Origin of the sequence: Methanolobus chelungpuianus (assembly GCF_024500045.1) — an archaeon.
Lineage (GTDB): Archaea > Halobacteriota > Methanosarcinia > Methanosarcinales > Methanosarcinaceae > Methanolobus > Methanolobus chelungpuianus.
In genome coordinates, this window is record NZ_JTEO01000002.1 from 171940 (window position 1) to 228694 (window position 56755).

The window sequence follows — 56755 nt, forward strand, 5'->3', positions numbered from 1 at the left end:
GAGAGACACACCGCAGAACTGGAGCAGTTGAATGCATTAAAGGATCTGTTTTCAGACATTATCAGGCATGACCTGCTCACACCCGCAGGTACCATAAGGGGCTATGTCGAGCTCCTGCAGGAGATGGAAACCGATCCGGACAAGCTTGCCATGCTCGGGGTGGTAGAGGACAGCACCGGGAGACTCATAGATCTCATTGAGAGTGCTTCCAGATACGAGAAACTGAACAGCATTGAGGAGATCGACTACTACTGTACTGACCTTGTGGGCATCTTCAGGGGCATTCTGCTGGAGTTTTCCTCTTACGCAGAGGAGAGGAATATAAGGCTGGAATTGTTCTCGGAAGGTCCATGCTATTCACATGTAAACCCCCTGGTAAGCGAGGTGTTTGCGAATCTCCTGTCAAATGCCATAAAGTACAGCCCGGAGAACGAAAGCATAACCATCTCTTTCCGGGATATGGGCGATCGCTTCAGGGTCATGGTCACTGACCGTGGGGATGGCATACCTGACGAGAACAAAGTGCTGGTCTTCAACCGTTTCAAGCGCCTCAGCAAGAAAGGGGTCAAAGGGACAGGTCTTGGACTTGCGATAGTAAAGCGGATTATGGAACTGCACGGCGGGGGGTACGGGGTAGAGGATAATCCAGAGGGTAAAGGTAGTGTTTTCTGGGTCACGTTCAGCAAAGCTGCCTGTAACCCGGACAACCCTAGAGTTCGTTAGCGTCTGCGAATTTGATAAGTGCTTCACCAAGGGTGCGTGTGTATTTAGGATTCAGATTGAAGCGCCCCTTTTTCTGGCCACCTCTCTCTTTTGCGATCTCTACATACTCGTTCTCGTATTTCTCACTGGAGGCAAGGGTGATCGTCAGGAACCAGCCTGCTCCCATCTTGATCTCGGCGTATCCTTCGCCAACTTCAATTAATTCCTCATTCTCTGCCATATTTACACCATGAACTGATGAAACCGTTATAATCACTGTCACTGTACTTTTTCAATGGGGATAGAGCCGTTGTGCAAAGCTGTTGCCACAAGGGCACCTGCAAGGCCTGTTTCCTCGAGTGTTTCTATGTCCTCAAGGTTGCGGACTCCTCCACCAAGAAGCACATTATGCTCTGAGATTGATGCTATTTTACTTAAGAATTGTGAATCCACGCCGCTTGCCGTGCCTACCCTGTCAAGGTCGAGGACTATTATATCCTGCAGCTCGAACTCATTAAGCTTCCTTACTATCTCCAGGGGGTCATCAGGCATGGAAGGGTCACTGGAGAGTATTTTGCCATGCTTCTTGTCAATGCTTACTACCGCACGTCCCGGATAGGCAACTGCAACCTGCCCTATCGTATCAAGGGAGGCAGTCTCCGTGCCGAGCACGACGGTTGGAACGATCTCGAATATATCCTCTGTATCAGAAATAGACTTAATTCCGGCATCTACCATTGTCTTAGCCCTTTCTGCCACTCCCTGGATGACCTCGAAGTTCTTTTCCCTCTTACCTATTCCCTGAAGTAGGTTAAGGTCGGCAATGTATACTTCCCTGGGTTTTACCGTATCAACTATCCTGATGGCGTCCGAACTTTCGCAGATCCGGCTCGAGAAATGGATAGGCTTGTACTCTTTCCTGTCTCCTCCCCGTGCATGGACCACTGTCCGGTTGAAAACGTCAAGAACAAAAAGGATACGAAACATATTTAATTCATACATCTGTCATGCTATAAAAAAGAGGTTATGCTATGAAGTTACTTGTCAGTCCCATTAGCCCTGAGGAGGCAATAGCAGCACACAAAGGTGGTGCTGACATAATCGATGTGAAGAATCCCAAGGAAGGTTCCCTTGGTGCTAATTTTCCCTGGGTCATAAGATCTGTTAAAGAGGCCATAGGCTCACAGAAGCCCATAAGTGCGACCATCGGGGACTTCAATTATAAGCCGGGTACTGCGTCCCTTGCCGCTCTGGGTGCTGCAGTTGCGGGTGCTCACTATATCAAGGTAGGCCTGTACGACGTCCACACGGAAGAGCAGGCGCTGGACATGCTTACCAACATAACACGCTCCGTCAAGGATCTTGACCCTTCCAAGAAGGTCGTTGCTTCGGGCTATTCCGATTACAGGAGAATCAATTCTATTTCCCCTCACCTGCTTCCTGCCATCGGTGCCCGGGCAGGTGTCGATGTGGTGATGGTGGATACCGGCATCAAGGACGGGCGCTCCACTTTCGAGTTCATGGACGAGGAGGAGCTGACGAGTTTCACAGACGCTATCAGGGACCAGGGTCTTGAGTCTGCACTTGCCGGCACTCTCAAGTTCGGTGACCTTCCAATGCTCAGGCGCATCAGGCCCGACATCATCGGCGTGCGTGGCATGGTATGCGGTGGCGACCGCACTTCCGTTATAAGGGAAGAGCTGGTTTCCAGACTGAAGAGCGAGATGTGATTTCTCTTCAGGTATTTTATCTGCTGTCGGGAATCTTTTTAAATTGCATTTGACCAATTACATAGCTAGCAGATGCTGTATGAAATTATGGTGATAAGAGTTGACTGAGGAAATTACCGTTAGTGTGGGACAAGCTTATCCCAGGGATGCGGGCCGGGGAATTGCAAGGCTTGACAAGGTCCTTATGGAATCTATCGGGGTTGTGAGCGGTGATATCGTTGAGATAAAGGGCAAGGAGAAATGCTATGCCATTGCCTGGCCGGGATATCCGGACGATGCGGGCAAGGAGATGATCCGCATAGACGGTAACCTCAGGAACAATGCAAAGGTCAGTATTGATGACAAGGTAACGGTCAGAAAGGTCACTGTCAGCGAGGCGGAGAAGATAAGCCTTGCTCCCACAAGGGAAACCAGGCTTGTGGGGGGCCCGCGCTTCATTCTCAGGATACTTGAAGGCCGCCCGGTGATAAAGGGACAGTCTGTCCGCGTGGAGGCTGTCAGCAATCCTGTTTCCTTCGTTGTGCTCTCAACAAGCCCGGCAGGTCCCGTGGTGGTCACAAGGAACACCCAGATACACATAAGAGAAAGTGCTGTGGTGCAGGAGGGGGTTTCCGGACAGATAACCTACGAAGACATAGGAGGTCTCAAGCGGGAACTGGGACTCGTGAGGGAAATGATAGAGCTGCCCCTGAAGCATCCCGAGCTCTTCCGGAAACTTGCAGTGGACCCTCCCAAGGGTGTTCTTTTGTACGGACCCCCAGGTACGGGGAAAACTCTGATTGCAAGGGCAGTGGCAAGTGAGACGGATGCAAACTTCATCTCTGTGAGCGGGCCGGAGGTTGTCTCCAAATACTACGGTGAGAGCGAGCACAAGCTGCGCCAGATCTTCGAGGAGGCAGAGAAGAACGCCCCCACAATCATATTCATAGACGAGATAGATTCCATTGCTCCCAAGCGTGACGAGGTATGGGGCGAAATGGAGCGCAGGATAGTGGCGCAACTGCTCTCCCTGATGGACGGTCTCGCATCAAGGGGTAAGGTCATAGTCATAGCTGCGACCAACCGCCCCAATTCCATTGACGAGGCCCTGCGCAGGGGAGGCAGGTTCGACCGCGAGATCGAGGTGGGGATACCTGACAGTGCCGGACGCTTACAGATACTGTTCGTCCATACAAGGGGCATGCCGCTGGAAGAAGGGCTTAACCTTGAGGAGATCGCTGCCGTTACCCACGGTTTTGTGGGTGCCGATCTCTCCTCCCTGTGCAAGGAGGCGGCTATGCACGCTCTCAGGCGCATGCTTCCTGACATGAGGATCGACGATGCGGAGGATGAGATACCTCCCGAGTTCATGGAAAGCCTGCAGGTGACCAGGAAGGATTTTGACGACGCCCTCAGGAACATCGAACCTTCGGCCATGCGTGAGGTCTTTGTGGAGGTGCCTTCAGTGAGATGGGCTGATATCGGCGGCCTGGATGCTGCCAAGCAGGAACTGTCCGAAGCTGTGGAATGGCCGCTGAAATATCCGGAACTCTTCGAGGCCGTCAATACAAGGCCTCCCCGCGGTATCATGCTCTTCGGCCCCCCGGGCACTGGAAAGACAATGCTGGCAAAGGCCGTGGCCACCGAGAGCGAGGCCAACTTCATCAGCATCAAGGGGCCTGAACTGCTGAGCCGCTATGTGGGCGAGTCCGAGCGTGCCGTACGAGAGACCTTCCGCAAGGCCAGGCAGGCTGCCCCTGCGGTGATATTCTTTGATGAGATCGATTCCATGGCATCAGAGCGTGGCTCCAGTATAGATGCCCATGCAAGCGAAAGAGTGGTGAGCCAGATACTCACGGAGATAGACGGGGTTGAGGAACTGAGGGACGTGGTGATAATCGCTGCAACCAACAGGCCCGACATAGTGGATCCTGCCCTGCTGCGGCCGGGACGCTTTGACCGGCTCATATACGTGCACCCTCCTGACATGGAAGGACGGCAGAAGATCTTCGGCATCCATCTTCAGGGGAAGCCCCTTGCGGATGATGTGAGTATCCGTGAGCTGGCGCACATGACCGAAGGCTATGTGGGTTCGGATATAGAGGCCATCTGCCGGGAAGCTTCCATGCTGGCCCTGCGTGAGGTCGTCACACCGGGCATAAGCAGGGACGAAGCCAGAGCCAGGGTAATGGGAATTAAGATAACGTCCGTCCATTTTGTGAAAGCCATACGCCGTGTCAAGCCCACTACTTCCCGCACTGCCATGAGTCTGTATGAGCAGGCTTCCGAGGCATTTGCAAGATATGCGGCCAACGAGGAGGAAAAGGTCCAGGACCTTGGCGGGGAGACCGGGTACCAGTAGCACTATAAAAAAGATGGATAAAAAGTGGAAAGGGACTTACTTCAGTCCCTTCCTGTTCTTCATGATATGGGGCGCATCAGCCTGTTCAGCAAGTTCCTCTCTGGCGAGAACGAACCTGTTTACCATTTCCTGCATTGCAACAGCCATGGCGGACAGCTCCTGTGAGCTGTGTGCGATCTCCTGCAGGGAGGCACTCTGTTGCTCTACGGCGGCAGATGTCTGTTCAGTTCCTGCGGCTGCTCCTTCTGAGATAGAGGTCACTTCCTCCACCGATGCAGTGATCTCTTCTATGGATGCGGATTGCTCCTGGGCTGCAGCGGCAATGTCCTGGACCATCTCGGCGGTCTTCATTGCTCCTTCTACTATCTCCTTCATAGCCCTGACAGTCTCGTTCAGAGCCTCAACACCGCTGGCTACAGTTACATTGCCCTTTTCAACAGATTGCACCACCACTCCCGTATCATGCTGTATCTGCTTGATAAGGCCGGATATTTCCTTTGCCGCGTCCCCTGACTCTTCTGCAAGCTTGCGCACTTCGTCTGCTACCACGGCAAACCCGCGCCCGTGCTCGCCAGCCCTTGCCGCCTCAATTGCTGCATTCAGTGCAAGCAGGTTGGTCTGGTCTGCGATATTTGTGATAAGGCTGACTATCTCTCCTATCTGTTTGGACTTATTGTCGAGTTCCTTGATCGCGGCTGCGGATTCCAGTGATGCTCTCTTGATCTCTTCCATCTGGGTCATCAGATTCTCTGACTTGTTCCCGACGGCCATGGTCTTTTTACTGGAGTCCGTGGATATCTCGGCAGACCTCTGGGCGTTGACGGCTATCTCCTGCACGCTTGAACTCATGTCGTCCATGGCACGTGAGATCTCCTGCGCTTTGGATGACTGGTCCAGAGCACCCTTTGCAATGCTGTTTATAGTGTGTGAGACCTGGCTTGATGCCGCTGTTATCTCCTCGATGGATGCAGACATTTCCTCCGAGGTGCTTGCAACGATATTTGCGTTCTTGCTGATATTCACTATTATGTCTGTGAGGGACCTCAGTATATCGTTCAATCCTCTTGGTATTGCCTCAAAATCGATCCCTACCGCAGTGTTTGCTCTTCGGTCAAGCTTTCCTTCAAGTGCGTCAGTGGATATCTGTTCGAAATCACTGACGATCTCTCTGATCGGGCGGGTGATGGAACGAGCTATGAGATATGCAATGCCTGCCATGGCAAGGATGGCCACTACCGATATGACAATGAGCTGGTTTCGCAGCTCCATCGCTCCTGCAAACATCTCTTCTTCGGGAATTGTCAGGACGAATGCGAAATCTGCCGTAGCCAGTGGCTCGTAGATCATGGCAACATTCTTACCGGTTGCCGGGTCGACCACCTGTATGTGCCCTCCAACTCCTCTCTTTATGTCTGAAGCCATCCTGTTTATTTCAGCATCATTGAAGTCTGAAAGGTACTTGGTGCCTATCCAGGATTTTTCAACAGGATGTGACATGAACATGCCTGAATTGCTTACCATGAAAGCGTAACCGGTGTCGAACATGCTTACCTGGGAAACCTCTTCATCGATATAATCCAGAGAAACATCCACGCCTGCTATACCTATGAATTTTCCGTTTTTCATAATGGGTGAGACATAGCTGACGATCATGGTACCATCGTACATATATGGTTCAAGTATGACGTCCTTTTTAAGGGACTTTGGCAGCAGGTAATAATCGGATGTGTCATAGTCTGCAAGCGGGGCGAGGGACGCACCACTGCCTGTTGCACTCCAGGTGGGAATGAACCTGCCTGTTGCATCATGTCCCTGAGTATTTGCAAAAGCTGCATCATTATTATCAAAGGCGTTTGCTTCATATCCTGCATAGGTCGCCAGGAGGCCAGGATTCTCAATAAGGAGGCTCCTCAGGATATCATTGGCTTCATCCCTGTCTGCACTCCCGTAGTTTCCCAGAGTGTGTGCTATTGTCTGACCAATGAGCTGATTGGCGCGCATATCACTGTCATATTTATATGCGTAACCTGTGGAAACACTTTCAGCCTGCTCGTAAGCCTGTTCGATGTTCTGGCTGGTTACTTTATCAACGATCATATAGGTACTGATAGACATCAATATGGTGACACTGACCACAATATACAGGATCAGTCTGCTGTTGATTGTCATTCTTTCAAAATTCATGATGGCCTCTTGCTTAATTTATATATTTTCAATGTATATGAATCAGAGAATTTACAGCTTAGGATATATATCTTTCTATTGTGCTTCTTTTCTCTCCGGTGTATTCATACTGTTTTGTAGCATCTGAAGAGAAACCTATATATATGCGAACTTTCCCCCCGGATGGGAAACTGTAAATCAACATGTATATAAATATATTTATTTTTAGTACTGAATTTCCTATTTTCGATTCCGTACATAAAAAAGAACGTCTCTCTGAAGTCCATTGGGCTTTGGTTCAAACCTGCTTCTCTTTCTTTCATGCTTTACACACTTGTATCCAAAGGCAAAACTCGACAGGTATTTATCAGAGAGTTCCAGACTAGGATAATAGTACCTTTGTAAAAAGGCGATCTGGGAGTGAAATATAAATGCCAGCTATTGTTGATAAAGAACTGTGTACAGGATGCGGGGTCTGTGTGGATTCCTGCCCGGTAGAAGCGATCTCAATGACCGATGAAGACCTCGCATTTGTTGATCCGGATACATGCGTTGACTGTGGGGATTGTGTGGAGATATGTCCTGTTGAAGCTATTTCCCTGAAATGAACGCTTAGCATTTTCTATTTTTGTTTTTGTGCACGCTCTGGTGATATGAATATTGCCGCTGCAACAAGAGTAGTTTCACTCAATGAGCATCACAGGGGTTTTTTCCAGATTAGGGGGAATGATTATGGATGAAAGTAAAGCAAAGGACGGCATGAGAACAAAAGACATTGGTGAAGGGCTTGTCATCACCCGCACCTTCGATGTACCTCGGGCTCGTGTATGGAAAGCGTGGACAGAGCCTGAAGAAGTAAAGCAGTGGTGGGGACCAAAAGGTTTCACATCACCTTTTGACAGGATAGACCTTCGTGTTGGAGGCTCCTATCTCTTCGGCATGCGATCACCTGAAGGAGATGACTACTGGAGCACCGGTGTTTACCGTGAGATAGAGCCACCGGAGAGGATCGTAGCTACCGATTCCTTTGCTGACGAGAACGGGAAAGTGGTCCCGGCTTCTTACTACGGTATGAGTGAGCAGTGGCCTCTTGAAATGCAGGCGACGTTCATGTTCGAAGAGCAGGGTGGCAAGACTAAGCTTACCCTCAGTTACCTGGATATTGATAATATAAGTGACACTGACCGGGAAAATATGAAGCAAGGGTGGAACGAATCCCTTGACAAACTATCTCAGCATCTGGAAAAAACCAAGTGTTAAGATGCGTGGAGCAATTCCTAAAAGCTGGTCTATGGATGAGAGGGATTAAAGATGACTAAAATCGATTTTAGCGTTGACAAAGAGAAGCTTGAAGTCGTGATGACGCACGTCTTTAACGCGCCCCGTGACGTGGTATGGGAAGTCTACACAAATCCGGATATGATACCCCAATGGTGGGGACCAGGAAATATGACCACAACTGTCGATAAAATGGAAGTCAAGGAAGGCGGTGTCTGGAGGTACATACAGAAGGATGAGCAAGGCAATGTGAATGGGTTTCACGGAGTCTATAAGGAAGTAAGGGAACCTGAGTTCCTTTCTGATACATTCAACTATGAACCGGTTGGTCCCGGGCACGAGTTAACGGAAACGCTAAGACTTGAAGAAATAGGAGAAGGAAAGACAAGAGCGGTTTCCACTTCTTATTTCAATTCAATTGAAGATATGGAAGGAGTGATGCAGCCCGGGATGGAAGAGGGAGCAGCCGAAACATACGACCGTTTCGATAAATTGCTGGAAAAGATACTAAAATAAAGCCCTGGATCAACTTTCATTTGCTGTTTGCAGCAACGGGTCACAAAGTCTTGCATGGCAGAATGCAAACCCCATCCATGCAGATGATACTGTATGACAGACGGTTCTCTCACTAAACTACTTCAGGATACGGCTTCTGAAATGAATGCATATCTCTTTGGTATTGCAACACCTGTCCTGTTCTCTGGACCCCGGGTATACCGGAAACAAATCTCAGGATGTGATGTAGGATGTGCGATCAGTCATTATTCCTGGAGTAGCCGTGCCTTGCGGGGCTTTCGAGTCACTTCCGGCAGGAAGGGCCGAATACACCAACACGCTCATGGCAGCCACTGCAACCCTCCGGCTGATTGCATTCCAGCTGGCCGGGCTCATTGAGACGAACAGTTACAGTGTAATGATAGTGCCTGCAGAGGGTGCGAGTTAGATACTGGTATGCAGATCGGGAAACGCTCAAGGCGGATATGCCCATTAAGCGCGCAGCCTGTCATGCAGGACTAGGTGACCTGTGCTGCGGACTGAAGGTATGTCCGCATGAATATGCCTTTCTATGTGCGCTGTTCAGCTGTTGCCTTCACAGTCTTCCCGGTGCGCGTGTCTGAAACATCCTTTCTGATCCTTTCAAGTGTGGCAATGAGGGCCTCTTTTGGCACAGGCTTGATGAAATAATCCACTGTCCCCCACACTTTACCCATTTCCTTCTCGTCAAGCATGGAAGTGATGATCACAGGTATGTCCTTTGTCTGTTCCTCATCTTTCAGATGCTTCAGGACATCCCATCCATCCATGCCAGGCATCATGAGGTCGAGGGTGATGGCAAACGGTTTCAGTTTGCCGGCAAGCAGTAGTGCTTCTTTTCCGCAGCAAGCGGATGCTACCCGGTAGCCTTCCCTTTCCAGGGTGGCTTCGATGAGCTCTCTTGAATTATCATCGTCCTCCACCACGAGGATCAGTGGTTCGGCACCAATTATAGCTGCTGAATTGCCTGTGCCGTGAGCAGGCCGACCCTCCAAGCCATCAACCTCGTGTGTCTCTTCCGGGATCGCTTCCTCATTCATGCTTTTGATCAGGGGCAGTTCGAATGTAAAGGTTGTACCCTCTCCTGGTTTACTCTCAACCCATATGCGCCCGTTCTGGATCTCCACGAACTTCTTTACGAGGGAAAGCCCAAGCCCGGTTCCCTCGTACTGCCTGTTGATAGCAGAATCCAGTTGTGTGAATGGCTGGAAAAGCTTGCTGATGTCTTCATCGGATATCCCTATTCCCGTATCCCTGACCACAAAGACAGCCATGTCTCCCTTCTGGCTTGCATGCACACTCACGCTCCCGTCCTTGGGTGTGAACTTTATAGCATTGCTGATCAGGTTGAAGAGTATCTGCTTGAACCTGGTCTTATCGGCATAGATCGTCTCGAGCCTGTCATCTTTGAAAAACTCAACCCTGAGCTGCTTTTTCACAGCCATGGGCGAGATGAGCTGCCTTACTTCAATGAATACTTCTGCGACAGAGAACAGCTGGTTATCAAGTTCCATCTTGTTTGCTTCTATCTTGGAGATATCCAGCACATTATTTATGATCGACAGCAAATGTTTGCCGCTTGCTGCTATATTCATGATGAACCGCTTCTGGGTGTCGGATATTTCTCCGGTGCCTCCGCTTGTTATCAGCTCAGAGAAGCCGATAATGGAGTTGAGCGGTGTTCTCAGTTCGTGGCTCATGGTTGTAAGGAAATCACTCTTGGCACGGTTTGCAGCTTCTGCTGTGATCCTGGCCTGGATGAGTTTCTCCTCTGCGTCCTTCATTTTTGTAAGGTCGACAAAGCTCTCTATGAAATAGTCCTTACCCTGGAGGGTCACGGGCACTACTGATTTGAGAACCCAGACTTTCTGACCCTGGGCATTGATGATCATGCGTTCGGACCTGTTCACGCTCATTCCAAGGTCGCTTATCGGGCATTTACCTTTCTCGGCGGGGCATATGAAATCATGACACTCCCTGCCCACTATCTTTTCCTTCGGCAGGCCGATGATCTCTTCGGCAGCAGGGTTCACATCGACTATCACATGTGTGTGAGAATCCAGAATTATAGCTCCGCTGATTATGTTTGTAAGTACTGCTTCCATCTTCTGCTGGTTCTCACGCTCTACAGCCTGTATCTTCTCCTTATTCTGCTCCAGCGATTGCAGCATGTAATTGATATTGTCTGCAAGCATGTACAGTTCGTCGTCCCCGTCCATCCTCACACGGGAAGAGAGCGATCCGCTCTCGGTAATAGCGCTAAGGTTACTGCTCAGGAGCGTCAGGCGTGACAGCACGGATTTTTCTATCATTAACATGAGAACTATCCCATAGATAGCTCCTATAACGATTATAGCATACAACACGTAATGTACGGCAGACTGTCCCTGCCGGTACACATCCCTTGGCATTTCCACATCCAGGGCCAGTGAAGGAACACCGTTGATGTCTTTCAATATTGCAGTGCCGATGACAGTGCTTTCATCCATATAATCGATTCTTATGGGGTCACTGCCCTGGGCCCGGGTTGAGCCTTGAAATGCAGCTGGGGCCTCAGGCTCCAGATCGCTGACACTGATGGACAGCTGGGTAATGCCCCCCATTTCTTCAACAAATTCAGGATCAAGGAACCTTGCAATGACGATAGTACCTGCAACCGTCGGGTCCGTCGTACTTGGAGTTATAGCACTTGTCCCGACTATCATGGGACCTTCAGGAGTGCTTATGATGCCTGAGACATATTTTCCGAGGGAGGGTTCTGAATATAGCATTTCTTCTTTGCTTATATAATCCCTGAAAATATCTGTTATTTGCCTTTCTTCATAGGCATGATGATCCACTCCTGCAATGTAGTACAGTTCGCCTGAGGCATCAAAGAACATCATCATGTCTATCTCCAGATTAGACAGGGATCCTACGTCAAGGTTATTTTCAATATAAGCATCGTCCCCATGCATAAAATAGAACGTGTCACTCCACTGGCCCCAGTCCTTTGCTGTGGCTGTAAGGCGCTTTGTCTGGGAGTCAACAGCTTCAGTAGCCCTGAGAACATTCTTTGTGACCTCTCTTTCCTCAAGCTGTGAAAAGCTGTCATGCATTATCGACCCGGTGATCACTGCAAGCAGGACGAACAGACAGATGAAGGTCACGGTAAGGAATATGAGAGTCCTGTTGCGTATCTTCAGGTTATTTTCCTCCAGCTGACACGTATGACAGAACCTTGCCTACAAAGGTAGGAACATCGATCGGCTTTGAGATATACCCTGAGCAGCCTGCACTGATGAACTTCTGTTCGTCTCCCTGCATAGCATGGGCTGTCAGTGCGATTATAGGAGCGCCCATGGATTCAATATTATTTATATTCCTGATCACTTCGATGCCGTCCATCCCCGGTAGCTGGATATCGAGCAGTATAAGGTCAAAACAATTGTTCCTTATTTTGTCAAGTGCCTCCGGTCCATCAAAGGCCTGCATGACCTCGATACCTCCGGCCGTGAGAATAAAGGTGACAAGCTCCATGTTCATGGGGTTGTCCTCTACAACAAGTACTCTGGTCATATTATCCTGATCTGTGATATGATAGTTTAAATTATAGGGTATATATATTTATTTTGATGTACTTCGATTTGTATTTCCCGCAGGTTCCGGGACTAGCAAAAATACTTAACCTTGCGGCTCCCTTTATTAATTGGAAGGCCCCTCTTAGAGGAAGCCTGTGCTTAACTCAGGGAGTAATATGTTAAGGCAGCGTTTTGTTCTGGATACTACTGCGCTTACCGACCTGCAGGCCCGCGAGAAGCTGGATGTCGCAGGCATGTGTGACGGAATGAGAAAAGTGCTGGAACTGATAGCTTCTGCACGCCTGCAGCTTGGCATCAGTTGCTATGTACCTTTCCCTTCAGTGTATAACGAGCTGCGTGAGTTCGCACAGAACAACGGCTGCGATGCCGATGTGATAGCAAAGATAGACACGTGGCTTGTGAAAAAGGCTCCTGACAGGTATAATGTGCAGATCCCGTCCAAGGTGTTCCATGAGTATGTCTCTCACATGAGGGAACGCATAAACAAGGGAATGGTGATTGCTGAGGAGACGATATGGGAATCGTCCACGGACTGCCTGCTCATCCAGACCAAAGCAGATAACAAGAAGGATATTGAGGCCGAGATAGAGCGTGGCGTCATCGGTGTCCATATCGGCAAGTTCAGGAATAAGTACCGCAGCGCCCTGCGTTACGGCATTCTTGACAGTGCTCCTGATATTGACGTGCTTATCCTTGCCAGGGAGCTCGAGGCAGCGGTTGTCGCGAGTGACTTCGGTATACAGAAATGGGCCGAGGAACTTGGGGTAAGGTTCGTTCCTGCAAGTACATTTCCCATGATATTGCAGGAGTACCTGGAACATGCACCCTTAGCCACTCTTCCCCTGGACAGGGAATCAGATATCTGATCAACTTTAAGGCACCCCGGCACGGCTACCAGCCATGTGTCGGGACTATATCTAAATGACAGGAGCACATGTAGGGGCACATGGGGGTTAATGAATGAGGAACATTTCAGTAGAGGAATTCAGGGCGTCCTGCGCTGCTGCGCAGAACCTTGAAATAGTGGAAAGGAAAGGAAAAGGACATCCTGACAGTATATGCGATGCTGTGATGGACCGGATATCCGTGAATCTGTCCGGGGAGTATCTGCAGCGTTTTGGCACCATACTCCATCATAATACGGACAAGTGCCTGCTCGTTGCCGGGGAGACGGCAGGTATCTTTGGCGGTGGTATGGTGGTAAACCCCATGTTACTGGTTATCGGTGACCGCGCTACCTTCGAAGTGGAGGGAGAGGAGATAGACGTATGCGGTATAGCCATCGACACGGCCACCGGCTGGTTCGACGAGAACCTGCGTTTTGTCAAGCCAGAGCATGTTGACTACCAGGTGGAGCTCAAGCCCGGCTCCTCGGAACTGACAGACATCTTCAGGAGGGGAGGTGAACTCCTGGGGGCAAATGATACATCTGCAGCTGTGGGTTATGCGCCTCTGTCCTTTACGGAGAGGATGGTAATGGACACTGAGAAGTATCTAAACTCTGCCGGTTTCAAGGAGAAGTATCCTGAATCGGGTGAAGATATCAAGGTGATGGGTGTCAGGAGGGGCAAGAACTTCGATATGACTGTGGCAATGCCTCTTATAGACACTTTTGTTGAGTCCGAGGAACACTACTTCCGGATGAAGGATGACCTGCTGGACGCCATGCAGGTCTATATGGCCGACTACCTGGAGGAAAAGGAGGTTTCCGTTAACACTTCTCTCAAACTGAACAATCTTGATGTTCCCGGACGCGGCCTGGAAGGTATCTATACCAGTGTCACAGGTACCTCGGCCGAGGACGCGGACTGTGGTCAGGTGGGTCGCGGCAATCGTGTCAATGGCATCATATCTCTCACGCGGCCTGCAAGCAGTGAGGCAGCGGCCGGCAAGAATCCTGTAAGCCATGTGGGCAAGATATACAATATACTCTCTCACCGGATAGCCGACAGGATACACACTAACGTGCCGGATGTGGAAGAGGCCTATGTGTGGCTGTTGAGCGATATAGGCGTCCCCATAGACCAGCCAAAGGTCGCAGCAGCGCAGCTTGTAATGAAAAAGGGTGCTGTGGAATCTGTGAGGGAGGAGGTCACGGAGGTAATTGATACAGAACTGGAGAATATCCGGCAGTTCACCATGGAGCTCGCAAGGGGAATGATATCGCTCTATTAGGCCTGCCTCAGGCCCCGGCAAGGAAGGATACCAGTGCAAAGGCCATTGCCATCTTGAACATGCGGGATGACCCGGCAGGATCTCCTTTTCCCAGTATCCTGTAGACAGCGGCCGCAAACAGCAGATCGGCCACAGCTACCAGGAAGAGGTACCTCACACTCATGAGGGACTGCAGGTAGGGCAGCGGACTGGCCAGTACAGCCACAAGGCCTATGGAAGCTGCAAGATATGCCGAACTCCTGGCCCCGATGACTATGGGCAGGGTGCGTGCGCCGTCTTTCATATCTCCGTCCATGTCCTCGATATCCTTGACTATCTCCCTGGCAACCGTTGCAAGAGTTGCGAGCAGGAAAAGCACGAACACGCTTTCAAGCCCTCCTCTCTCAAAGAAGACTGCGCCTCCGAACAGGAATGTCGATCCGGTGAGATAACCCACTGTAAGGTTCCCGAGGAGTGCCGTGCGTTTGAGCGTGCTTGCGTAGTATATCAATAGCAGGGAGTTGAAGAGTGCTATGAGTCCGCAGGGGACGTTGATAAGAAAAGCGGATGCTGTCCCCAAGCCAAACAGTGCAAGCGAGAAATATAAGGCTGCAGGGATGCTGATCCTTCCGGAGGGAATTGGCCTGTTCGGCTTGTTGATCCGGTCTATCTCAACATCATAATAGTCATTAATAGCATTCCCGGCTCCTGTCACCAGGAAAACGGTGAGGAAGACCAGCGCAGACCCGCAGAAGGGGAAGAGCACGGTATCCGGGGCATTAGCTGCCAGTATATTGTATGCAATGAACACTCCAATGGTGGCTGCTATTGCAGCCATGATGCAATTGCCATAGCGCATCAGTTCCAGGTATGCTTTCATTTTTGCGGCTCCCGTACCTATCTGTTCCTTTTGACAGCAAGCATGCGGTCAAGTGCGCGCCTCGCCTTGACCCTTATATCCTCAGGGACCGATATGACATGCTGCCTCCTCTCAAGACTGAACATAAGAGCTTCGATGTCTATTGCTTTCATCTCGGGGCAAACGGCAAATTCTGATGCAAAATAGAACCTCTTGCCGGGATTATCCTGCTCCAGCTTATGCAGGATGCCTTTTTCAGTTGCAATGATGAACTCTTCGGCAGGCGACCTGCTGACATGATCAAGCATGCCGGTGGTGCTGAATACCCTGTCGGAGAGTTCAAGGACCTCTCTGCGGCACTCCGGGTGGGAAAGCACCTCTGCACCCGGGTGTTCCTCTTTTGCCCCGATGATGTCGCTCACAAGTATCTGGTTGTGTGTGGGGCAGTAGCCGCTCCACGGAATTATTCTCTTGCTGGTGTTGCAGGCTACGTAATCTGCAAGGTTCCTGTCGGGTACGAAGAGTACTTCTTCCTCTTCAAGGGAGTTGACAACCTCGACAGCATTTGCCGAGGTGCAGCATATGTCACTTTCTGCCTTGACCTCCGCAGTCGAGTTCACATAACATACGACCGCAGCATGGGGGTGTTTCTTCTTCTCTTTGCGCAGGGCTGAGGCCGTGACCATGGAGGCCATGGGGCATCCCGCATACAGCTCCGGAAGCAGCACGGTCTTATGAGGGCTCAGGATAGCTGCACTCTCTGCCATGAAATGGACGCCGCAGAAGACTATCACATCTGCTTCCTGCTGCATGGCCTGCTGGCTGAGTCCGAGGGAGTCTCCTGTAAAATCAGCTATGTCCTGAATCTCGCCTCTCTCGTAGTTGTGAGCGAGTATGACCGCATTATGCAGACCTTTCAGTTCATTGATCCTTTCAATTGTCTTTTTCATGTCCTGCATGGGATTCACTGGCAGATGACCGGTTATGTATGAATGGGCCCTTCAGGTTCCTACCTGCAGGGGGCTTGATATCTTTTTCAAGGTCGCGATTGCGGACAGCTGTGCGAGGTAGCTTGTCTTCGGGTTAGCCGGGGAGGGGACATTCTCAACCTTTGAGCTGAATTCCCCGAAAGCACCCTTGACTGTGATCTCGTGTATGTTGCGCGTGACAGAAGGGTCGGCGATCACTCTCACCAGGGTTCTTTCAAACCCTATTCCTGCAACGCTTAAGGTGGCCGCTACATTGACATTTGCAGGGAATGCTTTCACAGCATCCTTTGCCGGTCCCTCGAAAAGCACGGTAGCATCGCTTATGCTATCCAGGTCGATGTTGTTCATAACAACAAAAGGTGAGCCTGCAAGTCCTTGCGGTGGCTTCCGGGTTGTGATGGTGACCGAGTGGATTTCCCCGATTGATGCGGACTTGAGGCCGTCGAGGCCTGCAATGGCACCGGAAGGAAGGTACACCTTGCAGCTGTTCTCTGATGCAAGCTCCTCTATCCTGTTGCGCAGCCCTTCGTCTGCAAGCGCCCCGACACTCAGTATCAGTACGTCACAGTGAGAAGTCAGTGCAAGAGGCACAACATCATGGACCGCTTCCTGTGAGGCACATTCCACAAGAAGATCGATGTGCTTGACCATTTTAGCAATTTCCATGAACTCAGGACTGAATCTGCTGAACTGTCCTCTGAGCTTCTCGGCATCGCAGGCATTCCTGTCGTAGACCGCTATCAGTTCGGCTTTCACGACTCCTTCATCTATAGCCCTGCATATCCCTCTGCCTATGGTCCCGCAGCCTACGACTCCTATCCTGAGCATCCTTCACACCATGGAATTGCGTACAATGAACGCTATTTTTACTCCACTGCTTACATTGATTATTTAAGTAGGTTTTCCTTGCAAACTGAAAGCATATAAATCTCTTGAAGATAATTATCCCAGGGTGAAAGAAAGGATGCTCATAACTGAGATCGAACGTTTTCTGGAAGAAGACCTTGGATATAATGACATATCCTGTACACTTGTTCCTGACAGGGAGATAGAAGCTGTCATTTTCACAAAAGAGGACTGTGTCCTGGCCGGGCTGGATGTTGCAAGGTCCTTCTTTGACTATCTCGGAATACATGCCGTTACTACCCTCTCAGATGGTGACAGGCTTGCAAAGGGAACTACCATATTCACTCTCTCCGGCAGCTCGGTATCCATACTCAGGGCAGAGCGTCTGGTTCTCAATTTCCTTGGCCACCTGTGCGGCATTGCAACACTGACGCGCAGGTGTGTGGACATAGTTGCGCCCGTGCCAGGCGTCAGGATCGCCTGTACGAGAAAAACAACTCCAGGCCTGCGCAAGTATGAGAAACTGGCAGTCATTGCAGGAGGTGGCGACCCGCACAGGTTCAACCTCTCGGATACTGTCATGATCAAGGACAACCATGTCAATATGATGGGTGTTGAAGCTGCCCTGAGATCTGCAAGGCAGAAGGCAAGCTTTACCCAGAAGATTGAGATCGAGGTCGAGTCGGCAGAGGATGCGTTAAGAGCTGCGGCGCTGGGAGCTGACATTATAATGCTGGATAACATGACCCCCTCTCAGGTCGCTCAAACAACGGCCAGTCTCAGGGAGGCTAGAATTGCCGAGCACATAGTGATTGAAGTATCCGGAGGCATCGGCCCCGATGATCTTGATGCCTATGCCAAAACAGGTGTTGATGTGATCTCCATGGGTTCTCTTATACATCAGGCTCGCTGGATAGATGTCAGCCTTGAGTTTTCTGATTAAAATAGTAAGATTTAATATATATTGTCCCTCATATGCCTCGATTAGATAACACAAGCTTTATATTAAACGCAGCATATTTATCAAGTTATAAGGAACACTATAATTTGATAATGGCTTATGGTTTGAGGGAACATGAATCATTTTGGAAAAACACTTACTTTCATGTCACTGGCTGTATTCTTAATGCTAATCTCAGCAGGCGGTGCCTCTGGGAAGATACTGTTCAATGACACTATAGCAGAGAGCGACGGATACCAGATAAACAACTACGTTATCGATGTAGTTGAGGTGTTTCCGGATTATGATAGTGTAACCCTTCAGGTATTTGAAGGCAAGACCAAGACCCCGTTACATGATAAACTGATATCTGTTGGCAGTTCCTTCAAGTTCACTGTTGAAGGAGAAACCGTAGAAGTGAAGGTGATCTCCGTCCATTCCGGTGTAGTCCCTCGCACCAAACTATTAATTACCGTTACGGATGGAAGTTTCATTAACAGCAAGACTTCCGGTGTTGTCAGTGGTGGCCACACCAATGCTCAGTTCTCGGGTACTCCCGTACTTGAACTGACTAAGACTGTCGAGCCGGCGAATGCCGGCATAGGTGATATTTTGACCGTGAAAGTCACAGTTAAGAATACTGGGGATGACAAAGCTACCAAAGTGATATTTTCCGATCCCGCCCCGGCTAAATTCATACTCCAGCAGACCCTTATAGCTCCAACCGGGCAGATATCCTTGGAGAAAGGCGAAACACGCCTTATATACACCTATACGATGAAAGCAACAGAAGCCGGAACTTTCCTTTTCGAACCCACTACAGCTATCTTCTCTAACAGTATTGATGATGACTTCCCTCAGGCCTCTTCCACTATCCCGACCATAGTAATAGAAGATAGCAGTAAAAAAGCCAATCTCGATGTTACGCTTGTGCTGGATAAATATACAGTGGACAGGAGAGGTGATCTTCAGGGAACCATCCGGGTAAAGAACACAGGAGATTCTTCAGCAAGCGCTGTCACGATAAACTTATTAGTCCCTTCAGGGCTGAAGTATGCCGGTGGGGATTCTAATATTGAGATTATCTCGGAAGTACCCACCATTTACATGGAATCATTCGGCATGCAGCAGGAAAAAGAGATATCTTTCAGCCTTAAGGCGCTGGATGAAGGTACTTACACACTGTCTGCCGAGAACTCATATCGCTTCAATGACGGAGTAAGTCCTAATCTTCAAAGTGCCAGCTCGACTTCCACAACCAATGCGATATATGTCAAGGAAGGTAAATACGATTACCTGCTCGAGCAGCCTGTCCACGTTTATCTGGTCCCCTTACTCTTGATCGGTGTCCTTGCAGGCTGGTTCTTCTACAAGCACAGGCAGTACAAGTTCTAATGCGGATCGCGAAGATTTTAAGCACAACATTTATTATATTAATATTATATTTATTATAGGAGGAGTCTCTTGCTCAACATACTAATAATTGGAAACGGACAATGCGGAAACCGTATCCTTGATGCTATCAACAGGGAAGCTTTTGGCACCAAGGGCCGCTTTGCCAAGTACCTGTCCCAGCAGAAATATAAAAGCAACGTGCAGACGATTGCGATCAACACTGCGGTGAACGACCTTAAGGAAATGAAGTTCACCAAGGCAAAGGACAGGATACACACACCTCACTTACATGGTGTAGGTGCAAACCGGAACGTAGGTAAACACGTCTTTGAGGACAACAAGACCTTAATCATGAAAAATATTCATGATAGAGGAGACTTTGACGTTGCCTTCGTCATAACTTCAGCATCAGGGGGTACCGGTTCTTCTTTTACTCCAATGCTGATACGGGAGCTCAAGGAAAAATGCGACTATCCCATTTATGCGCTGGTTGTCCTGCCTTTCAGGGAAGAAGGGACGCTCTACCTGCAGAATGCGGCCTTCTGCCTGAAGGACCTGCGTGAGAGCGGTGCGGATGGTATCATCCTTGCTGACAACCAGTTCCTCAAACAGATGGGCGGGAACGTGGAGTCGGCCTACAATGGCATTAATGATATGATAGCCAAGAGGCTTCTGTTCCTGCTGGACGCACTCGACAGCGAGATGATGATGGTCACCGACCTTGGGGACTTCAAGACCGTGATGAGCGGCGGTGCCGGGCTCGCAACTATTGGTTTCTATGAAGCCGAAGCTGAAATGCCTATCAAGTCCGTTATAAAGAATGCTCTCTCTCCTGAAGGTATGCTCTTCTCGACGGACGCCTACCAGGAAGCAAGCAGGTCGATGATAATTCTCAAAGGTGACAGAAAATACATGAGCATCGATGAGGTGTCATCTGAAGTGGAACAGCTTTCAAGCTGTGTAGGTCAGGTGTTCAAAGGGATTATTGTGCGCAACGACGAACTTCCCCAGGTGCTCACCGTGCTGACCCTGGAGTCGGCGATGGAACTCGAGAACCTGTATGCCATAGCTGTTGAGGCCATCAACTACGAGCGCCAGAAGAAAGAGAGGGTCGACAGCATGAAGGAAGTTGACAGGGCCTTCTCTCAGATAAATGGCATGGACCCGTCCTATTGAACGGGTCTCCCACCTGCCTTAATTACAGCAGGAGTAGCGGCTCCAATTTTTTTCTTTTTGCCTTTTCCCTCAATTCTGTTCTCAGCTTTCCGTTGCCAAATACTTTAAAATACTCTAAATCCAAATGTAACCTTAAATTCCCGACCGCTTATGAATGACGAATCCAACATTATTGAGATAAGGAACCTCTCGAAGGTCTATCCGGGAGGTGTGGAAGTGCGTGCCCTTGACGGCATAGACCTTGATATCAAAAGAGGTGAGTTCCTTTCCATAATAGGTCCTTCAGGCTCGGGGAAAAGCACTCTTCTCCATATGATCGGCATACTTGACACACCCAGTTCCGGAACTATCACCATAGATGGCCGTGTTGTCACTGAGATGTCCGAAAAAGAGCGCTCCAAAGCTCGTAATGAAGTGCTGGGTTTTGTCTTCCAGTACCATCACCTTCTGCCCGATTTCACTGCCCTTGAAAATGTAATGATGCCTTTGCTTATTGCAGGCACCGGTAAGAAAGTTGCGAGGGATATAGCTGCAGGTCTCCTGGAGGACGTGGGACTGGCCGAAAGGATGGACCATCTGCCAAGCCAGCTGTCCGGAGGGCAGGCCCAGAGAGTCTCGGTTGCAAGGGCGCTTGCAAACAATCCGGGTATAGTCATAGGAGATGAGCCTACGGGCAATCTTGATACGAAGTCGAGCGATATGATATATGACCTGCTGAGAAAGCTGAATCAGGAAAGGGGACAGACATTCATCCTGGTTACCCATGATGAGAAGATGGCAAAGAAGACGGACCGCATAATAAGGCTCATCGACGGAAAGATATACGAGGATTAAATTCCATCCAGAATCCCATGGAGTATGTAAAAGGATCGATAGGCAGGGTTTTCACGGTCCGGCTGGATCATGGTGATGACCTCCTTAATGAACTGGAAGGTCTTGCGAGGGCTGAGAATATAAGGTCTGCATTGTTCCTGCTGCTAGGTGCAGTCAGGGAGGCAACCCTTGTTGTCGGACCCCGGGAGAACAAAGTCCCTCCTGAAGTTCAGTGGGCCGGTTTTCAGGATACGCATGAAGTTGTTGGTATAGGTAACATCTTTTCAGAGAATGGTAATCCGAAGATCCACCTGCATGCTGCAGCAGGCAGGGGAACGGAGCCCAAGGTCGGTTGTCTGCGCGGCAAAAGTGAGATATTCATGGTCGCAGAAGTATTTATCCTTGAACTTACAGGAATCAACGCGGAAAGAGTGCTTGATGCAAACAGGGGTTTTGCGCCCGTTTCTTTCAGGAAATAGCCCTGTTTAGCTATTTGCACTGAGCTCCTTGAGTTGTTCAAGGGCTTCTGCAATTTCCTTGTTCCTTTTCAGGATGTTGTTCTCAAAGGTCTCGACGATCTGTTCAAAAGGCACCACCAGCTTATAGTATTTCACCGGCCTGCCCTTGTCGCTGTTTTTCTTCTCATTGCGCTCCTCTATCCATTTCCTTTCCCTTAAGGGGCGCATGGCAATGCTGACCTCAGGCTGCCGGAGGCCGGAAGCCTGCTCTATGTTCTGGGATGTGAGCTCTTCGCCGCAGACAAGGCATGCTATGCATATGGCTTCAGTCCTGGGGACATCCAGGCCCTGCAGTAACTCTATGATCTCGTGACCTTTTCCTTCTAAAAGACTAGTATCATCAGATTTCATTTATTTACTATAATACTTATATGTTTATATAATTTATGTAGATATAATTGTTTTAATATAGTCTCAACGAATGCTAAAACTTGCTAATGAACGGTAACAATATATACGGTAATTGCGAAGTAGATGTATAATTCAAAGGTGGAATAGGATGGCGTATATTAGCGAGGATAATAAATATAGAATTGAGAAGATCCGTGCACGTGAGATCCTGGATTCAAGAGGCAATCCGACTGTTGAGGTGGATGTTCGCACCTCATGTGGTTTCGGCAGGGCCAGTGTGCCATCCGGTGCTTCTACCGGTACCAACGAAGCTCTGGAGCTGCGTGACAAGGAAGACCGTTATGGCGGTAAAGGTGTCCTTGATGCGGTGGACAACGTAGCAACCACCATCGAGAGCGAGTTACTGGGAATGGATGTCAGGAACCAGCGCGAGATCGACGGGCTGATGCTTGCTCTTGACGGTACCGACAACAAGATGGAGCTTGGCGCCAATGCGATCCTGGGTGTTTCCATGGCCGTTGCAAAGGCAGCTGCCGACTCCCTGAACATGCCGCTCTACAGGTATCTTGGCGGTGTGAATGCCTATACTCTCCCTGTTCCTACTATGAATGTCATCAATGGTGGAAAGCATGCAGGTAATGATCTTTCCATCCAGGAGTTCATGATCCAGCCAAAGGGTGCTGACACTTACTCCGAGGCCCTGCGTATGGGTGTCGAGACATATCATGCACTCGGCAAGGTGCTCAAGTCCAAATACGGCGCATCTGCACTCAATGTCGGGTATGAGGGCGGCTATGCCCCTCCGCTTGAGATGACTGCCGATGCCCTTGATGCCCTCGTTCACGCTATCGAGGAGGCCGGTTACACTGAATCTGAGATAACTCTCGGTCTTGACGCAGCGGCATCGGAGTTCTTTGACGGGCAGAACTATTCCATCGACGGCAAGTTGCTCACGCCCGGCGAGATGATAGATTACTATCTCGAACTTATCGAGACCTATCCCATCATACTTATCGAGGACCCCTTCCACGAGGAATCCTTCGAGGACTTCGCAACCCTCACAACCGAGGCATGGGAGACCATAATAGTGGGTGATGACCTCTTCGTGACCAATGTGTCACGTCTTGCAAAGGGTATAGAGATGTGTGCAGGCAATGCCCTGCTGCTCAAGGTCAACCAGATAGGCACGATATCCGAAGCCCTTGATGCAGCTAACATGGCAGTGCGCAATGGTTACAGCGTAGTTGTGAGCCACCGCTCCGCAGAGACCGAGGACGCAACGATAGCAGACATCGCAGTTGCCCTCACTGCAGATCTCATCAAGACAGGAGCGCCCGCAAGAAGCGACAGGACTGCAAAATACAACCAGCTCCTGCGCATAGAAGAAGATCTGGGTGAAGCTGCACGTTACATGCAGCTCTGAACCCTTTTAACTTTATATTTTTATTTTCTCTTTTATCTTAGGAGCGGGACTGTCAGGCTGCCCTGGGGCAGGATAACTGCGTAGGGTTGTTTCCTCTGTTCTCTTATTTTTGCAACCGCCCTGTCAAAGGTTCCCTGAATATCCATGCAGGGCTGCAGTTTTGCCTTCCTGACGGTTGCATCGTCAAGCTCGGACACTGCCCACATCTCGGCATATACTCCGATCTGCGCCATCTTGGCAGCCTTATGATAACCGAGCTTGTAACCCTCATCTATCTTACACATGACTTCCTCGCATGTGTTCGCAGAACACAGCAGGTTCAGGAACGCATCATCACCCACTCCCTGCCTGCATTTTGATACCAGGATGATAATCCCTCCCTCCTCAAGTGCCAGCTTGCCGTTCTCCAGTGCCTTCTGGGACTGGTAGAGGTCAATATCCATAGGATAGGGTGCGGCTGTGAGCACAATGTTTCCCTTCCTGCTGCATTGTGCACAGAATACTTCGTTCGCCTTCTCCACAGCAATATCGAAGGACCTGAAAAGGTCGCCTGCAACCATGGCATAAAGTCCATGGTCTGCCGTAAGGACGGTCTGTATGGAGAATATGTTAAGGTCCCTGAGCACTTCCATTGCATCGTCCATGTCCTCTGCAACCGGGTTCCCTCTGATGGCCAGGGGTTGTGCAGCATCGGATAGTGCGTGCTTGTGGTTCATCTCGATGGTCCTGTATGATGCCACACCCGGCAGGAAAGCCTTTCTTCCTCCCGTATAGCCTGCAAAATAATGTGGCTCCACACTTCCGATAACTATGACGTTCCTGCTTTCGTTCACCATTCTATTAAGGTACATCTCGGTACCGTTACTAGAAACGCCAAGATATTCCATGTCCTCATCCCTGCGTGCGTCGTGCACGAATATCCTGTCCCTGAACTCGTCGTACATTTCCCCGAAGATATACAGGAACTCCTCCTCTGTAGGGCCCCTGTGTGCACCTGTCGCAACAAGGAATCGCACATCTTTGTGGCTTTTAAGGATATCACGCATCCTGAGGAGCACCTTTGCGGTGGGTGTCGGCCTTGTGGCGTCGTTCACCAGTACCAGTATCCTGTCACTGCTCTTTACGAAATCCTCAAGAGATCCAGTTCCCACAGGATTCCTCAAAGCCGCATCGATGATCTCTGACTCATCCCCTGCCCTCACCTGATTTGGTGCAATGACCTCGTGGGGGATTCCTACATCAAGGCCGACATACTCTTTTCCGTAAGGTATCTGTACTTTGATAAAAACTCCTCCGTGATATCTCTTTGTCTGAGAGTGATAATAGGAATCTTTATTTATAGCATTTCGTCTTCATATATCCGGGCAGGACCAGTAGCGATCCTTGCCATGTTATATGGGAGTGCGAACCTTGACAGAACCGGTACAGTTACTATATTTCATTGCAGCCTCTGCGGCTCTGACACTGTTGCCGGGTCCTGATATCATCTTCGTGCTGACGCAGAGCATCTCCTCAGGCAAAGGGGCCGGCATTGCCACAGCGTGCGGCCTGTGCACGGGCCTCATGTTCCATACAACGGCTGCCGCACTGGGTGTTTCCGCCATTATCTATAAGTCTGCCCTGGCATTCACGCTCGTTAAGTATGCAGGTGCCATGTACCTACTGTACCTTGCATTCCAGGCTATCCGCGAAAATGACAGCTTCATATCCTCCGTATCCGCAAACAGGTACGGCACTTCAGTTCTGTATAAGCGGGGCATCTTTATGAACCTGCTCAATCCCAAGGTATCCCTTTTCTTCCTTGCCTTCCTGCCTCAGTTCGTGAACACCGGAGCAGGCAATGTCCCGATGCAGATGGTCTTCCTGGGCCTTGTGTTCCTTGTGCAGGCGCTGCTCATATTTATCCTGGTGTCCGTGTTCGCCGGTCATATTGGCCTCAGGCTCATGAACACGCCCGGTATCGGCAGGTATGTGAACCGTACAAAGGCCGCCATTTTTGCACTCATAGGTCTTGAGCTTGCGTTCTCGCATAAGTGAACCGGGATGATCTTGTTATCCGTGCCCTGGTCGCTATGCAATTCAATAATGCAAAATGTATTATATCCAGGAGTCCAAATATCAGTACCCGGCATAAAAATGAGGGATAGATGTACGAACTGGACATAGCATTCCGGCATATAAGCGCACGCAAAAGGCTTACATTCTTTGCCGTGTTCGCGGTAGCCCTTGCCATAGGCGTGATAGTTGTGCTCATGTCCCTGATGTCCGGGTTCACGGACGAGCTCATGTCTATGACCATAGAGAACTCGGCTCATATTGTTGTAAGCCCCGTGGAAGGTACAACAGACTACGTGCACTTCTACCGGCACTATTCTGAGCAGATACTCGGCATTGAAGGCGTTTCAGCAGTGTCGCCTGTATTCACAGGACAGGTCGCACTGCAATACAGGGACAAGGCACAGGGTATCGAACTATACGGTATTGATCCAGTTGCAGAGGACGCTGTCATGCAGATTGACGAGAATATCGTTTCCGGGAACTTCTCCGCCCTTTCAAGAAGTAACAATGGCATAGTTCTTGGTGACAGGCTGGCTCAGGATCTTGGGGTCGGTGTTGGCGACACGGTATCTGCAGTGGTACCTGCATCAGATCCTGCTTCATATAAGGTTGTGGGGATATTCCATACAGGCACCCCCACGGATGAAACCCTTGCCTATGCACGCTTCGATTCTGTTCAGGATCTGTTTGGGGAGAGTGGTGTGGCAAGCGGCATTAAAGTGCGCACCAATGACCCTTATCAGGCGGAAGAAATATCCCTTTCGATAGAATCATCCACAGGACTTGATGCGGTAAGCTGGATAGAGGCAAACAGGAATATACTGGAACTGTTAAACACCCAGGCTGTTCTTGTCTGGCTCTATTATGGTTTGATCTATCTCATAGCCGGTTTTGGCGTTGCGAATACCCTAATCACGGTGGTCATGGAAAAGCGCAGGGAAATAGGCATGCTGATGGCCATGGGAACTTCAAGAAGGCACATAACTAATATCTTTCTGCTGGAATCACTGATCCTGGGCACAATAGGTGTACTGGTGGGCTGTGTTCTGGGATACCTTGGAACCGTACTGCTTTCCAGCTACCAGATCGACCTGCCCAGTGAGATGTATTTCGGGCTGACCACCCTCCCACTGAAGCTGGAGGCATCTAACTTTTTCTATGCCATCGTGTTCTCTTTTGTGATAAATGTGGTTGCAGGTGTGTATCCGGCAAGGAGGGCCTCACGCATGGATCCGGTGGAAGCCATTGAAAGTGAATGACCTTAAAGCTTCCTTTAACAATTCTCTTATTCATACGACCTGATGCGGGCAGGTTAGTTCGCATCCATACGAAAAGTATATATTCTCAAATGTCGTTTGTGAACATGCGAACGGGTTTTCAGTACCTCTCCACAACAAAAGTGCCACCAACCTGTGCATTAAATCCTTTTTGATTCCCGTTCGTCTCCTATGTTAGTTTTTTCTACAATGCGCACAGATAGGATGCCATGAGGATCGTGGTAGAGACCCCAAAATACAGCTTTTCCAAATCCCGCAAGGAAGGCTCACAGTTCATTAAAGAGTTCATCTCTCCCATACCCACGCTGTTCAATTACGGCTTTGTTGATGGCAGTGTCAGTGAGGACGGAATGGGGATCGACGTCATTATCATCGGCCCTGTCATGAGAAAGGGGGATACCATGGAAAGATCCTGCTTTGACGGTATTGTAAGGTTCGTCGACGATTCCCTCCGGGACGACAAACATATAGTCTACCTGGAAGGCTTTTTCTCAAAGACCTTTTTCTCTTTCTATTTCCGGCTCTATGCATTGTTCAAATCGGTTGTTTATCTTTTCTCCCGGAAAGGTTTATGCACATGCAGGTTCGAGGGAATTGAACTTTATGAGGCCGGCATGGAGGGTCAGTAAGTTCCCATTTCTTTCGGAACGTTCAGCGACTGTCCGGTCACCTTGTTGATATGGCTCTCACAGGGTCCAGGCTTGCTGCGCGCTGTGCCGGGTAGATGCCAGCTATGAGGTTCAGCAGGAAGACAACGGTTATGATCAGGAGAACATCCGTCGGGCGCACAATTACAGGTATCGAGCTGATACCGTACACTCCTTCAGGCAGAGGATAGCTGCCTACAGAAAGTGCGATGACAGTTCCTGCAAGGGCTCCCAGTACAGCGCCTGCAAGTCCCAGCATCCCGCTCTCAAGCAGGAAAACAAGCCTTATCCCGGACCTGCTCATTCCCATTGCCATCAGGATGCCTATCTCTTTAAGCTTGCTCATGACCACCATGTTCAGGGTGCTCACGACTCCGAAAGATGCAATAAGGAGTATGAATCCCAGGGTAACCTGGTTGGAGGACCTCTCGATTGCCAGGGTCTGCAGTATCTCCGGGTTGTTCTGGGTCCAGCCATCTGCCCTGTAGCCTTCTTCCCTTATGATGGAAGCTACTTCCCTGTCCCGATTAAAATCCGCCAGTCTCAGTGAAATGCCGTTGATGACATCCGCAGTGCCATAGAAATCCTGTGCCGTCCCAAGGGATGTATATGTCAGGCTTTCATCCGCAGGCGTGCCAGTATCGTATATAGCTATAACCCTCAGGGATAGGGTATTTGCATTTGGGAAAGATACTTCCACACTGTCTCCCATCTGCAGTCCAAGCCTGCGGGCGAGATCATCGCCTATCACGATCCCTCTCCTCGAGTATGCAAGCTCTTCAAAATCACCTTCTATCACGTCATTGCTCACATGTGCTACTGCTTCCTCCTCCGTGGGTACGACTCCCTTTAGTGCTGCATTTGCGGTCTTGTCCCTGTACCGGAAAGAAGCCTCACCTATGAGATATGGAGAGGAAGCCACCACGCCCTCTATGCTGTTGACTTCCCTGACGATGTTCCCGTAGAGGTGTATGTAGTCCTCGCCTTCCTGGGGCGATACGACAACATGTGGCAGGTTGGCAACTGTGGACTCATATATCTCCTGTGTGAATCCTGCCATAAAAGCCTGGGAGACCATAAGGATCATAACTGCTATCCCGATGGCTGCAACCGAGAGGATGGTCTGGCGCTTTCTTGCCTTTATGTGCCGGAGTGCTATGAAGAGTTCATACCGCATTCAGGACACCTGTACTTACCTGTTCCTCATTCTCAGGAAAAGGACGGCCGCAAGGCAGGTAGCTCCCAGGTAAGCAGTCGTGAACCCGGGAGCCTGCGTGTTCTCATTGTCTGTGGTATTGGTGGTGTTCACGCGCCTGACAGGAGCAGCCTCGATGATGGTCTCCCTCCTGTCCAGTATGACTCCTCCCCTGCCCATAACCTCTATGGTCAGCCTGTAGGTGCCTTCCGGAAGCCTGTTCTCCCAGATCGTCTCGACGGTCTCGTCATCACCGCTAAGGAGTACGGGTGACCTCTCGGTAGCCGACTCGACGACTGCCCCGTCGCTGTCCATTACCGTGAACCTTACCGAGCCTGTGTATGGCACCTGGGAGCGTCCTTCGATGGTAGCACTTGCACCGATAGCATCCCTGTAGATATCAGTAATGAATACATCCTCTTCTGCCGTAAATCCCTGCATGAGCGTAATGGTCTCGGAGGGTGCGTACATGTTAATCCTTACCCTTGCCTGGTAATCCTTCCCGCTTTCAAGCAGGGTGCTCCACTGGTGACTGATGACCCCCGGCTGGGTGTGCAGGGATACTTTCTGCTCCCTGGCAGAGTATACAACATCCGACCCGTTCACGAGCATGAACTCAAGGTCCATTATAACGGGCTGCACCGGCATGAGCATGAGACTCGCTCCTTCCGAATTTGCCACAAGGTTATTTACATTGATACGGGGAATGACCTGTCTCCCGTGGACAAATGAATGGTTCCCGGAGTAAAGCAGGCAGTCTTTCTGCATTATCCTGCTCCTTACAGTGTACCTGCCGTCGGATCTTGTATCAGTCTCCCATTCAAAGACCTTAAGCACATTTGAACCGGCTGGTATACTGTCTATCCCGATGGTGGTCGTATCAAGCACTTCGCCCTCATGCTCAAGCATCATTTCAAGTTCCAGTCCCTGAAGACCTGAAGATGAATATATTGTCACATCCCCGCTGTCGATATCTGAGTACATGTCGGTTATTCGAACATCATACTGTCCCTCCGGACAATCGGCTGCTAAAGAACTGCCGGAAAAAACAAGCATAAGCAAAATACTGGTCCATAGAACAAAGACGGGTCTCATACAAAGGCTCCGGGTTTTTAAATCAAATTTATCAGGTGATAGTATTTATATCAATCCATGCAGGTCCGTCTGACCGGAAAACCGCTGCTGCTGGAAAGATCTGCCTTATCCACGGCTGCTGAGCTGGTAAAATAATTACGGAAAGGGATTGTAAGGAGATAAATTGTAAGTATGCCGGAAAGGAGACCCTTCCCCGAGGCTGCAGGAAATCAGGCTCAGGGATTTATTTGTCCTTTCGGGTCTGTTCTTATTCGTATCTGAGCGCATCGAGCGGCTTCATCATCGAGGCTTTCCATGCCGGATACATGCCCCCAAGAAGGCTTGTGGCTATCCCGAAAAGGAAGCCTTCCAGCACGTAGAACATGCTTGAGAATGTGAGCAGGTAAGATGTGTTCTTGACAAGCAGCGCCATTATGAGATAACTGCCCCCGAGGGTCAGTATTGCCCCTGCTGTGCTGGCTATCAGCCCCAGGAACAAAGCCTCAAGCAGGAACATCTTCAGTATGTCTCTTCTTGAAGCTCCCACGGCTTTCATTATGCCTATCTCTTTTGTCCTTTCCATGGTTGACATGAGCATTACGTTAAGTATGCTCACGCCTGCAACAAGCAGTGATATCGAACCTATGCCCATCAGGAAGAGGGAAACTGACCTGAACACACTGTCAAGGCTCTCGGTTATTGAGTTCGTGGCAAAGACCGTGACGGTGTCTTCCTTTTTGTTGAGACGCTCCTCAATGCCCTCCATAACGGGATCTATTTTATTGATATCCTTCACTACAACTATGGCCGTGCCGTAACCGTCATCAGCATCAGGATACAGCTTCTCATACATTTCCGAGGATGTGAATACTCCGCTGTCGGTGCTGATGTCAAATCCCAGGCCCCTTTCCCTGAGTATGCCGACCACTCGTAAATTCGTGTCGTCTATCTCTATCTTCTGCCCGAGACTCAGATCCAGGTTCTTGGCAATGCCGGAACCTACAACGCACTCAGTTGACCCGGGTTTGAAATAGCGCCCCTGCTCAAGGTCTGCAAGCTTGTCAAGATCCTCCTTTTTCAGGTCATAGACCGAAACGTAGTACTGGAAAGTGGTCCCGCCTTTTTTATACTCGACAACATCTCCGCCGGATCTAACAGGTATCACGCTTTCTATGTTGCTGACCTTTTTTATCTGGGCTACCTGCTTATCAGTGATGTAGTCCTCCCCGGGGGCAGGATAGACTATTATCTTGTCCCCTATATCGGAAAAGGAATCAGTGACAGAGAGCTTCAGGCTGTTCCCGAGGATGCCCATGGAGGATATGGCTATGACCCCTATGATGATCCCGATGGCCGCAAGTATCGTGCGGACTGCCTGTCTTTTCAGGTTCCTCCTGGCAAGCTCAGCATACATGTTATTTTTCAGGGGATCAGGTATCTTCATTAACTATCTCTCCGTCCTGCAGTCTTATTGTGGTGCGGGAATACTCTTCCATCCTGGGGTCGTGCGTGACCACAATTACGGTGGTGCCGGCCTGGTTCAACTCTCTCAGGAGTTCCATGACCCCATGGCCTGTCCTTGTATCCAGGTTACCTGTGGGCTCATCGGCAAGCAGTATGGGCGGGTTGTTCGCAAGAGCCCTGGCAATGGCCACGCGCTGCTGCTGGCCGCCTGAGAGCTCATTGGGCTTGTGATGAGCGTATTCCGGGGGAAGCTGGGCTTTCTGGAGCAGCTTAAGTGCTCTCTTTCTGCGCTTTTGCGGGGATGCGCCATTGAATATCATGGGTATCTCCACATTCTCAACGGCCGTCAGTGTCTGGATCAGGTTGAACTGCTGGAAGATAAAACCTATATTGTTCCTTCTCAGGGAAGTGAGCCCGTCGTCATCAAGGCTGGAGAGGTCCGTATTGTTGATCAGCACCTTGCCGCTGGTGGGCAGGTCAAGGCAGCCGAGCATGTTAAGCAGGGTGCTCTTCCCGGAGCCCGAGGAGCCCATTATAGTGACAAAATCTCCCTTCTCTATCTGTGCACTGACCTTATTGAGCGCATAGATCTTGTTTGCTCCGAGGGTATAGATCTTCGTCACTTTCTTTATTTCTACAATGGTCTCTGGCATATCCGCACCATTCAGTTGTCAGGGAGCTCTTCGTCCTCATCCTCGTCTTCATCTTCCCGCTCTTGCCGAGCCCTGTCGCCTTCATCTTCCCTGCGCTTTTTCCAGGAATTATATATCAGTGCAGCTATTCCTATGGCAAGGATGCCTGCAACTGCCCATAGCATGAAAGAGTTGTCATTTTCTTCTTCCGAGGTCGCGGAAGCAGAAGCAATGCTGTTGGTGCTGACGGAGATATTCTCCCGGATGGCCATATAGGCATTATTTGGGTCCCTGAACTCTATGATCACCGGTATGCTTGAGACACTGCCGGACATCGTCTGTGCGGACAGTTCGAAACTGCTGAAGTCATCTGTCTCAAGGGTCCCGATGTAATAGCGTCCATAGGGCTGGACAGGCACTACCTTGTCAGACTCTGCAACCGATATCATCACATTCTTCGCATCAGTGGTGCCGAAATTGTTCAGGTCTCCTGCGATTGTATACCTGTTACCTGCCCTGGAGACCTCCAGGGAAGTGAATATCAGAGAGTGCTGGCCTATTACCTCCACCTGCCTTGTGAGCTTACTTGTCTGGCGCATGTTGTCACCATTGAAGTAAGAAACAACGAAGGATACATCCCGCTTTTCAGGACTGCTGTACATGGTGTTCAGAGTGAAGGTCGCTGTTGATTTATTTCCTGCGGGAATGGCCCCGATGAAATATTCGGAAGGTGTGAACACCATCCCTTCGACCTCAGGAGTTACTATGATGCTTGTGACTGCGTTTGACCTTCTGTTGACTATTTCCACATTGATGGTGGAAACTTCGTTCATGAGCGTGGAAGGCATATCAGGGAGAATGATCTGCAGGTCGCGGTCGTCAACCTTGACAGGGATCCTGTAGTTGAGATCGTACATGTTGCTCCCGCCCACAAGTTGCAGGTTCAGGAAATGCGTTCCTGCGGAAGCCGTGTTCTTTGCCCTGACATTGAAGGAGAGCTTGATGGTGTCCTGAGGCCCGAGCAGGCCGACGTTAGTGTGGCTGCTGTCAAGTACCTCGAAATTACCGTTCCCTCCAAGGGTCGCGCTGGCAATGTATGCGTTCATGCTCAGCGTCTCATCATCCTCTGTGATGTATACCCTGCCGGTGGCCATATTCTCCAGTGTGACAGTGATGGTGCCCGTGTCCCCTGGCATGAATACCGCGGGTTCTATATCATAGCTCAGGCTGACCGTCGGGCGCACTTCGATGTTGCCGGTGGCTGCAAGGGCAGATGGGGAAAACGCGGCCACGATAAGGATGGCCGCAAGGAATATTCTCAGGCTAGATCTCACTTTCATGCACCGAAGATCCTTAGCTGAATTAATGCAATGTACAGAACATAAATCAGAATAGGCACTCCGACGGTAATGGCTGCATTTCTCACAGAGAGTTTCCTGGAATGGACAAGTGCAAATATCCAGATGTTAGCACTCCAGAGGGTAAAAATGATCCCTACTAATGTAGCCATTTTAAGGGTAGGGTCAGACATTAGTGTATTCTGCAGGTTGGGGTCAGAAAAGTCAATGTTAGAATAAGCTCTGAAGGTGTAGAATGCAGAAAATATGGAACCGATGATGCTGGGTATAAATCCGTAAGAAACAAACTCCATTGCCCTTTTAAAACTTCCTTCTCCATTAAACAGCATGGATATTATATAGAAAACCGCTGTGTAGACAGCCCACATTATGAAAGTTCCGAGGACTGCTCCTATCACTCCTATCACTATCCCGATCGAAGCAAAAGCTGCAGCTTCCTCGGGAAGTGCCCCCATCACGTTCTGCATTGTCACCACTGTAATGATGGCTCCGAGTGCTGCCATTATAAATATGATTACCAAAGGCGTCTTGAATTCTGTTGGCTCATTACTTTTTCTTTTGAAGAACCCGTTAGGGTTGGTTAATACTTCCAGCATGTTTGTACCTCCGCGAAATCAGGCTTGACATGTGTATATTCAGACCTGACTATTAATAGACAAACTCTTTACGTGAAGGGTATATTTATATTTTGTCACAAATCTGTCTGAAGTGCAGCCCAAAGCAACAGTTTATATTTCAGAACAGTTCTCTTTTATCTGCAGTCATTCACCATGCCATTTGATTTTCAAAGATGTCCGGAGTAAGCCGTATCAACCGGCGGACTCAGTGTTATGTGCGGGGAGTAACAATGGGCGAATCAATCGAGACTGGTGCGGATAAAAGAGAATCCGTTATTGAACTCGTCAGCCTGTGCAAAAGCTATCAGGTAGGGGACATGGAAGTGCCGATCCTGAGGAGCATAGACCTGTCTGTGAAGAAGGGTGAGTTCGTTGCGATAATGGGGCCTTCAGGCTCGGGAAAAAGCACACTGATGAACATGATCGGATGCTTGGACAGGCCGACCTGTGGCAGTGTCCTGATAATGGGCAAGGATGTCAGCCGGCTTACGGATGCTGAACTTGCGAGGCTCAGGGGTTTTGAAATCGGTTTTGTGTTCCAGAACTTCAATCTCGTTCCCCGCCTGAGCGCTCTCCAGAATGTGGAACTTCCTACATACGCCAATAAAAAGGAAGGTGTAGACAGCAGGAAAAAGGCAAAGGAGCTCATTGGGCTGGTCGGCCTGCAGGACCGCATAGACTATAAGCCAACGGCGCTCTCAGGCGGCCAGCAGCAGCGCGTGGCCATTGCCAGGGCCCTGATCAACGACCCTTCCCTTATACTGGCCGATGAGCCCACGGGAAATCTCGATTCAAAAAGTGGTAGGGAGATAATGGGTATTTTCACGGATCTCCATAACAAGGGAAGAACGATCATAATGATCACCCATGACCCAGGTCTTGCGGAATATGCGGACCGGGTCGTCCATCTCAAGGACGGTGTGATAGGTGCAACCTGAGGAGAAAGTATGTCAATGTCATTCAGTTACCTGAAAATGTACGCGATGTCTGCCTGGGTGATCGGGTTCGTCTTGGCATCTGCTTTGATCTGCACACCTGCAGCAGCCGCAAACGGGGCGGACCTGCAGGTAAGCATCCTGCAGTACCAACCGGTCCCGGCAGAGGTAGGGGAATACGTAACCGTATGGGTCAAGGTAGAGAATATGGGTTTCTCAAGAGCGGAAGACGTCTCAGTGCGAATGGTGCCGGAATATCCTTTCAGCCTGGACTCGTCTGCCAATGCCAACAAGACCACGGGAGTGCTGAACCCCGAAAGAGCAGCCGTTCATGAATACCGCCTGTTCGTGGATGAGAATGCAAAGGACGGTATTGAGACTATAGAAGTGTGGTACCGGGAAGGAACTGAGGGCGTCTGGTACAAGGAGGAGTTCGATATAAGGATCGGCCTGAGCACCTTTGACAGCAGGGGCAGCGTCCAGCTTCAGGGAACTCCTGTAATGGAGCCCGAGGTATTCATGCCCGGTGACAGAGGTACTATCAGGTTCAGCCTGGTGAACGCTGCCACTTCGCCTTCGGTATTGGTAGGAGGGGAAGAGTTCGACACCAATGCCAGGATACAGTCTGCCTCCCTTGAAGGTACCGATGGCATCGAGGTCACAACAGGCACCTATCACGGCAGCGGCATCATAGGGCCGGGGGAGTCTGTCAATCTCACATACAATATCCGGGTGGGTGATGAGGTTGAGGACGGAACATATTATCTTTACCTTGCTGTTGAGGGGAATTCCCACGCTTTAAGCAACAACTGGAGGATTCCTGTAAGGATCGACTCGTCCTCTGTCAGGGTCATACCTTCAAGCCTTCTGGTTCTCGAGAATGGTGCAGGCACCCTTGAGCTCGATGTTGCCAACATCCATCCCAACAGGCTCTCTTCGGTGAGCGTGCGCCTCCAGGCCGAAGGCATGGAGTTCTCTCCCTCTGAATATTTCATAGGCTCCATGGACCCTGACGAGCTCTTCACCATCCAGTTCGAGGCAGCTTCTGCTGACAATGAATCATTTTCCCCGAGAGATCTGACCATAATCGCCAATTACAGGAACGGTGTCAACCAGCACTCATCTGTGGTAGACACCCGGCAGCTGCGTAGTGTTGAAGTACAGGATAACAACAGTCCTGGTATTGCACTGGCCGTGATCCTGCTAGCGGCACTCGCTGTCGTGGGTTATGTGATGTACAGGCGCAGGAAGACTAAATAATAGGTGCCGGACCAATGCTCAACCTCAGGCAGTCTTTGGGTATATCCCTGGGAAGCATAGGCAGTTCCAAGCTCAGGTCGGCCCTCACGGCCCTGGGCATTGTCATAGGTGTTGCAGCTGTGATAGCCAACGTGACCCTGGGTGCCAGCTTCAACCAGTACTTCACAGACGAGATAGGTGCCGTAGGCTCCAATTTCATTGTCATCTACAGCCAGAACACCAATATCTTCTATGACAACCAGCTGGAGCTCATAAGGAATACTCCCGGCGTTGCCGGTGCTTCTCCCATAAACCAGCAGATGGCGAGGGTGACATATCTTTCCACGTCCAGACAGATCGATATTCAGGGAGTGAATGAGGACTATGGCGAGGTAGCAAACATCCGGATGGAGTCAGGCGAGTTCCTGACCGATAATGACAGGTATGTCGCGGTGCTGGGTGCGGAAGTTGCCAACGAGAAGTTCGATAAGAAGATATCAGTCAAGAATCCCATTGACATCACATTCCGGCGTGAGGACGGGGGTGTCGTCACCCGGAAATTCATAGTCAAGGGTGTGATACAGGATCCCAACACCACATTTGCACAGACAGGCGTTGAACCGGAGATACGCATCTTCATACCTATTGATACTATGAACGAGATACTGGGTATCGATTATTATGGTGGTTTCTTCATCAAGGCCGAGAGTCTGGAGGCTGTCCGGACCACGGGGGATGAGATCGACAGGCGTCTGGCCCGCAGTCTTGGGGTGCCCAACAGGGATCTTGAGAACGACGATGCAAAACCCTATGTGCTCTTTGACCAGATCGAGATACTGGAGCAGACGGACCAGTTATCAGCAGCCTTAACAGCTCTTCTGACCTCTGTTGCACTGATCTCTCTCATTGTAGGCTCTATCGGGATAATGAACATCATGCTGGTCACTGTTGCCGAAAGGACCCGGGAGATCGGTCTGATGAAGGCACTGGGTTTCACAAAAAAGGATATTCTGGTATTATTCATCATAGAGTCGATGATAGTGGGGCTGATAGGAGGGATACTTGGAGTAGCTCTGGGAGTTGCTGCCGCCCTTGTGGTCAACAGTTATCTTGAGCTGCCCAATATCTTCCCTGCAGGGCAGATCGCGATCGGCTTTGTGGTGGCTGTAGGCATAGGCCTTATTGCAGGTGTCTACCCTGCCAACAAGGCTGCAAGAATGGATCCGGTTGAAGCGCTGAGGAAGGAGTAGGACAATGGATCTCAGGGAGGCACTGGTCATAGCACTTGGCAGCATCAGGAGTGCAAAGCTGCGTTCAGCCCTTACCATGCTTGGCATCATTATAGGGGTGGCTGCAGTGGTTGCCAATGTTTCACTGGGTACAAGCTTCAACCAGTATTTCACTGATGAGCTTGGCTCCCTTGGTTCCAATTTCATCATCATATACAGCCAGGACGTCAACATATTCTATGATGCGCAGCTTGAAGTGATCAGGAACACGCCGGGGGTGGTGGGTGTCTCGGCCTTCAACCAGCAGACTGCTGCCGTAACTTATCTTTCGGCTACCAGACAGATAGACGTGCAGGGGGTAAGTGCGGATACCCAGGAGATATCCAACCTTCATGTTGGATCGGGTAGTTTTCTCACAGACAAGGACCGGCATGTGGCAGTCCTGGGAAAAGAAGTGGCTGAGGAGAAGTTTGGCAGGAACGTCCCTGTCAAGAACTATATTGATATCACCTTCCGCAGGAACGACGGCACCACGGTGACCCGGAAGTTCAGGGTAAAGGGAGTACTGGAAGGAGAGGATAACACCTTTGTCCAGGGCGGGCCTGACAGGGATGTCACCATCTATATCCCTATACGGACCATGAACGAGATTCTCGGGGTGGAAGACTACAGCGGCTTCTCAGCAAAGACCGCCAGTGCGGAATCCGTAAGGCCGGTCTCTGAAGAGGTGGACAGGCGACTTGCAAGGAACCTTGGAGTTCCGGCGCGTGATATTGACAATGAGGATGCAAAACCCTACCGTATCTTCAATCAGGCGGACATCCTTGATCAGCTAGATATGCTTTCCAATTCCCTTACCATACTGATAACCGTCATAGCCCTGGTGGCTCTGCTTGTTGGATCCATCGGCATTATGAATATCATGCTGGTGACCGTGACCGAGAGAACGAAGGAGATCGGCCTGCTGAAATCCCTGGGCTACACAAGATCCGATATCCTGACGCTCTTCATGTTTGAGTCCGTAGTAGTAGGTGTTATAGGCGGTATCCTTGGAACCCTGCTTGGGATGGCAGGGTCCTTTGCGGTCGAGATATACCTTGATATTCCCCGCGTCTTCCCGATGTACCTGATCTTCCTGGGCTTTATCATATCGGTAATCGTCGGGCTTATTGCAGGTGTCTATCCGGCCAGCAGGGCTGCCAGTCTGGATCCGGTGGAAGCTCTCAGGCATGAGTGATATCATGCATCTCTTTTAGTTATTGGACCAGCCGGTCGATATATGGAAATGCTTAAGTAGTTAGACTGAATAGTCTAGCCTGTCGAATAATAGACGAGTTTTCCGACGGGATACTAGAGGTATATGCATGGTTGGCAAGGACTTGGATCGTTCTGTTACAGAAGGCAATGACATTGTGATCGATATATGTGATCTCAGGAAGAGCTATCGCCTCGGGGATATGGAGGTTCCTATCCTTCACGGGATCGATCTGTGTGTTAAAAAGGGTGAATTCGTTGCGATAATGGGTCCTTCAGGCTCGGGAAAAAGCACACTGATGAACATGATCGGATGCCTGGACAGGCCTACGAGCGGTAAGGTCGTGCTAATGGGAAAGGATACATGTGCAATCTCTGACAACGAGCTCGCCGAGCTTCGGGGCTTTGAGATCGGTTTCGTTTTCCAGAGCTTCAACCTGATACCACGCTTAAGCGCATACGAAAATGTATTGCTCCCTACCTACTCCAACTCAAAGAAAGGGCACAACGCTTCGCAAAGGGCGAAGGACCTGTTAAAGCTGGTCGGTCTCGATGACCGCATGAACCACAGGCCCACCGAGCTTTCCGGAGGGCAGCGCCAGAGGGTCGCTATAGCCAGGTCCCTTATCAATGAACCTTCCCTTATCCTTGCCGACGAACCTACCGGGAACCTCGATTCAAAGACAAGTGAGGAGATACTGGGTATCTTTTCAGAGTTGCATCGCAACGGATGCACCATAGTGATGATCACACACGACCCTGAAATGGAAAAATATGTGGACAGGGTAGTGCACATAAAAGACGGCTACATAAAAAATAACTGAAGTGATTCTGATGACTGGGGTAAGCGATATTATACGAAAGATCATAGGCTCTTTAGTCTGCCTTGGAATGATACTTGCATTATTCACGCCGGTATCCGCAAGTTCCGGTGCGAATCTGAGAGTGGATGTACTGGATTACGACCCATACCCTGCCGAGATAGGCAAATATGTGGATGTCCGGGTCAAAGTTGAGAACATCGGGTACGGCCGTGCGGATGCTGTTTCACTGAAAATCGAGCCGGAATATCCGTTCTCGCTGGATTCCGAGAGGAATGCCGTGAAGTCCATCGGCATACTGGCACCGGAAAAAGCAGTGGTGCATGAGTACCGCCTCTTCGTGGATGGGAATGCGAAGGTTGGAACCGGCAACATAGATATCTATTACAAGGCCGATGACGGGGACGCCTGGTTCAAGAAAACAGTTTCCCTCAGGGTGGGTTCCGACACTTTTGACAGCAAGGGCACTATCCAGCTCAGCGAGATATCCAGCGATCCTGCGGTATTCATGCCTGGTGACAGGGGTACTGTGAGTTTCACTCTCAGGAACACCGCCACAACCAGCACGGTCACCATCGATGGCCAGGAATACGATACCAATGCAAGGGTCCAGTCGGCCTCCCTCAGGGGGATTGAAGGGATAACGGTCACCAGTGACAGCTATTCAGGCTCAGGTATCATTGGTCCGGGGGATTCTATTACTCTTAGCTATAATATCAGGATTGATAACAATACAGAGGATGGCACCTACTACCTGGACTTTTTCATGGTGGGCAACTCCCACGCCTACAATAATAACTGGAGGATACCGGTCAGGGTTGATTCCTCGGCTGTAAAGGTCATTCCCTCCAAACCCCTAACGCTTACTGACGGTGAGGGTGTTTTCGAGTTCGATGTAGCAAACAGTCATCCCAATACCCTCAATTCGGTCAGTGTGAGGCTGGTATCTGATGATATCGCATTCTCCCCGGAGGAATACTATATCGGCTCCATGAACGCCGATGAGCTGTTCACCATCCAGATAAAGGCCAGGGACTCCGGCAACGGAACCTCTTCACCGGTAACGATCGAGGTAGATTACAGGAACGGCGTGAACAGCCATAGCGACCGGGTAGGCGTACGGAATGTGGGCGTAGTGCAGAGCGACTCCGGCAACACCGGTAGCCTTGCACTGACATTCATCGGTCTGGCGCTGCTGGTCGGGCTTCCTGCTGTTGCTCTCTACAGGCGTAAGAAGCAGAGTAACAAGTAAATGCAGGAGATTACCCTATGCTGAGCCTGAAGCACTCAATAAGGATAGCCCTTGGGAGCATCGGAAGCGCAAAAATGCGCTCGGCCCTCACGACCCTGGGGATCATTATAGGCATTGCCGCGGTCATAGCCAATGTCTCGCTGGGAGCAAGTTTCAGCCAGTACTTCACCGAGGAGATAGGCTCTGTCGGTAACAACTTCATCATCATCCAGAGCAAGACCTCCAATCTGCTTCATGATAACGAACTCGAGCTTGTGAAGAGCACCCCCGGGATAACGGGTGTCTCTCCCATAAGTCAGCAGGTGGCTGAGGTGGAATACCTCTCAACTACCAGACAGATATCGGTGCAGGGTGTGAACGAGGACTATGAGGAAGTGGCCAATATCCGGATGGAATCCGGCAGCTTTCTCACAGATAAGGACAAGTATGTGGCTGTGCTGGGTCACGATGTTGCGTATGAGAAGTTCGGCAGGACAATATCGGAGAAGAACACGATCCAGATGACCTTTGTAAAGGCAAACGGCGAGACCGTGACCCGGAACTTTAAGGTCAAGGGCATAATTGCCAGCCCTGAGACATCCTTTGTCCAGAGCGGCATAGAGTCTGACGTCCGGATATTTATCCCGATTTCCACTATGAATGAGATCATGGGAGAGGATTACTACTGGGGTTTCTTTGCTGCTGCAGAGAGCATGGAATCCATTTCCGATGTAACCGATGAGGTCGACCGCAGGCTTGCCAGGAATCTCGGTGTCCCTGCACGCGATGTCGACAACGAGGACGCGAAACCATATTCTCTCATGAACCAGGAAGAAATACTGGAACAGGTCGACCAGATGTCGGCAGCCCTCAGTTCCTTGCTGACTGCAGTCGCACTGATCTCTCTCATTGTGGGCTCTATAGGTATCATGAACATCATGCTGGTGACGGTTACTGAAAGGACCAGCGAGATAGGTATCATGAAATCTCTTGGATATAAGAACAGGGAAGTCCTCACGATGTTCATTGTGGAATCCATGGTAGTGGGCCTTATTGGCGGCATCTTCGGTACGGCACTCGGAGTACTTGGAGCTTACGTAGTGGTCGGTGCCATGGGTATGCCCCACGTGTTCCCGCTGAACATGATCTTTGTTGGCGTGTTCGTCTCGATCATCGTAGGTCTGGTTGCAGGCGTATACCCGGCGAACAAGGCCGCAAAGATGAACCCGGTAGATGCCCTGAGACACGAGTGAAAGAATATCATGACTGAATTAAGGAGGTAAAGAATGTTCGATGCATTGTTCATAGGGATTCCCTTTCTGCTGTTCTTCCTGTTTTTCGGGGCAGGCATAATAGGGACCCTTTTCTGGATATGGATGCTCATAGACTGCGCCACAAAGGAGCCATCAACGGGTAACGACAAGCTGATATGGATATTGGTGATCCTTCTCACTCACCTGATCGGTGCCCTGATATACTTCCTTGTCAGGAGGCCAGAGCGCATCCGGGAGTTTGGTGCCTGAAGGGGTGCTTAAGTCAATAACGATGAATGCAGCCTGTAAGCTTCCTTCAGGCTGCTCCTCTCTCCGAAGGCAAGCCAAATGAACCTTTGGGCAGAATGCACGACTTTGTATATATTATATCGATCGGGATGGAACGAATGTTTGGGAGAACTGGCACAGCCTTCAGCCTTCTCAGAAGGCACCTGCGTGATTTCGTAGCTGTGGCTTTCAGGAAGCAGACATACCTTAATTTCCTTTACCTGCTGTTCACATTCCCCCTTGGAACGGCTTATTTTGTATTCCTGGTGACCGGCCTGTCGCTGGGATTCCACCTGCTGGGCATCTGGCTGGGTATTCCTATACTGCTGCTTGTTTTCCTTGCATGGTGGGAAATGGCATCCTTTGAAAGGCAGCTTGCAGAATGGCTTCTGGGTGTGAAAATACCACCGATGTCCCACACTATGGATAAGCCGGACAGCGTTCTTGACAGCTGGGTGTCAAAGCTGAGAAACCCCGTGTCATGGAAGGCCCTGCTGTTCTTGCTGCTGAAATTCCCTCTGGGAGTATTCTCGCTGGGTGTATCCCTGTTCATGATAGCAATGACAGTGTTACTGTTCCTGGCACCCCTGATAGGATACGCCCTGGTGTCTGGCCCTCACCCGGCTGGTTTCCATCCTTATTCATCGGAACTTTCCATGATCGCGTTTTTCTCAGCCTTACCGGTGGGGCTGTTATCCCTTCATGTAATAAATCTGCTTGCAGGAACAGCAGGAAAATTTGCAGTGCTGATGCTTGGCGTATCATCTAAAGAGGACGGGTTTGCGGACCAGGAAAGCTGAACCGGGAAGCATCTCATTTCTCATTGAGCCTCGTATAGAAGTCAAGTATAAGGTGGGTCTTCTCGTTATCAAGGTTCAGGCGGAAGGTCCTTATCTGCTTTCCAAGTGGCTTCTCTATAACGATGCCCGTTTTGATGAGGGGTGCAATGACCCTCGCGACACTGGAATGGGACAGGCCGGTCTCCTCTGCTATGCCGGAAAGATAGGTCGATTCGTTCCGGTGCTGTATAAGGTTTTTAAGAACGGTCATCTGGGCTGTCTTTCCAAAAATCTCTTCCAGTGCATCCATTGTATCGTAGCATAGATATTCATTGATAAGTTATAATACTTTCTTTAATTTGGACGACTGGGCTAATTAAGATACAACCCTTTGATATTTGGAAAGGTTTTAATAACATCATCCTGCTATACTTATTCACAGTTAGGGTAGTATCACCATGAATACTGAGAACATTGATCCTGAGATCCTGGCGCTGATAGAGAGCAAACCCGGCATAAGCGATGCAGAGATAGCCAGATCACTTGGAGTGGATGAAAGTCTGGTCCGTCAGAGGATAGCCTTTCTTTCAGATACCCGTGAGAAGATCCTCATCGTGGACGAGGAGATCGACGCCTCCACCGCACTCAAGGTGGCGCTCGAGGCAGAAGGTTACAATGTTATAGAGGCCCTTGACGGATACGAGGGTATCCGCAAGGCAAAGTCTGAGACCCCTGACGTGATCCTCCTTGACATCATGATGCCAGGCATGGATGGCTTTGAGGTGTGCAGGCGCCTCAAGGCTGACCCGGCTTCCAGTCACATCCCTGTTATAATGCTCACTGCCAAGGGAGAGATTGACGACAAGGTGGAAGGACTCGAGCTGGGCGCAGACGATTACGTTACAAAACCTTTCAATCTCAAGGAGCTCAAAGCCCGTATAAGGATGGTGCTTCGAAGAGGCGCTGTCTGAGTTTTCTTCTCTTTTAATCTTCATTCCGGCCTTATGTGGGAAAAAAAGAACAGATGGAACCTTGTAATTTTTGCAGTGATAGTGTTGCTGCTGGTTGGCTCCATCTTTTTTCTCTGGATGAAGGCAAATCTTGAGGTCAGGTCCATCGTGGAGGAACAGTACCAAACCCAGCAGCTCATCCTGACCCAGTATGTTTCTTCTTCCATTGCAGAGCTGCTGAACGAGCGAGTGCTCTTGCTGGAGGTGGTGGCGCGGAAACAGCAGGGGGTTCCGGAAGACCTGTTCATGTCCGAGTTCGAGACAGTATATGCAGTGGCAGATATCTACTACGTGCTGGAGTTCATTGATGCCGGCGGTACCGTGGTATCCGGGTATCCCGCTGAACGTGTGCCTCACGGCTACAACCTTTATTCCAATGATATGACCTGGGCATTCGAGCATGTCAGGGACACAGGACAGGTCTACGTATCAGAGCCTGTGACCACGATGGAGGGTATTTTCGGAGCCTATGTGTGGGTTCCTGTTTTCGAGAACGGTCAGTTCAGGGGTTCCATCCTCGGCATTGTTTCGGACGAGAGCATCCTCGAGCAGTTCGAAACCAGTTCCGACAGCAAGAGCTATGTCTATATCGTAGATGATAGCGGGATGATACTGTATGACGAGTCCGGTATCTTTGAGAAAGGCGCAAGTTACCTGGATCATGGGGATTCTGTTGGTGACGAACGCCTGCGCATCATTGAAGAGCAGATGAGAGGTCAGGTTGGCAATGGCAAGTACTGGCTGGAAACCCCTGAAGGCAGTGAGTATGTGCTTGTTTCATATTCGCCAATAAAATGGCACAATCAGCAATGGTCTGTGGGCCTTACAAGCCCCGGTGATGCTGTTGACGACATAATTATCTCGGTTTATGTAAAACTGTTCACGGTGGCAGCGGTCTCTGTCCTGTTCATTCTGTTCGTGAGCTCTCAGGTCTATTTCATACTTCTTAACTGGAACAAGACCCTTGAGCGGGAGGTGGAGAGAAAGACGGCCGAACTCCAGCAGTCCAATGAGTCGCTGACATCTGCCAACACAAAGCTCAAGGAACTTGACCGGCTGAAGAACGAGTTCCTGTCCATGGTCTCCCATGAGCTCAAGACTCCGCTCACGGCCATGAAGACCTCGAGCGAGTTCCTGCTGGAGGACACTTGTGATCCCAATGTCAGGAAGCAAATGCTTGCACTCATAGTACGCAACGTTGACCGGCAGGCGAGACTTGTGGATGACCTCCTCGATATCTCCCGGATCGAGTCCAACAGGATGAAGTTCAATATTGAGCCAGTGAGCCTGCAGGAGGCCCTGGAGCACTCTCTTGAGACCATCCGCCGCTTCTCGGAAAGCAAAGGGGTCGCTCTCGTTAATGACGTGCCTTCGTCGATGGAAGCGGTTCTTGCAGATAAGGATAAGCTTGTCCAGGTGTTCGTCAACCTCCTGAACAACGCTGTCAAATTCACCCCTCGCGGCGGGAAAGTGACCGTCCGTGCACGTGAGATCGGTGATAGGGTGGAGGTCACGGTCACAGATACGGGCATAGGCATTGATCAGTCCCATCTGGATCATGTATTTGATAAGTTCTATCAGATCGACAGCACATCCACCCGTGCCGCCGGGGGCTGCGGACTGGGACTCGCGATCACAAAAGGTCTCATTGAAGGCATGGATGGCTCGATAAGGGCCGAGAGTGAACCCTGCACAGGCAGCAAGTTCATCTTCACACTGATAAGGGCGGGAAATTAGGTCCCGCTAATACGAATTATGAAACCAGTATAAGTCCGGAATAAGAGGTAAAAAATGTTAGTAACAACAACAGACGGAGTAGAAGGTAAAGAACTTGAAATACTCGGCGTGGTCTTTGGAAATACCGTTCGCGCCAAGCACATAGGAAGTGACATTGCAGCAGGCCTGAAGAACATTGTCGGAGGCGAGCTTAAGGGTTATTCGGATATGCTCTCCCAGGCAAGGAAGGAGTCCTATGACAGGATGGTGGAAGAAGCCAGGAAGATGGGTGCCGATGCAGTTGTGAATGTGAGGTTCACCACGTCACAGACCATGGCAGGGGCTGCGGAGCTGCTAGCCTACGGGACAGCTGTGAAGATAAAAAAGAACTGATACGATCAGGAAGGCGGGACCAGTGAGGTGCCTGTCTTGTCCTGCTTTTTTTCAACCGGTATTGTAAAGCTGAATATACTGCCTTTCCCGGGCTCGCTTTCCACCTCAATGCTTCCTTCTAGCATTTCCACGAACTCCTTTACAATATATAATCCAAGTCCTACTCCATCAAAATTTCTTGTAAGGGATGAGTCAACCTGGGAAAAGGGTTTGAACAACTTGCTCCGGTCTTCTTCGGAAATGCCGATTCCCGTATCTTCAATAATGGCTGTCAGGGTGATATCGTCCGCAGAAGTGAATCTCACGCTAACGCTTCCTTTTTCGGGGGTGAACTTGATCGCGTTGCTTATGAGATCATAAAGGATGGTTTTCAATTTGTTTTCGTCCGAGTATATATCCCTCAGGCCGGTTTCAAGATGGAAGCCCAGTTCAATCTTTTTCTTCCTGGCCAGCGGCATTGCGAATGCTTCAATGGCTGCAATCAAAGAGGACAGCTGGAACTCCTTCTTTTCTACTTTCATGCTTCCTTCTTCTATGTGGGAATGCTCTATGATGGAATTGACAATCATCATCAGCCGCTCTCCGCTTTTGACAATGATATCTGTGCACTTCCTCTGTTCCTCATTAAGAGGTCCCAGGTCACCCTTCTGAAGGATGTCAGAATAGCCGATGACATGGTTGAGCGGAGTCCTTAGCTCATGACTCATGGTTGTAATGAAATCTCTTTTAACCTGGGCAGCGCTATCTGAAACGACTTTCGCCATGACAAGGGCCTTTATAGCTTTCTCTCTGTCAGTTATGTCAGTGCCTGATGTAAGGAGTCCCTGGATCTTTCCATTCTCGTCTTCAAGGATCATGTTGTTCCATTCGAATGTTCTGGTTTCCATGCTTTTGGTCAGGACCGGTGATTCAAAACTGGTCTTGAGGGTCACTTCCTTTTCCATCAGCTTCCTGTATTCCTCCTTTGCCTCTTCTCTGATATCCTCTGGCAGCAGGGTCTCAAAAAAGTCCTTTCCTGTAAGTTCGCGTTCCTCATATCCAAGGATCTCGCAGCCTTTCTTGTTTATGAGGAAGATCTTCCCTTCCCTGCTGGTGGCAAGTATACTGACAGCTACCACGTCAAGATACTTCTGGGCTTTATCCCTCTCCTTCCTGAGGTTCATCTCGACTTTCTTAAGCATGGCGATATCGACCATCAGGCCGTTAATGCCTGTGATCTTTCCATTGTGCGTGATCGGGCGGGATGTGGTATGCACATAGGTGATATCTCCCGATTTCTTTATTATGCGGAACATGTAGGGTTTTCTCTCGCCTGCGATCGTAAACCTGATATCTTCCATCAGCCCCGGAAGATCTTCCGGGTGTATATATCTTGCATAAGGTGTTCCGATAATCTCTTCAACCTTATATCCGGTTATGTTTTCGATAGCTGAGTTTATGTATGTGAACATGCCGTCGTTATCAATAGAGAAGACTACATCATTAAGATTCTCCAGGCGCTCACTATAGAATTCTTTTGTATCTGCCAGTTCCTTACTCAGCAAACAGAGTTCTTCACTAAGCTGGCGGACCCTGGAATTGAGGGATGCGTTTGAGCGTGTTTTCTGTGAGCTTTTCTTATGAGGGTCTGCACTTTTGTGAATCATGGTTCTTCAAAATTAATCATTTAGTTTATATATTTATTAATCTCGAACTACTTAAGTTTTGTGAGGCTACAAACACCACTTATAAATATATTGGATAGAAAATACTTTATTTTCGGGTGATTTGAAGATGCATTGGATGTTATTCTATATCCTTTAATTGTGCATAAAAAAATGCGGCCTTTGTAGATTCACTTTTAAACTATAAGGCACATAATAAACTATACTACAAAAACACACATTAAAGAAATGGGGAGAATACATGGGGTTAGATGACATAATCAAGGAAATAACTCATGAAACAGAGAGCATAGTGAACACGAAGACCTTGGTGGGCGAGCCCACTACCTGGGAAGGGAAGACCATAATGCCAATCATGAAAGTCTCTGCTGGTTTCGGAAGTGCAGGCGGTGAAAACCACCAGGGGAACGGCAGGGATGGGTATGCAGGTGGCGGATATGCAGGAGTCAATATGGAGCCCATCGGCTTTGTGGTCATTTCCGAAGAAGATGTTCGCTTACTGACGCTGTCAGGCAGGAGCAGCTTCAATAGCATTATTGATGTGATCCCTGAGCTGGCGGCCAGACTTCCTCAGACCGCATCGAGGGTAAGGGAGGCTGGCACCCACATGGCAGAGGACGTGAACCGGAGGGTGAGAGAGAGAAAGGAAAAGCGCTCACAGGAAGGTAAGAGTTCTGTAACTGAGATGGTCAGGGAAGGTGCAGAGAAAGTAGGCCAAAGAGTAAAAGACATGCAGGCTGAAGAGGGTTCCCTTACTGACAGGGTCAGGCAGGGTGCTGAGAAAGTATCCCAGAAGGTCAAGGATATGAGAGGCGGTTCAGAAGCAGAAACTGAAAGCCAGAGTGACCAGCCATTCGGGGAAAAAGAACCTTCAGAAGAGAACAAGCAGGCATTCGGGAGCCGTTCCATGGAAGAGGGCGGTACCGGTGGGAGCAGCCAGTCATTTGGCGGAAGAGGGGGAGCATGATCCCTCTTACCCGCTGAAGCACTTTGAGATACATCAGGTAATCCAGCAGGCATGCCCGCTTCTAATATATGCGGCTCCGATAAAGCTATTTTTCAATAGACTGTCTAATTTAAACTAGCACTTATACCATTAAGCTAATTATAGCTTAATAACCTTTAAATAAAAAAACAACTTTTATTTCTGAGGAGGATTGGAGCACTTCTTTAAGCATCTGGCATAGAGGGAGGTTCTTCGGTACCATGTTTGACAGAAGCAATTTGACATACAGTGGGGCATACTTGAATGGAAAAGACATCAATTCAAGAACTAATCGCATCAGAACAGATAAGGCATGCACTTTTAATTTTGAACGAGGGTCCAAAAGAATCTGGCGGACTTGCATCATCTCTTGATGTGAGTATAAGTGAACTGCCTTCCATAACAGGGCTTTTGGAAGAAAGCTATCTTATCACCGGGAAAAATGGCATCTATGCACTTACCCGGATAGGAGAGCTGATTGTCGAGAAACTCAAGCCTCTCTTGTGCATTGAAACTACAATGAATGCCGCTGAGGGGTTCTGGAGAAGTCGTAATCTGGACTTCATACCTTCTCCTCTGCTTAAAAAGCTGCATAAGCTAAACTCCTGCACTATCATTAAACCCAATTTCCCGGACATTTACGATTATAACAGGGAAGTTCATGAGATGTCCAAGGCATCAGGCTCTGTCAGTGTGGCAGCTACCTGCCTGCATCCCGCTTTTCCGGAGCTGTTCTCTGAGATACTGGAAAGAAGGATCAACCTGTCCTTAATTTTCGACATCTGTCTGTTTGATAAGGTTAGAAAGGACCACAGTGAGCATATAAGAAGTCTTCTGAAGAACAGGAAGGTTGAACTTTATGTCTATGCCGAAGATATGCCTTTCCTTTCATTCAAAGTCAACGATGCATGTATTGAACTGAAACTGCTTACTGACAAGGGCACATACGATTACAAGCGCTTAGTCTGTTGCAGCCCTGATGCGGTGGAATGGGGTAAGGAACTTTTTGAGCACTATCGCCAGCAGTCTGTCAGGGTAAGTGCAATATAGGATATTTTCAACCACACAGGGGGCGGAATCAGTAACGCCGAGGTTGGGAGAAAAAAACAGAGTTAAAATCCTTAAACACTTTCACTTAGCTTATTCATTGAATTCATATGTTTAAATAACTTTTTATTAAGCAAATAAAGCTTATGATAATTAAATTTGAGGAAATCTCTTTAAAAGTCTCATTAACTGGCGCATGTGCGCCCAATCCCGGGAGGACATGAGCGCACATGCGCGCCGGAACGTTAAAAAAAAGCGACTTATAAACCAAACGAGAAAAAAAGATGATCCGTAAAAAATGACGGCCATTTCAAGTTTAATCCATCATAAACAAAGAGCATATTTCTTTATTTTGAAAAAACAATTTTGTTTAATTTACAACGAAACTAAAAAGACTAAAATGAATCACGAAAGTTATAAATAATTAGAGATTATAGAACTTATTGACTAGACTTAGCATCCACAATAAAGTGGTTTATTATTAAGCTGTGGGGAGCTATCTCCCTGTAAATAGGAGATTACAAGTTAGTTAGGCATGTTTCCACAGCAACCCCTTTTTTATACCTGAAAAGTTCTATCTGGAAAGACTGATTTAAGTGAACGATCCGAAAGAGCCTCTAAGGGAAATGTGCCCTCGCTGACCCGCTGCAGGTCTCTCCCTCACCTACGCGCAAGCGCCCCCACCTGGCACTAAGATACATTCCTTTTATAAATATGTACAAACCTTCTTAGGTTTATGAGTATCAAGGACAGATTTTCTAAGGCTATTAATGCATTTCTGGATGATGAAGAAGAGAAAGTAGATAGAAAGCCTTCCATGAAAGAAAAGGAGCCTTCCGAAAACAACATCATGGAAGAGAAGATAGAGAAAGGAAACGAGTTTGAGAGCTTTGTAGTTAAGAAGTTCAGCAGGAAGTATTTTTCTATAGTGGCCTGGACAACTGACATTAACAGAAAACATAATAGATATGTTGAGTCTGATTCTGATCCTGACTTAAGGATAAGATACGTACCTACTGATGAGGAATTTTCTATTGAGTGTAAGTTTAGATCAGGACTGTACCAGGGAAAAATAGCATGGTGCAAATATGAACAGATGGAAAGATACAGAGATTATAGGGAAAAGACAGGAATACCACTTTTTATTGTTATCGGTTTTGGAGGGGAGCCGGGAAAACCGGAGAGGATGTTTTGTGTACCTATTGAAGAGATTAAGTATAATCAGTTATACCCTTCTGCGATAGAGGCCTTTGAGAGAAATCCGAAGGAATATTTTTTCTGGAAAAATGGAGTGCTTGAGTAAATCGTAGAATTTTAGTACAGGAAAGGGACCGTAAAGAAGCCCGCTTCCCTTCTCTCCTTCCCATGCCGGAAAAGAAAGGGTAGTTGTTTTAGTATGGAGATTATTTCCGGTTGGGTCAGTCAGTCACGGGCTATTTTCGCACACTCGGACTTACTGCTTAAAGCCTGCGCCCACTGGGACGCCAGGCATTAAGCGTAAGTCCTCAAACAGACTGTGCGAAGCCCGCGACCGACCGACTGACCTTATACGGAAAAGAAAGGAAATATAAGTTTTATTTTTCTAACCTCTATTTCATGTGAAGCTTTTTTATAAATAAACCCCCGAAAAAAGAACCTTAAAATCAATGTGCGTGCCAAGGTTGGCACACACGCCTTAATCGTGTACCTAAGGGAACAGGAGAAAAAAGCCAAAACGCCGCGTAGCGGCATTATTGCTAACTAGATAAGATTTAACATATTATTATAAAAGTAGTATCTAAATAAGCAAACGATAACAAGAGCTTTAACGATGAAAAAAAGTAATGAAAAATAACAGTACCACATAAAATAGTGGTTCCAGTGGAAATTTAGCCCTTATTTTGAGTACATTTAGACCAAATTTCATAACACAACTTCAGCTAATATTTTTGCAACTTCTGGATCCCTAGCTGCAAGCTCCATTAAGGCAATGGAAATTTCAGCCCTTTTTTCATCAAGATTCACTGCAGTTTCTATATTAAGAACCATTCCACACTTAGCACAAAATTTAGATGTAGAACCATTTACATGTTCACACCGTAAACACGTAACTGCAGTTAATTCAGGCCTTAAATCTTCTTTTTTAACTATTCCATGAATTCTTAAAATAGCGTCATCAATTTGACGACCTGATAAGTGAATATAAGTTCGAGGCATATCTGAACCATGAACCCATCCTAAATGGTCCTCCATTTGTGCCTGGGTAAGGTGTTGGGCTAATTCAGTACTTCGGGAATGCCTAAAAAGATGACTATAAACTCTTTTATCAACTCCGGCCTTTTTAGCAATTCTTTTGACAAGAGAACTAAAAGCCGGATGCTGCATATGTCCTCCTTGGTTTCGCTGGCCAATATTAAGCCATAAAAACGAATCCGAATTCATTTTATTAGGGTGCATATCAATCCAGGAAGCAAGATAAGGGACAGAAAAAACAAGCCTTACTCTTCTCATTCCTGTTTTACCATCAATAGTTAAAACAGCTCCGTATTGATCATATACAATATGCTTTAATTTCAAATTTCCAATTTCACTTATACGAGCACCACTGTCATAAAGAACAGCAATAAAGGCCTTATCCCTTAAATGATTAGCTGCAAGAATCATCTTTTTAATATCAGACTCCGTTAAAAGTTCCTCAGGAATCTTCCTGTTAATTTGGCCCTTTACACGAATCCATTTTGTGCATTCCGGATCATCCCCTCCATTCTGCCAACGAAAGAAACGCTTAAGAGTTAGCTTATAATCGTGTTTAGTCCACTGCTTAATATCTTTACGTTCAATTTTTCCAACCACACGATAGAGATCGTCAATAGTAGCGTTTTTTAAATCAAGATTATAATCACGAACTAAAATATGAAGTGTTGAAATATATTTAAGCACTCGAACAGTTTTGAGACCCTCCGCATAAAGAACATCCCGAAATCTGTACATTAAATCTTTATTCTCACGACTGTAACTAGCAGCTTCAATCCTTTGTTCAAGTAAACTTAAACTTTTTTCGTGATTGTAAATAGACGCCATAATATCACTCTTCAAGGTTTTTATTTATTGATTACCCGTGCAGAGTGAAAGTGTTATAGCTTTTAACTGTTATTTTAACGCCGAGGTTGGGATTTGAACCCAAGCACTCCTCCCGGAGAAACCGGTCTCGAGCCGGTCGCGTTTGGACTCCTGGGCGGTCAAGCCTTCGGATTAGTCCGCTCTGCCACCTCGGCACGCAGTGTTCCAAGGTTTTTATGTATTATATAGGTATCGAGATTATGCCCGGATCAAAAGTCAAACAGTGAGCTCTGGCCTTTTTTATTGTCCCTGCCCTTCTCACCTTTCCCCGCTCTGCCCGTATCCGTACCAGAGGGAAGTTCTATGCGGCCATACTGCCCGCCCCCTCCGGGGTGGAGGATCACTCTCTCTTCCCTGAATGCAAGGATCGCGTCAACTATCCTCCTGTCCACGAAGTCCATGCTTTCGGCAGGTACATGCAGGAGCACCTGCAGTTCATCCGTGAACCTGTCAAGGAGCGCATTCCAGGCGTCCTGTACTCCCTTCGTATTGATGCTTGCATGCCCCAGGGCCATCATGATGATCTCTGACAGGGGCATCAGGTGTACGTAGGGGGGCCTGTGTTCAGGATGGATGGGCTCCGGCAGGTCTGCAAGCTCGTTGACCCTGTCATATACGCCTTTCTTTATCCGGCCGCCGCAAACACTGCATTTCCATTTTTTTGATACGCTCTCTTCCAGTGAGTAATGGGTGAAGCATTTGATGCAGGCAGATTCATTGTACTTTCCTTCCTGAGGATAGAATCCGACATTCAGGATCACACGATAACTGTTCTCCCTGAGGATTGCTTTCCTTAGCCCTTCAAAGGACATATCGGGCACTTCCATCCTGTTGAATTCCCTTGCAAGCTTATTGGAAACCGGGGAGTGTGCATCGGAGTTGGAAAGGAAGGTAAGTCTGTGCAGTTCGCTTATGCGGTCAGCATAATCGCTATCCGCACTCAGGCCCAGCTCGAGGAAGGAAACATAGTCCGTCATGTCTCCATAGCAGCTCTTAAGGGAATCATGGTATGCATACATTGCAGTCCAGGGAGTAAAAGCATGACACGGGCCTATCAGGGCGCTAACATCCCTTGCTATCTCGGCAATCTGCACTCCGTCAAGGCGCACGGTAGGGCGTCCGTCGGATTCCAGGTTGCCATATCGGGATATTGTTTCTGCGAGCTCTTCTGCCTTTGACAGGGACGGCAGTATCAGAAGATGATGCACTCGGTTTGCATCCTCTATTTCAGTGGTAAGTGTAAAAGAAGTCCTTCCTATGGATATGTTCTCGTCGTCAAGGGAGGCTTTCCTGATCTCTTTCATCCACAGGGGATGTATACAGTCTCCTGTTGCGACCAGGTCTATGCCTTTTTTTGCAGCTTCCTGTGCGATGGTGGGAAGGTCCATTCTGCCCGAACAGGCCATTGAATATTTTGAGTGCAGGTGGAGGTCTGCGTTGATTATCATCAGACACCTTCAGCCGATGTATCGCAGGTCCTCGTCCTTGATATTCGCTTCAGGCATAGCCATCTGCTGTTGCTGCTGTTCGACCTCTTTGAGACGGGCAACGATCTTCTCCATCTCCTTTGCACGCTCTTCGAGGGGACCTTCATCAATCTCGATAGAGAACAGCCTGGATATGACCTTCAGCAGTGATTGCGCGCTCTTGGGGTCCACAAGGTATCCGGAAGTAAGTCCCATAAGGCATGCAGCATCCATTTTCCTGAACCTGCTCAGTCCCAGTATAAGACCTGAAGCGCCTACGATCCCTCCTCCGGGCTCGTTCTCCCTGAAAACGACTCCTGCATTAACGAGCTCTTCCTTAAGCTCCGGGTTATTGACGGCTCCCAGGACCTCATCGGAATGTGTGAGCTGCCCTGTAGGGAATCCTCCAAGCGTATATATCTTTTTGATCCCGAACTCTTCTGCGATGTCAAGATAGAGGTCGCATAGCTGGTAGTGCCCTTCAGCAGTACTGCTCTGGTGGTCCCCTACAAGGATGAGAATATCGCATTCGTCAGTACTGCAGATATACATCTCGTTGTTGACCATATGGATCTCGCTGTTCTCGTCAACGAGTACCTGTGGAGGAAAGTGATGTGAGTATATCTCGATGATCTTCTCTGCATCAAGCTCTTCGATAAGGTGTTCTGCAACAAGTTTTCCTACATGTCCCACGCCGGGAAGGCCCACAAGGAATACCGGTTCTCGTAGCTGAAGTTCATCCTTAAGCCGAATTACTTTTATTTCCTGCATAGTTCCTCCTTCCTTGCCAAGCGGCGATATTTACCATACGGGTCCTTAGGGGAGTATCTGGCAGGACTGGGGTCCACGGCAACTGATCCGCATGAAGGGCACTTCTCCTCGAAGGTGTACCTGCTGCAGTTCCGGCATCTGTGGATCTTCAGTCCCAAAAGAACATCACGCCTTTACTGTATCGTTGTGCCGGTGGAACTCTCCCTTCCCGCCAAGCTGCTCGATAGTAGTGACAGCTGTGGTGGCAGCTTTCTTAAGCACTGATTCCGCTTTCTTGTAGTCCGGTGCGATCACTTTTATGCGGTACCTGGGCGCACCTGTGTAAGTGATGTCCACCCTTACATTCTCTTCCTGGATATCATTGGCTGCTATCAGGGCTGATTTTATGACCTCTATCCCTTCGGGCAGGATGCAGGTCAGGTCGACATAGCCTGCGATATCCACATAAGGCAGCTTGATATTGTTCTGCGCAATCTGGACTATGCTGGCTGTCAGTTTCTTCTTCAGCTTGACGTCATTGAAAGCGTTGGCGCCGATCATTGCGGCTTCTTCAAAGGCCGAGTACAGGCTGCCGAAATGCTCTGCCAGCTTCTGGGCAACCTTCTGCATCTCTTCCTCATTGGTGCCTGTCTCCTCTGCCACGAACTGGAGCCATTTGGTAGCTTTCTGCTCGCTCTTCCATTCCTGGATCTTTGCACGCTTCTGGTGCTCATTGACATCCTTGAGGGAAAGGTCAATGTGACGGCGGGAGGGGTCCACATTGAGTACTTTACAGACTATCTTCTGTCCTTCTCTCACGTGGTCCCTGACGTACTTGACCCATCCGGCCTTGATCTCGGAGATATGGATGAAACCTTCCTTCCCGTCATACTCTTCCAGTGTCGTGTATGCGCCGAAGTCAGTGACATCCTTAACGGTACATACAACGAATTCTCCGATCTCTGGCCAATTGTTCTTTTCCATTATGGACCCCTTTATTCAAGGACTTCAAGGATATGCGTTGTTATCGTGGATTTGCCGCCGGTGGGCTCTGCAAGTGTCCTGCCGCAAACGAGGCATGTTACCTTGCGGCTTGCACTGCCGAAGATGACCTGCTCGTTCTCGCAGTCGTTGCATTTCACACGCAGGAATCTGCTCTTGGGCTTGTTCATCATTTAAATCACTCCGCGAATTCGAATTTCTTTGCTCTGAAAGCTGGCCTCTGGTGTGCTTTGTTGCACTCAGTGCACTTGTACTTGAGCCAGATCCTCTTGGTGGGTTTGTCTCCTCCGGGGACCTTTGAGAATTTACCGGTGTTGCCTATTCCGGTCTGTCTCTTCTTCTGTCTTGCAATGTGTGTCAAAGACGATGCTTTTCCCTTCTTCACTCTTTCCACAACTATCTCAGTGTGTTTCTTGCATGAAGGGCAATATGTTTTGAATCTCTTCGGGATCTTCATTATCTACACCTTGAATAAGTCT

General features: G+C 49.1%; 58 protein-coding genes and 1 tRNA gene (1 of these 59 cut by a window edge). 33 read left to right on the forward strand and 26 right to left on the reverse strand.

Annotation, left to right across the window (positions count from 1 at the left end; all coding sequences use genetic code 11):
* On the forward strand, positions 1–723 hold the end of the coding sequence (locus tag PV02_RS01740) for a sensor histidine kinase (protein ID WP_256621655.1). The gene continues 795 nt to the left of window position 1, outside the view; 723 of the gene's 1518 nt are visible here — the last part of the coding sequence; its start codon lies off the left edge, out of view; the stop codon is at positions 721–723.
* Here PV02_RS01740 and PV02_RS01745 read toward each other — a convergent pair.
* On the reverse strand, positions 710–943 hold the full coding sequence (locus PV02_RS01745) for a hypothetical protein (protein WP_256621657.1): 234 nt from the start codon (positions 941–943) through the stop codon (positions 710–712). The two genes, PV02_RS01740 and PV02_RS01745, sit on opposite strands and share 14 nt — an antisense overlap.
* 38 nt (positions 944–981) lie before the next feature.
* Positions 982–1689, reverse strand: a complete 708-nt coding sequence (locus PV02_RS01750) for a HisA/HisF-related TIM barrel protein (RefSeq protein WP_256621658.1) — start codon at positions 1687–1689, stop codon at positions 982–984.
* Positions 1690–1733: 44 nt separating this feature from the next.
* Here PV02_RS01750 and PV02_RS01755 point away from each other — a divergent pair, with 44 nt between their 5' ends.
* Together PV02_RS01755 and PV02_RS01760 are read left to right on the forward strand one after the other, a co-directional pair.
* Positions 1734–2432: a (5-formylfuran-3-yl)methyl phosphate synthase gene (locus PV02_RS01755; protein ID WP_256621659.1), complete on the forward strand. Its 699-nt coding sequence runs from the start codon at positions 1734–1736 to the stop codon at positions 2430–2432.
* A 100-nt stretch (positions 2433–2532) separates the two neighbouring features.
* Positions 2533–4773 (forward strand): CDC48 family AAA ATPase, encoded by a 2241-nt coding sequence (locus PV02_RS01760; RefSeq protein ID WP_256621661.1) that lies wholly within the window; start codon positions 2533–2535, stop codon positions 4771–4773.
* A 36-nt stretch (positions 4774–4809) separates the two neighbouring features.
* Here PV02_RS01760 and PV02_RS01765 read toward each other — a convergent pair whose 3' ends face one another.
* Positions 4810–6957: a methyl-accepting chemotaxis protein gene (locus PV02_RS01765; RefSeq protein WP_256621663.1), complete on the reverse strand. Its 2148-nt coding sequence runs from the start codon at positions 6955–6957 to the stop codon at positions 4810–4812.
* A 410-nt stretch (positions 6958–7367) separates the two neighbouring features.
* On the opposite strand from PV02_RS01765, the gene PV02_RS01770 reads away from it, so the two are divergent.
* The 4 genes from PV02_RS01770 to PV02_RS01785 all read left to right on the forward strand — a co-directional run bounded on the left by PV02_RS01770 (position 7368) and on the right by PV02_RS01785 (position 9157).
* The gene (locus tag PV02_RS01770; RefSeq protein WP_256621665.1) at positions 7368–7544 is read left to right on the forward strand and encodes an ATP-binding protein; all 177 of its coding nucleotides are present in this window, start codon (positions 7368–7370) and stop codon (positions 7542–7544) included.
* Positions 7545–7668: 124 nt separating this feature from the next.
* Positions 7669–8196 carry an SRPBCC family protein gene (locus PV02_RS01775; protein ID WP_256621666.1) on the forward strand — a complete coding sequence of 176 codons (528 nt, stop codon included), beginning with the start codon at positions 7669–7671 and terminating at the stop codon, positions 8194–8196.
* A gap of 51 nt (positions 8197–8247) precedes the next feature.
* The gene (locus PV02_RS01780) at positions 8248–8730 is read left to right on the forward strand and encodes an SRPBCC domain-containing protein (RefSeq protein WP_256621667.1); all 483 of its coding nucleotides are present in this window, start codon (positions 8248–8250) and stop codon (positions 8728–8730) included.
* Between the two features lie 232 nt (positions 8731–8962).
* Positions 8963–9157: a hypothetical protein gene (locus tag PV02_RS01785; protein ID WP_256621668.1), complete on the forward strand. Its 195-nt coding sequence runs from the start codon at positions 8963–8965 to the stop codon at positions 9155–9157.
* A 121-nt stretch (positions 9158–9278) separates the two neighbouring features.
* Here PV02_RS01785 and PV02_RS01790 read toward each other — a convergent pair whose 3' ends face one another.
* Both PV02_RS01790 and PV02_RS01795 read right to left on the reverse strand, forming a co-directional pair.
* Positions 9279–11897 (reverse strand): ATP-binding protein, encoded by a 2619-nt coding sequence (locus PV02_RS01790; RefSeq protein ID WP_256621669.1) that lies wholly within the window; start codon positions 11895–11897, stop codon positions 9279–9281.
* A gap of 37 nt (positions 11898–11934) precedes the next feature.
* The gene (locus PV02_RS01795; RefSeq protein ID WP_256621670.1) at positions 11935–12306 is read right to left on the reverse strand and encodes a response regulator; all 372 of its coding nucleotides are present in this window, start codon (positions 12304–12306) and stop codon (positions 11935–11937) included.
* Positions 12307–12484: 178 nt separating this feature from the next.
* Between PV02_RS01795 and PV02_RS01800 the strand changes: the two genes are divergently transcribed.
* Complete coding sequence (locus tag PV02_RS01800) at positions 12485–13195, forward strand: RNA ligase partner protein (protein WP_256621671.1); 711 nt, start codon at positions 12485–12487, stop codon at positions 13193–13195.
* A 94-nt stretch (positions 13196–13289) separates the two neighbouring features.
* Entirely contained in the window at positions 13290–14504 is a 1215-nt protein-coding gene (locus tag PV02_RS01805) for a methionine adenosyltransferase (RefSeq protein WP_256621672.1), read from the forward strand.
* A gap of 7 nt (positions 14505–14511) precedes the next feature.
* Here the strand turns inward: PV02_RS01805 and PV02_RS01810 are convergent, their stop codons facing one another.
* Genes PV02_RS01810 through PV02_RS01820 form a run of 3 tightly spaced genes read right to left on the reverse strand, consistent with a single transcriptional unit; the run spans position 14512 to position 17159 of the window.
* Positions 14512–15363: a geranylgeranylglycerol-phosphate geranylgeranyltransferase gene (locus tag PV02_RS01810; RefSeq protein WP_256621673.1), complete on the reverse strand. Its 852-nt coding sequence runs from the start codon at positions 15361–15363 to the stop codon at positions 14512–14514.
* Positions 15364–15380: 17 nt separating this feature from the next.
* Positions 15381–16301 carry a quinolinate synthase NadA gene (gene nadA / locus PV02_RS01815; RefSeq protein WP_256621674.1) on the reverse strand — a complete coding sequence of 307 codons (921 nt, stop codon included), beginning with the start codon at positions 16299–16301 and terminating at the stop codon, positions 15381–15383.
* A gap of 42 nt (positions 16302–16343) precedes the next feature.
* Entirely contained in the window at positions 16344–17159 is an 816-nt protein-coding gene (locus tag PV02_RS01820; RefSeq protein WP_256621675.1) for an aspartate dehydrogenase, read from the reverse strand.
* A gap of 136 nt (positions 17160–17295) precedes the next feature.
* Between PV02_RS01820 and nadC the strand changes: the two genes are divergently transcribed.
* The 5 genes from nadC to PV02_RS01845 all read left to right on the forward strand — a co-directional run bounded on the left by nadC (position 17296) and on the right by PV02_RS01845 (position 21980).
* Positions 17296–18120 (forward strand): carboxylating nicotinate-nucleotide diphosphorylase, encoded by an 825-nt coding sequence (gene nadC, locus PV02_RS01825; protein WP_256622129.1) that lies wholly within the window; start codon positions 17296–17298, stop codon positions 18118–18120.
* A gap of 162 nt (positions 18121–18282) precedes the next feature.
* The gene (locus PV02_RS01830; protein WP_256621676.1) at positions 18283–19512 is read left to right on the forward strand and encodes a DUF11 domain-containing protein; all 1230 of its coding nucleotides are present in this window, start codon (positions 18283–18285) and stop codon (positions 19510–19512) included.
* Between the two features lie 69 nt (positions 19513–19581).
* Entirely contained in the window at positions 19582–20688 is a 1107-nt protein-coding gene (locus tag PV02_RS01835) for an FtsZ/tubulin family protein (protein WP_256621677.1), read from the forward strand.
* 150 nt (positions 20689–20838) lie between these two features.
* Positions 20839–21522, forward strand: a complete 684-nt coding sequence (locus tag PV02_RS01840) for an ABC transporter ATP-binding protein (RefSeq protein ID WP_256621678.1) — start codon at positions 20839–20841, stop codon at positions 21520–21522.
* 17 nt (positions 21523–21539) lie between these two features.
* Positions 21540–21980: a PPC domain-containing DNA-binding protein gene (locus PV02_RS01845; RefSeq protein ID WP_256621679.1), complete on the forward strand. Its 441-nt coding sequence runs from the start codon at positions 21540–21542 to the stop codon at positions 21978–21980.
* 6 nt (positions 21981–21986) lie between these two features.
* Here PV02_RS01845 and mreA read toward each other — a convergent pair whose 3' ends face one another.
* On the reverse strand, positions 21987–22370 hold the full coding sequence (gene mreA / locus PV02_RS01850; protein WP_256621680.1) for an MreA family transcriptional regulator: 384 nt from the start codon (positions 22368–22370) through the stop codon (positions 21987–21989).
* 148 nt (positions 22371–22518) lie between these two features.
* On the opposite strand from mreA, the gene eno reads away from it, so the two are divergent.
* On the forward strand, positions 22519–23793 hold the full coding sequence (eno, locus tag PV02_RS01855; RefSeq protein WP_256621681.1) for a phosphopyruvate hydratase: 1275 nt from the start codon (positions 22519–22521) through the stop codon (positions 23791–23793).
* A 32-nt stretch (positions 23794–23825) separates the two neighbouring features.
* Here the strand turns inward: eno and PV02_RS01860 are convergent, their stop codons facing one another.
* Entirely contained in the window at positions 23826–25133 is a 1308-nt protein-coding gene (locus PV02_RS01860; protein ID WP_256622130.1) for a nickel-dependent lactate racemase family protein, read from the reverse strand.
* Between the two features lie 61 nt (positions 25134–25194).
* On the opposite strand from PV02_RS01860, the gene PV02_RS01865 reads away from it, so the two are divergent.
* The 3 genes from PV02_RS01865 (at position 25195) to PV02_RS01875 (ending at position 27757) form a co-directional block, all read left to right on the forward strand.
* Entirely contained in the window at positions 25195–25830 is a 636-nt protein-coding gene (locus PV02_RS01865) for a LysE family translocator (RefSeq protein ID WP_256621682.1), read from the forward strand.
* A 110-nt stretch (positions 25831–25940) separates the two neighbouring features.
* Positions 25941–27110, forward strand: coding sequence for an ABC transporter permease (locus tag PV02_RS01870; RefSeq protein WP_256621683.1), 1170 nt, complete (start codon positions 25941–25943; stop codon positions 27108–27110).
* 227 nt (positions 27111–27337) lie between these two features.
* Positions 27338–27757, forward strand: coding sequence for an inorganic diphosphatase (locus PV02_RS01875; RefSeq protein ID WP_256621684.1), 420 nt, complete (start codon positions 27338–27340; stop codon positions 27755–27757).
* 37 nt (positions 27758–27794) lie between these two features.
* Here the strand turns inward: PV02_RS01875 and PV02_RS01880 are convergent, their stop codons facing one another.
* The 6 genes from PV02_RS01880 to PV02_RS01905 form a co-directional block, all read right to left on the reverse strand.
* Positions 27795–28952, reverse strand: coding sequence for an ABC transporter permease (locus tag PV02_RS01880; RefSeq protein ID WP_256621685.1), 1158 nt, complete (start codon positions 28950–28952; stop codon positions 27795–27797).
* A gap of 15 nt (positions 28953–28967) precedes the next feature.
* Positions 28968–29954: a hypothetical protein gene (locus PV02_RS01885; protein ID WP_256621686.1), complete on the reverse strand. Its 987-nt coding sequence runs from the start codon at positions 29952–29954 to the stop codon at positions 28968–28970.
* 358 nt (positions 29955–30312) lie between these two features.
* Positions 30313–31488, reverse strand: a complete 1176-nt coding sequence (locus tag PV02_RS01890) for an ABC transporter permease (RefSeq protein WP_256621687.1) — start codon at positions 31486–31488, stop codon at positions 30313–30315.
* Positions 31475–32161, reverse strand: coding sequence for an ABC transporter ATP-binding protein (locus PV02_RS01895; RefSeq protein WP_256621688.1), 687 nt, complete (start codon positions 32159–32161; stop codon positions 31475–31477). Before PV02_RS01895 ends, PV02_RS01890 begins: the two co-directional genes overlap by 14 nt.
* An 11-nt stretch (positions 32162–32172) precedes the next feature.
* Positions 32173–33480 (reverse strand): COG1361 S-layer family protein, encoded by a 1308-nt coding sequence (locus tag PV02_RS01900; RefSeq protein ID WP_256621689.1) that lies wholly within the window; start codon positions 33478–33480, stop codon positions 32173–32175.
* Positions 33477–34094 (reverse strand): YIP1 family protein, encoded by a 618-nt coding sequence (locus tag PV02_RS01905; RefSeq protein ID WP_256621690.1) that lies wholly within the window; start codon positions 34092–34094, stop codon positions 33477–33479. Before PV02_RS01905 ends, PV02_RS01900 begins: the two co-directional genes overlap by 4 nt.
* A gap of 251 nt (positions 34095–34345) precedes the next feature.
* On the opposite strand from PV02_RS01905, the gene PV02_RS01910 reads away from it, so the two are divergent.
* The 9 genes from PV02_RS01910 (at position 34346) to PV02_RS01950 (ending at position 43165) form a co-directional block, all read left to right on the forward strand.
* On the forward strand, positions 34346–35053 hold the full coding sequence (locus PV02_RS01910) for an ABC transporter ATP-binding protein (protein WP_256621691.1): 708 nt from the start codon (positions 34346–34348) through the stop codon (positions 35051–35053).
* A 9-nt stretch (positions 35054–35062) separates the two neighbouring features.
* A complete protein-coding gene (locus PV02_RS01915) occupies positions 35063–36310 on the forward strand; it encodes a COG1361 S-layer family protein (protein WP_256621692.1) in 1248 nt (415 codons plus the stop codon).
* Positions 36311–36324: 14 nt separating this feature from the next.
* On the forward strand, positions 36325–37539 hold the full coding sequence (locus PV02_RS01920; RefSeq protein WP_256621693.1) for an ABC transporter permease: 1215 nt from the start codon (positions 36325–36327) through the stop codon (positions 37537–37539).
* A gap of 4 nt (positions 37540–37543) precedes the next feature.
* Positions 37544–38755, forward strand: a complete 1212-nt coding sequence (locus tag PV02_RS01925) for an ABC transporter permease (protein WP_256621694.1) — start codon at positions 37544–37546, stop codon at positions 38753–38755.
* A 127-nt stretch (positions 38756–38882) separates the two neighbouring features.
* Complete coding sequence (locus PV02_RS01930; protein ID WP_305891100.1) at positions 38883–39596, forward strand: ABC transporter ATP-binding protein; 714 nt, start codon at positions 38883–38885, stop codon at positions 39594–39596.
* Between the two features lie 10 nt (positions 39597–39606).
* Positions 39607–40845, forward strand: a complete 1239-nt coding sequence (locus PV02_RS01935; protein ID WP_256621695.1) for a COG1361 S-layer family protein — start codon at positions 39607–39609, stop codon at positions 40843–40845.
* A 17-nt stretch (positions 40846–40862) separates the two neighbouring features.
* Positions 40863–42077: an ABC transporter permease gene (locus PV02_RS01940; RefSeq protein WP_256621696.1), complete on the forward strand. Its 1215-nt coding sequence runs from the start codon at positions 40863–40865 to the stop codon at positions 42075–42077.
* 33 nt (positions 42078–42110) lie between these two features.
* A complete protein-coding gene (locus tag PV02_RS01945; protein WP_256621697.1) occupies positions 42111–42347 on the forward strand; it encodes a PLDc N-terminal domain-containing protein in 237 nt (78 codons plus the stop codon).
* Positions 42348–42484: 137 nt separating this feature from the next.
* On the forward strand, positions 42485–43165 hold the full coding sequence (locus PV02_RS01950; protein ID WP_256621698.1) for a sensor domain-containing protein: 681 nt from the start codon (positions 42485–42487) through the stop codon (positions 43163–43165).
* A 13-nt stretch (positions 43166–43178) separates the two neighbouring features.
* Here the strand turns inward: PV02_RS01950 and PV02_RS01955 are convergent, their stop codons facing one another.
* Complete coding sequence (locus PV02_RS01955; RefSeq protein ID WP_256621699.1) at positions 43179–43454, reverse strand: MarR family transcriptional regulator; 276 nt, start codon at positions 43452–43454, stop codon at positions 43179–43181.
* A 148-nt stretch (positions 43455–43602) separates the two neighbouring features.
* On the opposite strand from PV02_RS01955, the gene PV02_RS01960 reads away from it, so the two are divergent.
* From PV02_RS01960 to PV02_RS01970, 3 genes are read left to right on the forward strand one after another with little or no spacing between them, the layout of a single operon-like run.
* Positions 43603–44115: a response regulator gene (locus PV02_RS01960; RefSeq protein ID WP_256621700.1), complete on the forward strand. Its 513-nt coding sequence runs from the start codon at positions 43603–43605 to the stop codon at positions 44113–44115.
* A gap of 33 nt (positions 44116–44148) precedes the next feature.
* Positions 44149–45891, forward strand: coding sequence for a sensor histidine kinase (locus tag PV02_RS01965; protein ID WP_256621701.1), 1743 nt, complete (start codon positions 44149–44151; stop codon positions 45889–45891).
* A 54-nt stretch (positions 45892–45945) separates the two neighbouring features.
* Positions 45946–46263: a YbjQ family protein gene (locus tag PV02_RS01970; protein WP_256621702.1), complete on the forward strand. Its 318-nt coding sequence runs from the start codon at positions 45946–45948 to the stop codon at positions 46261–46263.
* Positions 46264–46268: 5 nt separating this feature from the next.
* Here the strand turns inward: PV02_RS01970 and PV02_RS01975 are convergent, their stop codons facing one another.
* Entirely contained in the window at positions 46269–47909 is a 1641-nt protein-coding gene (locus PV02_RS01975; RefSeq protein ID WP_256621703.1) for a PAS domain-containing sensor histidine kinase, read from the reverse strand.
* 259 nt (positions 47910–48168) lie between these two features.
* Between PV02_RS01975 and PV02_RS01980 the strand changes: the two genes are divergently transcribed.
* The 3 genes from PV02_RS01980 (at position 48169) to PV02_RS01990 (ending at position 51262) form a co-directional block, all read left to right on the forward strand.
* Positions 48169–48894 carry a GerW family sporulation protein gene (locus PV02_RS01980; RefSeq protein ID WP_256621704.1) on the forward strand — a complete coding sequence of 242 codons (726 nt, stop codon included), beginning with the start codon at positions 48169–48171 and terminating at the stop codon, positions 48892–48894.
* 282 nt (positions 48895–49176) lie between these two features.
* Positions 49177–49962 (forward strand): helix-turn-helix transcriptional regulator, encoded by a 786-nt coding sequence (locus PV02_RS01985; protein WP_256621705.1) that lies wholly within the window; start codon positions 49177–49179, stop codon positions 49960–49962.
* Between the two features lie 733 nt (positions 49963–50695).
* Positions 50696–51262: a hypothetical protein gene (locus tag PV02_RS01990; protein ID WP_256621706.1), complete on the forward strand. Its 567-nt coding sequence runs from the start codon at positions 50696–50698 to the stop codon at positions 51260–51262.
* A 599-nt stretch (positions 51263–51861) separates the two neighbouring features.
* On the opposite strand, the gene PV02_RS01995 is transcribed toward PV02_RS01990, so the two are convergent.
* The 8 genes from PV02_RS01995 to PV02_RS02030 all read right to left on the reverse strand — a co-directional run bounded on the left by PV02_RS01995 (position 51862) and on the right by PV02_RS02030 (position 56733).
* Positions 51862–53019: a tyrosine-type recombinase/integrase gene (locus tag PV02_RS01995; protein WP_256621707.1), complete on the reverse strand. Its 1158-nt coding sequence runs from the start codon at positions 53017–53019 to the stop codon at positions 51862–51864.
* 78 nt (positions 53020–53097) lie between these two features.
* A tRNA-Ser gene (locus tag PV02_RS02000) sits at positions 53098–53213 on the reverse strand.
* A 54-nt stretch (positions 53214–53267) separates the two neighbouring features.
* Positions 53268–54506, reverse strand: a complete 1239-nt coding sequence (locus tag PV02_RS02005) for a TIGR00375 family protein (RefSeq protein ID WP_256621708.1) — start codon at positions 54504–54506, stop codon at positions 53268–53270.
* Positions 54507–54515: 9 nt separating this feature from the next.
* Positions 54516–55295 (reverse strand): proteasome assembly chaperone family protein, encoded by a 780-nt coding sequence (locus tag PV02_RS02010; protein ID WP_256621709.1) that lies wholly within the window; start codon positions 55293–55295, stop codon positions 54516–54518.
* Positions 55283–55453, reverse strand: a complete 171-nt coding sequence (locus PV02_RS02015) for an RNA-protein complex protein Nop10 (RefSeq protein ID WP_256621710.1) — start codon at positions 55451–55453, stop codon at positions 55283–55285. The genes PV02_RS02010 and PV02_RS02015 overlap by 13 nt, the downstream gene beginning before the upstream one ends.
* Positions 55454–55460: 7 nt before the next feature.
* Positions 55461–56258 carry a translation initiation factor IF-2 subunit alpha gene (locus PV02_RS02020; protein WP_256621711.1) on the reverse strand — a complete coding sequence of 266 codons (798 nt, stop codon included), beginning with the start codon at positions 56256–56258 and terminating at the stop codon, positions 55461–55463.
* A gap of 11 nt (positions 56259–56269) precedes the next feature.
* Positions 56270–56446, reverse strand: a complete 177-nt coding sequence (locus PV02_RS02025; protein ID WP_015053158.1) for a 30S ribosomal protein S27e — start codon at positions 56444–56446, stop codon at positions 56270–56272.
* Between the two features lie 8 nt (positions 56447–56454).
* Positions 56455–56733: a 50S ribosomal protein L44e gene (locus PV02_RS02030; protein ID WP_256621712.1), complete on the reverse strand. Its 279-nt coding sequence runs from the start codon at positions 56731–56733 to the stop codon at positions 56455–56457.
* Between the last annotated feature and the right edge of the window lie 22 nt (positions 56734–56755).

What these genes read in the sequence shown, in the direction of transcription:
- PV02_RS01745 (WP_256621657.1), bottom strand. Translation starts at nt 943, where the DNA reads ATGGCAGAGAATGAGGAATTAATTGAAGTTGGCGAAGGATACGCCGAG.
- PV02_RS01750 (WP_256621658.1), bottom strand. Translation starts at nt 1,689, where the DNA reads ATGTTTCGTATCCTTTTTGTTCTTGACGTTTTCAACCGGACAGTGGTC.
- PV02_RS01755 (WP_256621659.1), top strand. Translation starts at nt 1,734, where the DNA reads ATGAAGTTACTTGTCAGTCCCATTAGCCCTGAGGAGGCAATAGCAGCA.
- PV02_RS01765 (WP_256621663.1), bottom strand. Translation starts at nt 6,957, where the DNA reads ATGAATTTTGAAAGAATGACAATCAACAGCAGACTGATCCTGTATATT.
- PV02_RS01770 (WP_256621665.1), top strand. Translation starts at nt 7,368, where the DNA reads ATGCCAGCTATTGTTGATAAAGAACTGTGTACAGGATGCGGGGTCTGT.
- PV02_RS01775 (WP_256621666.1), top strand. Translation starts at nt 7,669, where the DNA reads ATGGATGAAAGTAAAGCAAAGGACGGCATGAGAACAAAAGACATTGGT.
- PV02_RS01780 (WP_256621667.1), top strand. Translation starts at nt 8,248, where the DNA reads ATGACTAAAATCGATTTTAGCGTTGACAAAGAGAAGCTTGAAGTCGTG.
- PV02_RS01795 (WP_256621670.1), bottom strand. Translation starts at nt 12,306, where the DNA reads ATGACCAGAGTACTTGTTGTAGAGGACAACCCCATGAACATGGAGCTT.
- PV02_RS01800 (WP_256621671.1), top strand. Translation starts at nt 12,485, where the DNA reads ATGTTAAGGCAGCGTTTTGTTCTGGATACTACTGCGCTTACCGACCTG.
- PV02_RS01805 (WP_256621672.1), top strand. Translation starts at nt 13,290, where the DNA reads ATGAGGAACATTTCAGTAGAGGAATTCAGGGCGTCCTGCGCTGCTGCG.
- PV02_RS01810 (WP_256621673.1), bottom strand. Translation starts at nt 15,363, where the DNA reads ATGAAAGCATACCTGGAACTGATGCGCTATGGCAATTGCATCATGGCT.
- nadA (WP_256621674.1), bottom strand. Translation starts at nt 16,301, where the DNA reads ATGCAGGACATGAAAAAGACAATTGAAAGGATCAATGAACTGAAAGGT.
- PV02_RS01820 (WP_256621675.1), bottom strand. Translation starts at nt 17,159, where the DNA reads ATGCTCAGGATAGGAGTCGTAGGCTGCGGGACCATAGGCAGAGGGATA.
- nadC (WP_256622129.1), top strand. Translation starts at nt 17,296, where the DNA reads ATGCTCATAACTGAGATCGAACGTTTTCTGGAAGAAGACCTTGGATAT.
- PV02_RS01830 (WP_256621676.1), top strand. Translation starts at nt 18,283, where the DNA reads ATGTCACTGGCTGTATTCTTAATGCTAATCTCAGCAGGCGGTGCCTCT.
- PV02_RS01840 (WP_256621678.1), top strand. Translation starts at nt 20,839, where the DNA reads ATGAATGACGAATCCAACATTATTGAGATAAGGAACCTCTCGAAGGTC.
- PV02_RS01845 (WP_256621679.1), top strand. Translation starts at nt 21,540, where the DNA reads ATGGAGTATGTAAAAGGATCGATAGGCAGGGTTTTCACGGTCCGGCTG.
- mreA (WP_256621680.1), bottom strand. Translation starts at nt 22,370, where the DNA reads ATGAAATCTGATGATACTAGTCTTTTAGAAGGAAAAGGTCACGAGATC.
- eno (WP_256621681.1), top strand. Translation starts at nt 22,519, where the DNA reads ATGGCGTATATTAGCGAGGATAATAAATATAGAATTGAGAAGATCCGT.
- PV02_RS01870 (WP_256621683.1), top strand. Translation starts at nt 25,941, where the DNA reads ATGTACGAACTGGACATAGCATTCCGGCATATAAGCGCACGCAAAAGG.
- PV02_RS01875 (WP_256621684.1), top strand. Translation starts at nt 27,338, where the DNA reads ATGAGGATCGTGGTAGAGACCCCAAAATACAGCTTTTCCAAATCCCGC.
- PV02_RS01880 (WP_256621685.1), bottom strand. Translation starts at nt 28,952, where the DNA reads ATGCGGTATGAACTCTTCATAGCACTCCGGCACATAAAGGCAAGAAAG.
- PV02_RS01885 (WP_256621686.1), bottom strand. Translation starts at nt 29,954, where the DNA reads ATGTACTCAGATATCGACAGCGGGGATGTGACAATATATTCATCTTCA.
- PV02_RS01890 (WP_256621687.1), bottom strand. Translation starts at nt 31,488, where the DNA reads ATGAAGATACCTGATCCCCTGAAAAATAACATGTATGCTGAGCTTGCC.
- PV02_RS01895 (WP_256621688.1), bottom strand. Translation starts at nt 32,161, where the DNA reads ATGCCAGAGACCATTGTAGAAATAAAGAAAGTGACGAAGATCTATACC.
- PV02_RS01900 (WP_256621689.1), bottom strand. Translation starts at nt 33,480, where the DNA reads ATGAAAGTGAGATCTAGCCTGAGAATATTCCTTGCGGCCATCCTTATC.
- PV02_RS01905 (WP_256621690.1), bottom strand. Translation starts at nt 34,094, where the DNA reads ATGCTGGAAGTATTAACCAACCCTAACGGGTTCTTCAAAAGAAAAAGT.
- PV02_RS01910 (WP_256621691.1), top strand. Translation starts at nt 34,346, where the DNA reads ATGGGCGAATCAATCGAGACTGGTGCGGATAAAAGAGAATCCGTTATT.
- PV02_RS01915 (WP_256621692.1), top strand. Translation starts at nt 35,063, where the DNA reads ATGTCAATGTCATTCAGTTACCTGAAAATGTACGCGATGTCTGCCTGG.
- PV02_RS01920 (WP_256621693.1), top strand. Translation starts at nt 36,325, where the DNA reads ATGCTCAACCTCAGGCAGTCTTTGGGTATATCCCTGGGAAGCATAGGC.
- PV02_RS01925 (WP_256621694.1), top strand. Translation starts at nt 37,544, where the DNA reads ATGGATCTCAGGGAGGCACTGGTCATAGCACTTGGCAGCATCAGGAGT.
- PV02_RS01930 (WP_305891100.1), top strand. Translation starts at nt 38,883, where the DNA reads ATGGTTGGCAAGGACTTGGATCGTTCTGTTACAGAAGGCAATGACATT.
- PV02_RS01935 (WP_256621695.1), top strand. Translation starts at nt 39,607, where the DNA reads ATGACTGGGGTAAGCGATATTATACGAAAGATCATAGGCTCTTTAGTC.
- PV02_RS01940 (WP_256621696.1), top strand. Translation starts at nt 40,863, where the DNA reads ATGCTGAGCCTGAAGCACTCAATAAGGATAGCCCTTGGGAGCATCGGA.
- PV02_RS01945 (WP_256621697.1), top strand. Translation starts at nt 42,111, where the DNA reads ATGTTCGATGCATTGTTCATAGGGATTCCCTTTCTGCTGTTCTTCCTG.
- PV02_RS01950 (WP_256621698.1), top strand. Translation starts at nt 42,485, where the DNA reads ATGTTTGGGAGAACTGGCACAGCCTTCAGCCTTCTCAGAAGGCACCTG.
- PV02_RS01955 (WP_256621699.1), bottom strand. Translation starts at nt 43,454, where the DNA reads ATGGATGCACTGGAAGAGATTTTTGGAAAGACAGCCCAGATGACCGTT.
- PV02_RS01960 (WP_256621700.1), top strand. Translation starts at nt 43,603, where the DNA reads ATGAATACTGAGAACATTGATCCTGAGATCCTGGCGCTGATAGAGAGC.
- PV02_RS01965 (WP_256621701.1), top strand. Translation starts at nt 44,149, where the DNA reads ATGTGGGAAAAAAAGAACAGATGGAACCTTGTAATTTTTGCAGTGATA.
- PV02_RS01970 (WP_256621702.1), top strand. Translation starts at nt 45,946, where the DNA reads ATGTTAGTAACAACAACAGACGGAGTAGAAGGTAAAGAACTTGAAATA.
- PV02_RS01975 (WP_256621703.1), bottom strand. Translation starts at nt 47,909, where the DNA reads ATGATTCACAAAAGTGCAGACCCTCATAAGAAAAGCTCACAGAAAACA.
- PV02_RS01980 (WP_256621704.1), top strand. Translation starts at nt 48,169, where the DNA reads ATGGGGTTAGATGACATAATCAAGGAAATAACTCATGAAACAGAGAGC.
- PV02_RS01985 (WP_256621705.1), top strand. Translation starts at nt 49,177, where the DNA reads ATGGAAAAGACATCAATTCAAGAACTAATCGCATCAGAACAGATAAGG.
- PV02_RS01990 (WP_256621706.1), top strand. Translation starts at nt 50,696, where the DNA reads ATGAGTATCAAGGACAGATTTTCTAAGGCTATTAATGCATTTCTGGAT.
- PV02_RS01995 (WP_256621707.1), bottom strand. Translation starts at nt 53,019, where the DNA reads ATGGCGTCTATTTACAATCACGAAAAAAGTTTAAGTTTACTTGAACAA.
- PV02_RS02005 (WP_256621708.1), bottom strand. Translation starts at nt 54,506, where the DNA reads ATGATAATCAACGCAGACCTCCACCTGCACTCAAAATATTCAATGGCC.
- PV02_RS02010 (WP_256621709.1), bottom strand. Translation starts at nt 55,295, where the DNA reads ATGCAGGAAATAAAAGTAATTCGGCTTAAGGATGAACTTCAGCTACGA.
- PV02_RS02020 (WP_256621711.1), bottom strand. Translation starts at nt 56,258, where the DNA reads ATGGAAAAGAACAATTGGCCAGAGATCGGAGAATTCGTTGTATGTACC.
- PV02_RS02025 (WP_015053158.1), bottom strand. Translation starts at nt 56,446, where the DNA reads ATGAACAAGCCCAAGAGCAGATTCCTGCGTGTGAAATGCAACGACTGC.
- PV02_RS02030 (WP_256621712.1), bottom strand. Translation starts at nt 56,733, where the DNA reads ATGAAGATCCCGAAGAGATTCAAAACATATTGCCCTTCATGCAAGAAA.